Raw genomic sequence first — 56,582 nt, 5'->3', positions numbered from 1 at the left:
GTCCGCCAGGACCGGCACCTCGGCGCCGCCGGTCGCGAGCCCGGGCCCGCGGACGAGGACCACCCGGTCGCCGCGCGGCTCGATCCCGCGGGCGCGCAGCCACGTGCCCGCGGACGGGGACACGCTCAGCACGCGGTCCCGCAGGGCGGGCAGCAGCGCCCAGGGCACGCCGTGAAGCGGCCCGGGCGGCACGATGACGACCGGGCCCTCCCCCAGATGCCGTACGGCGGGGCCGAGCAGGATCTCCTGGAGCCGCAGCCCGGCCTCCTTCAGCGGCGCGATCCGGCCGGCCCGCCCGTAGGCGACCCTGCGCAGGGCCGCGCGCACGTGCTCGGCCTCGGCCTCCGCGTCGGCGACCCCGCCCGCCCGGAACCCGCGGATCCTGCCGTGCCCGCAGAGCAGGACGTGCAGCCTCCCGTCGAGCGCGACGATCTCGACGAGCCGTTGCTCGCCGAGTTCGCCGAGCAGCGCCCGGACGTCCATCCGGTGGTCGGGAGCGGTTCCCTCGCTCCGCATCCGGAGGCTGCGCGCGCGGATGTCCCGCTCCAGGCGCTCCTGCTCCCTGCGCAACCACGGCACGGGCCTGCCGTCCGACCTGGCGGCCTCCACCCGGCTGGAGATCTCGCGGAAGGCGGTCAGGTCTCGCTGCAGTTCTGGGTCGTCCGGCGGGCGGGCGGGCGGGACGGCGAGCGCGGCGGCGCGCCTGCGCTCGCTCCAGACGAGAAGCCGCCGCGGGTCGTCCGCGGTCGCCCGTTGCGCGAGTGTGGACAGCTCGGCTCCGCGCGCGGTGACGCGGGCCCGCAGCTCCGGCGCTCCGAGCGTCATGCGGTGCTCGTCGAGCAGTTCGAGCCCTCGTCTGCAGGCGTCGAGCAGCCCTCTGCTCCGACCGGGCGCGGCGGCCAGCAGCGCCTGGGCGACCCAGCCGTCCACCCGCGCGAACGCCGGTCCCCGCCACCTCCCCTTCGCGGCGACGGCGAGGTGCCTGGCCGCGTCGGCCCCGCGGCCGAGGGCGGTGGCGGTACGGCCGGCGAGGAGGAACCCTTGTACGGCCTCCGGCGAACCGAGCGCGGTGAGCCGCTCGGCGACCGAGGCCGCCTCCCGCAGGAGCGGCTCCGACGCCTGCCCGGCGGCGAGCCGGGCCTGGACGCGCACGAGCCGCGCGTGAACCTCCCACCATTCGCGCCGCTGCGCGGAGAACGAGCGCACCGCGGCGTCGGCCCTGACCGCGGCGGCCTCGGGATCGCCTGAGTCGTTCAGCGCCCGCGCGGCGACCAGCATGAGCTCGGCCCTCCGGGTGGTCTGACCGCCCAGCCGGTCGAGCAGTTCCGTCGCCGCGTCGGCCTCCTGGGCCGCCTCCCGCGCGAGCCCGGCCGCGAGCAGGGCGCCGCAGCGGGAGCCCGCCAGGACGAACGCGGGTGTCCCCAGTGCGGCGTAGCGCCGCGCCGCCTCGTCGAAGTGGCCGAGCGCGGCGGGCAGGTCGCCCGTGCGGAAGGCCGCGAGCCCGCGGTTCTCCACGGCGACGGCCTTGTCGTGTTCCTGGTCGGTGGCGTCCCACAGGCGCTCGGCGGCGGCGAAGTCGGCCTGGGCCCACTCGGCGGCGCCCACGGCCAGGTTGACGGTGGCGCGCAGGGTCAGCGCCCGGGCGCTCCAGATGACGTCGCCGGCCCGCCTCAGGATGGGGATGGCGCGCCGCAGGTCCTCCAGCGCCTCGCGGTGGCGGCCGAGCACCCATGACGCGTACGACCGGCGGAACAGCACGCGGGCGAGCGTGACCCCCGTCCCGCGCGCCACCCCCTCGTCCAGGGTGCTCAGTCCCCGTCTCGTACGGCCGGCGTGGACGTATGCGGCGCCGAGGGTGGCGAGCACGTCGGCCTCACGGTCGGCGGAACCGGACCTCGCCGCGAGATGCCGCGCGCGGCGCAGATGGCCGAGCCCGGCCGTGAGATCGCCGAAGTCGCGCTGCCATATGCCGATCACCTGGTGCGCGACGGAGGCCTCGTACGGCCCGGGGCCGGTCTCGAGCAGCGCACGGGCCCGTTCGAGCGCCTCCCCCGGTCGCGCGAACACCAGGGGCAGCAGGTCCAGCGGATCCGGTTCCGACGGTCGCCCCGATGATCTTCCTGCGACCACGGCTCGATGTTAGACATGGAGTGACCGGCACGTCCACCCTCCGTGCGCATCGCGGATGTATCAGACGGCCGGTCCGCGGCTCTCGTTCATGACGACCAGACATCAGGCTTCAGCGAGGAGCGGCCCCATGGCGGCGGACAGGTTCAAAGAGCAATTCGACCAGATCCAGGCCTCGATGCCCGAGGGCGTTCAGCTCGCCGTGGGCGACGGGGAGTCCATCTACGAGAAGGGACACGTGATCGCCCGGTCCTACGATCTGGACGAGGTCATTGGACGTCTGCGATCGGTGTCCCAGGGCCGCGAGGACCAGATCAGGCCGGCTGACGGAGACGTGCGCCGCAGGTCGGACGTCTACCGGATCCAGGTCGGGGACGACTCCATGGAGGACGTGAGTTCCGACTGGGGGGTCGCCCCGGCGCTCGAAGCGCTGGGGAGGGCGCGTAACCGCACCGGGCAGCCGCTGGCCACGCGCAACCACGTCGTCCACATCGCCAACGTCAACTGCTGTCCCAACGACGAGCCCGACCCGCAGGCCCTCCCCGTGGGAGTCACACCGCAGAACTTCGTCGCGCTGACGCTGCCGGAGAGGGTGGCGGACGCGGAGCGGGCCCTGAACCCGCCGCGGAACCCGATGGCTCCTCCTCCGGGCCAGGACGGACCGGTGCGTGTCCTGGTGGTCGACACCGGACTCGTGGACGGCTACGCGTCCTACCCCTGGCTGGCGGACGTCACCCACCCGGAGGGGCAGACCAACAGGCTCGAGGGCGACGACGGCGTCCTCGACCTGTACGCGGGCCACGGCACGTTCATCGCCAGCATCATCAAGGCGGTGGCTCCCCACGCCGCGGTGAGGGTCGACAACGGGCTGGTCGGCAAGGGCGCCCTGCTGGAACATCACCTCGGCGAACGGCTGCTGGAGGTGCTCGGAGACGACTGGCCCGACATCATCAGCCTCTCCGCCGGCACGCTGACCCCCTCCGACGACCCGACGGCGGCCGTCGACGAACTCAAGGGCCTCGAAGGGTTCATGGAGCAGCTCATGGCGCGGCGCACCCTGCTGGTGGCCGCCGCCGGGAACAACGGGAACGACAAGCCGTTCGTGCCCGCCGCGTACGCGGCGCTGCCCAAGTACGCGAACGCGGTCGTCTCCGTCGGGGCGCTGCGCTCCGACGGAACGGACGGCGCCTGTTTCACCAGCCACGGGCCGTGGGTCCGGGTCTACGCTCCGGGTGAGCGGCTCCTCCACGCCTTCACCGCGATCGACTCCACCCCTCCCGAGTACGTCTATCAGCATTCGACGTACGCGAACTGCCGGCACCTCGACCCGTACAGGCAGTACGAATGCACCTGCCGGTTCCCCCGCCACACGGGCCTGCTGAGCCTCGACCAGGGGCAGCCGTCGTCCGACGCCGACCACACCTCCTTCACCGGCCTGGCCAGGTGGAGCGGCACCTCCTTCTCCACTCCCATCGTGGTCGCGTCGATCGTCAACTACATGCAGGAGAACGGCCTGCGCGACCCCCGGGAGGCGGCCGACGCGCTCATCGCCCGGAACCAGGGCGCGGGGACGGTCTTCGACCAGAAGGTCGCCGTCATCCTGCCGCCCGGCTGGCAGGAGACGTCCACGTCCGCCTTCTCCCGCGCGACCTGATCGGCACGTCCGTCCACGAGCCTCTTCGCGGCGGCTCTCGCGCCGCAGACGAGCGAGGGATCCATGAACCCCGATGACGACCGACTCGCAGGCACCCTGTCGCGGGCCGTCGAGTTCATGGATTCCCTCCCCTCCTCTCTCATCCGTGCCGCGGCGGCCGCCCATGCGCTGCGCGCGATGGACGACGAGCTGGCCCGGCTGACCTACGACTCACTCGCCGGGCCGCTGCCCGTCCGGACGGGCAGCGGGACGCGCCTGCTCGCCTACGAATGGGGCGCGACGACCGTCGAGGTGGAGGTCGTGCACGGGGCCACCGGCTCCACGTTCGTCGGCCGTCTCGTCCCGTCGCGCCCCGCCGAGATCACGATCGAGACGCTCCCCGGGTCCGGCGGCGAGACCGGCGGAGGCGCGGGAACGGGAGCCGGGGATCGGGTCGCCGTCGGCGCCGACTCTCTCGGCCGCTTCATCTGCGGCGGCGTCGCCCGCGGTCCGTTCCGCCTCCGCTGCCGTCTCGACGGCGCCGAGGTCGTCACGGAGTGGACCGGCGACTGGTAGCCGCCGCCCCGCGGCGGCGAGGAACGGCACCGCGAGGACGAGCACGGCCGCCGACGCCGCGAGCGCGGCACCGATCGACACGCGTTGTGCGAGCACTCCGACGGGCGGACCTCCCATGAGCTCGCCCGCGGAATCCGCCTGCGCGACAAGCGAGTAGACCGTCGCGCGGCTCGTCGGCTCCGTCTGCCGGGCCAGCCATGCGGCGCGCGCCGGCTCGGCCGCCGACCGGGCCATGCCCGCCCCGGCCCACGCGAGGACGGCGACCCAGAACGCGCCGGTCAGCGCGAACGCGGCCGTCGCGACCGCGCCCGCCGTCTGCAGGACGGCGAGGGCGCGAACCGTACGTGCCGGGTCGGTCAGGTCGGTCAGCCTTCGGACCAGTTCGGTGAGCGCGGCCGCCCCCGCCATCGCCGCGACGGCCATGAGACCGAACCAGTACGCCGGAGTGCTCCAGGTCTGGACGAAGTGGACCTGCCCGAGCCGGTCGACGCCCTCGCTCGCGAAGGCCGTCAGCAACACCGCGGCCAGCATGAACCTCATCGGGCGGCTTCTGCGGGCCGTGGCGGCCGCGCGACCGGCCTGGTCCCGCATCGAGCGCAGCGATCCCTGCCACGCCTGCCGCGTGCGCGGCCGGAAGCCTCGCTCGGGCATCGCGGCGGCGAGGACGACGCCGAGGACCAGCCAGACGGCCGCGCCCACGACGAGCGGGACGTTCAGCCCGAATCCGGCCAGCCAGACCGAGGCCCCGATGCCGGCCACGGTCGCCGCCTGGCCGAGTTGCGCGCCGCGCACGAGAAGGCGGTTCAGGTGTGCCGGATCCACCTCGTCGACGACCCACGCGTCCAGGGCGCCGTCGACGAACGTCCAGCCGACGCCCAGTACGGCGTTGGCCGCGAGGATCGCACCGAACCGGGGAACCGTCCCCTCGATCAGCACGCCGGTCCCGAACAGCAGATACCCGGCGACGACCGACTGCCTGCGGCTGCGCAGATCGGCCAGCACCCCGGTCGGCACCTGCGCGACCAGGCAGACGACCTCCAGCGTCGTGCCGACGATGACGAGCTGGAGAGGGCCGAGACCGGCGACCTGCGCCTGGTACACCAGATTGAGGGTGAAAGCGCAGCCGGCGGCGAAGGCCGCCGAGCCGCGAATGATCAAATACGTGACGGAGGCACGCAAAACAGGCTCCAATGGGTGGGAAGGGTGATTACCTTCCGGCGCCCATTCGTTCAGACGACGCCGGAAACCGAATCGCCGTCGCGCACTGTCATCGGTAGGCTCCTCACCTCGCCCGTACGCGCACGATATCCGCGCGGCGCGGCCGGTGGCCAGGGTCCCGGAGGGTGGAGCAGATGCGCAGGGTCTCGGTGGTGGGCAACTCCGGGTCGGGCAAGACGACGTTCGCGCGTCTCCTGGCCGGCAGGCTCGGTGCGCCGCACGTCGAGCTGGACTCGTGGTACCACCAGCCGGGCTGGGAGCCGCTGCCCGACGACGAGTTCCGCCGCCGGGTGGCCGAGTTCGCCGCGCAGGACACGTGGGTCGTCGACGGCAACTACAGCGCCGTGCGCGATCTGCTGTGGGCCAGGGCCGACACGGTCGTCTGGCTCGATCCTCCGCGGGCCGTCGTCATGTGGCAGGTCGTCACCCGCACGCTGCGCAGGGCCGCCACCGGGGCCGAACTGTGGAACGGCAACAGGGAGCGCTGGCGCAACCTCACCACACTCGATCCGCATGAGAGCGTCGTGATGTGGGCGTGGACGAGACACCGCGTCTACCGGGACCGCTACGCACGGGCCGCTGCCTCCGGTGAGCACGCCCACCTGCGGTTCGTGCGCCTGCGATCGCGCCGCGACGCCCGGCGGCTCCTCGACGCTCAGCCGGCCTGCGCCGCCTGCAACCCCGAGTAGAGGCCGCCGTCGCGGAGCAGGTCGTCGTGCGAGCCGATCTCCGCGATCCGCCCGTCGGCCATCACTACGATCCGGTCCGCGCCGCGGATGGTGGACAGGCGGTGCGCGACCACGAAGACGGTACGGCCGGCCACGAGCCGGGCGAGCGCCTCCTGCACCAGCGCCTCGGAATGCGAGTCGAGCGCGGAGGTCGCCTCGTCGAGGATCAGCACCCGGGGGTCGCGGATCAGCGCGCGGGCGATGGCCAGTCGCTGCTTCTGGCCGCCCGACAGCCGGGCGCCCCTCTCGCCGACGACCGTGTCCAGCCCGTCCGGGAGCCGGTCGATGAACTCCAGGGCGTTGGCGTCGCGCAGCGCCACCCGTACGGTCTCCTCCGGAACGTCGCGCATGCCGTAGGTGACGTTCTCCCTGATGCTGCCTTCGAAGAGGATCGACTCCTGGGGCACCACCGACAGGAAGCGCCGGTAGGTCCGCAGGTCGAGGGTCTCCATGTCCCTGCCGTCCAGGAGGATCGCACCCGACGTGGGCCGCAGGAAGCCGATGACGAGGTTGAGCACGGTGGACTTGCCCGCGCCCGACGCGCCGACCAGCGCGACCGTCTCGCCCGGCGTCACGGTGAGGTCGAGATCCTCGATCGCCGGACGGCCCGGTTCGTAGGCGTAGGACACGTCGCGGAACTCGATCCTGCCCGTGACCTGGGCGACCTCGTCCTTGCCCGCGTTCTGCTCCAGGTCGGGCGCCTCGAGCACCTCTCCGATGGACCGGACCGCCTCGAGTCCCTTGCCGATCACGGGGGTGAGGCTCATCAGAGTGGTGACCGCCGTGGTGAGGGTGGCGAAGAAGGTGCTGAGCATGACCACGTCGCCCGGGGTGATCGGCAGCACGCCGTAGTAGGCGACCAGCGCCGACCCGGCGAGGAAGCCGACCCCCACCATGTTGAGGATGATCCAGGCGAGCGAGCCGAACCTGCCGTTGACCAGGTCGAGACGCAGGCCGGTGCGCAGGACCTTGCTCAGGGTGCGGTCGACCCGGCGCAGCGCGTCCTGCTCCAGCCCGTGCGCCCGGGTGATCGGGATGAGCGTGGTCATCTCACTCACTCGCGAGGAGAGCCGCTCGACCTCCTGGCGGAAGCTCTCGTTGTCGGACCTCATCCGGCCGCGCATGCGCATCACGAGGACCGAGGCTGCCGGGACGACGAGAAGGAAGACCGGCAGCGCGAGCGGCACCTTGAACGCGATCACCCCCAGGCCGCCGGCGAGCATGGCGAGCGCGGCCAGTCCACCGTCGCTCGCCTGCTGCGCCATCTGCTCGACGACCTCGACGTCGCGGATGACCTTGGTCTGCAGGACTCCGGCGCTGACCCTGGCGTGGTAGCCGATCGACAGGTCCTGCATGCGGCGGCACAGCGCCGACCGGACCCGGGTGCCCATCCGGCGGATGGCGCCGTGCATGGTGCGGACGTAGAGGACGTGCCCGGGATAGTTGAGGACGAGCAGGAACAGCAGCGCGCCCGTGTTGACCCACAACTCCGCGACCGGCCGGTGCGCCACCAGCACGTCGATCACGTTGGCGGTGATCAGTGGGAGCGTCCAGGTCGGGCTGTGCTTCACCATGAACGCGACGACGGCGACGGCGATGCCCCGGCGGTCCTCGCTGAACAGGTAGGCCAACGTCCGGACCGGATGTTCCCCACGGTAACGATGATCCAGAGCCGTCACTGCCCACCCCTCTGTCAGTCCCCGAAGATCCTGACATCATTGGGTTAACGGGATATTTCACGACATTGTGAGGATCACCTCACATCGGCTCCGGCACGGGAAACCGGGCGGGGTTGAACCCCCGGCGCCGCACGGGGACGATCACAGTTACGGATCACAGATTTCATATTCCTCTGGTAGGAATCAAGGGTTTGATGAGACACAACCGGCCACTGCTCGGAAGGTGACGTCATGACCGCACCCTCGCGATCCCCCGTATACGCGCCCCCGGTGGACATCGAGACCCACGGTCCTTACGGGCCGGGGCGGATCGACACCGCCTCGGGGTTCAACCGCCCGCGCTACCCCTTCCAGGGCCGGATCACCGCCGACGGGTCGAGCGGCTTTCCCGCCGAGCCCGGCCGGTACCACCTCTACGTCGGGTGGTTCTGCCCCTGGGCGCAGCGCACAGCGATCGTCCGCTCGCTCAAGGGCCTCGACGGGGCGGTCTCGCTCTCCTACGTCGACGACGAGCGGGACGCCCGCGGATGGGCGTTCCGTGAGCGCCGCGGGGCCGACCCGGTGAACGGGTTCCTGTTCCTCCAGCAGGCCTACGACGCGACCGAACCGGGTTATCCGGGCCACCTGTCGGTGCCGGTGCTCTGGGACCGGGCGACCGGAAAGATCGTCAGCAACAACTTCCCGGACATCACCATCGACCTCGGCACCCAGTTCGAGGAGTGGGGCGACCCGGCCGTCCGGCTCTACCCGGAAGACCTGCGGCCGCAGATCGACTCGCTGAACGACGAGATCTACCGCAAGGTCAACAACGGCACCTACCGGGTCGCCGGGGCGACCACCCAGGAGGACTACGACGAACTGCGCCACACGCTGATCGCGACCCTGGACGACCTCGACGCCCGGCTGGCGGACCGCCGGTTCCTGTTCGGGGACCACATCACGGAGTCCGACGTCCGGCTGTGGGTGACCCTCGCCCGGTTCGACCTCGGGTACAACCCGCTCGGCAAGATCAGCGAGCGTCCGCTGACGGGCTTCCCCCACCTGTGGGCCTACGCCCGTGACCTCTATCAGCACGACGCGTTCCGGACCACCACCGACTTCGGATCCTTCCGCTTCACCGGAGCCTCGTTCCTCAACGACGGCCCGGCCCGCATCGAGGTGGAACCGCGCGAAGCCGACTGGGAGGCTCCGCACGGTCGCGAGAACCTCGGCGGCTGACCGGCTCGGCCCGTCCCGTCCCGCACCCGGCGGAGCGGGCCAGACGGGGGGCCGGAGGGCGGATCGTCAGTGCTCGCTGTCCATCGTCTGGAGGACGGCGTCGGCGTACCGGTTGCCGGCCGCCGCGCCCAGGGGCACGGCGCTCTCGATACGGGCCAGCGCCTCCTGGTCGAGTGTCAGCGAAAGGGCGCCGAGCGACTCGCCGAGGCGGTCGCGACGGCGGGCGCCCACCAGCGGCACGATGTCCTCGCCGCGCGAGGCGACCCAGGCGATGGCGACCTGGGCGACCGTGACGCCCAGGTCGCCGGCCACCTCCCGCAGCGCCTCGATCAGCCTGAGGTTGGCCTCCAGGTTCTCACCCTGGAAGCGGGGGCTCGTCGCGCGGAAGTCGCCAGTGGTGAGCCGTCGATCGGGGGTCCAGTGCCCCGACAGCAGACCACGGGAGAGCACGCCGTACGCGGTGACGCCGATGCCCAGTTCCCTGGCCGTCGGCAGGATCTCGGCCTCGATTCCACGGGACACCAGCGAATACTCGATCTGCAGGTCGCTGATCGGGTGGACCGCCGCCGCGCGGCGGAGCGTCCGCGCGTTCACCTCCGACAGGCCGATGTTCCTGACCAGTCCCGCCTCCACCATCTCCTTGATCGCGCCGACGGTCTCCTCCACCGGGATCTGCGGGTTGATCCGCGTCGGGCGGTAGATGTCGACGTAGTCGGTGTTCAGCCGCCGGAGGGTGAAGGCCAGCCGGTCCTTGACCGCCGCGGCGCTCACGTCGGAGCCCACCTGGCCCCAGCCGCCGAACGGATCACGCCTCGAGCCGAACTTGACGCTGATCGTCACGTCCTCGCGCCGGTACGGCTTGAGCGCCCGGCCGATCAGCATCTCGTTGTGGCCCGAGCCGTAGAAGTCGGCCGTGTCGATCAGGGTGATCCCGGCGTCGACCGCGGCCTGGATCGTGGCGATGCTCTCCGCTTCGTCGGCCGGGCCGTACAGGTCGGACATGCCCATCGCGCCGAGTCCGATCGCGGAGACCACCGGGCCGGTCGCGCCGAGCTTGCGAGCCTCCATGGGGGAAACCTCATCCTTCGTCAGTCAACCGGGCGCCTGCGCCCGGGCCGTCCGCGGGGCACGGACGACATCCCGATGATGGGATCCCCCGCGCGAGTGCGGCAGGGCTCGTTTATCCAGGGAGAGTCTCTCCCCCGCTGCGGCGGCGAGGCAGGCGCCCGGGTGACGTCGGCACTGCCCGGGCCCGCTTACATTGGACGCGTGGACCGGCCGCAACTCGCGGATTTCCTCCGCCGCCGACGCGAATCCCTCCATCCCCGTGAGCTCGGCCTCGCCATGGGGACGCGTCGCCGTACCCCGGGGCTGCGCCGCGAGGAGGTCGCGATCCTGGTCGGCATGTCCGTCGACTCCTACAGCCGGCTGGAGCAGCAGCGCGGCTCCCAGCCTTCTGAGCAGATGGTCTCCGCCATCGCCAGGGCACTGCGCCTCGATCCGGACGAGCGCGACCATCTCTACCGCCTGGCCGGCTACAACGCGCCGTTCCGGCAGGTGTCCTCCGCGCCGGTGCGCGCCGCGACGCTGCGCCTGCTCGACCGGCTCCACGACACCCCCGCGCAGGTGGTGACCGACCTCGCGGAGATCCCCGCGCAGAACCGGATGGCGCGGGCCCTGCTGGGCGACCAGACGGACTTCACCGGCTTCGCCCGGAGCTTCCTGTGGCGCTGGTTCACCGACCCCACCGCCCGCCGGATCTACCCCGCCGAGGAGCACGACCACCACAGCCGCGTCCAGGTCGCCGAGTTCCGGGCCGGGCTGGCGCGCCGGGGAGCCGACCCGTACGCCGACGAACTCGTCGAGCGGCTCCGTCACGAGAGCAGCGAGTTCGCCGACCTGTGGGACCGGCACGAGGTCGCCGTGCGCAGGCTCGACAGCAAGCGGATCGTGCACCCCGAGCTTGGCCTCATCGAGCTCGAGTGCCAGACCTTCGCCAGCGAGAGCGAGGACCTGCGGCTGCTGGTGTTCACCGCCGTCGACGGCAGCCACGCGGCCGAGCAGTTGCGGGTGCTCGCCGAGCGCGTCGCCGAGCAACCCGCGTGAACGGGTCCTAGGTCGCCGCCGCCGCGACCGCCTCTTCCTTCGGGCGCGGGCGGTAGGAGACCCACAACGCCCCGCCGTACATGGCGATGCCGAGCAGGACCATGAAGACGACCACCGGCCATCCCCACGGGTCGGGCACGTGGAGGGCGAGGAACCAGCTCTTCTCCGTCGTGCCGTTGGCCTTCTGGACGCCGGCGACGATGCCCTGCGGGAACAGCGGGATCGCGCCCAACGACCAGCCGACGGTCGCGATGATCTGGTCGCGCTTCGGCAGGTCGTCGAACTTCTTCCACCTCGCCGACGCGGACTGCGCACGTTTGCCCGTGCGCATCGTCTGCAGCAGCTCGGGGCCGTGGGATCCCAGCCTGCTCTCGGCCAGCGCGCCCAACCCCCACACGCACAGCGCCCCGGTCGCGATCCCCACCGCGACTCCCGGCCAGCCGTAGGAGGAGGCGACCAGTCCGGCGGGCACGCCGGTGAGCCCGCCCAGCCCGATCACGGCGTAGGCGAGGCCGGTCAGCGAGCCGTCGTCCTCGGAGGAGCGCAGCGGATTGCCGCCCCGCCGGTGCGGATCGATGCCGGGCACGAGCGCGTAGACCGAGATCAGCGGGACGATGCCCGCCGCGCCGCCGAGCAGGGCGGCTGTCAGGGCGAGCGGCAGCGGCCACGGGCCGCCTGTGATCGCGGCGCCGGCGACCGTCAGCGCCAGGCCCACCGGGCCGACGGTCAGCAGCCACGCCCACTGCCGGCCCCGGACCTCGGAGGCCCCCGGCGTCATCAGGGTGAGCCACAGGACCGTGCCGTCCGTGCCGTACAGGTTGGCCGACATCGCGCCCGCCATGAGGATGAAGACCGCGCCCGTGTACGGCAGCAGGCCGTTCATGCCCATGAAGAGCATGCACGAGGTGAAGAAGACGGCATAGGCCAGGGCGAAGGTGAGCTGGTGGTTGCGCACCAGGTCGCGGGTCCAGGTGCGCAACTCCTTGGCCACGACTGCGCCCTGTGCGGACGCGGCCGTCATCGGCCGCCTGCCGCGGACGGACGGCCGGGCCGCGGAGGTGCGCCGGGTGAGCAGCGCCGCCCACGCGCCCAGCAGCAGCACGATCAGGAGGCACATCGCGGCGAGCGCGGCGGCCGCGCGCGGCAACGCCCCTTCGGCGGCCGCCTCGACGGCGATCAGGCCCCAGCCGGACGGGAGGTACCGCAGGATGGCCGACGCCGTGGGCGGAATCCCGCCCACCTGCTGGAAGGCGACGAAGAAGACCCACCCCTGACCGAGCGCGGCGAGAATCACGCCGTTGCTGAGCCCCGCTGCGATCGCGCCGACCCGCGACCGCAGCGCCAGCCCCATGACAGCGGTCGCGACGCGGGACAGCAGGACGAAGACCACCAGCGACAGCAGCACTGCCGGGAGCGCGATCAGCACCGGGACCGCCGAGCCGACGCGCACGCCGAAGACCACCAGTGCGGCCAGGGCCACCAGGCTGACCGCCGGGGCGACTCCGATGAAGGACGCGGTGAGCAGCCCGAAGGCGAGGCGCCGGGGCCGCAGCCCGACAAGGGTGAAGTATTCGGGGCGCAGGGTCTCGTCGCCGCCTCCGATGAAGACCGGCCCGAAGATCCAGCCGAGCATCCAGACCGCGTACGCGGCGGCCAGCAGGTCTCCGGTGTGCCACCCCGTGACCGAGCCCGCGTTCGGATCGCCGACGAACGCGACGGCGATGGTGCCACCGGCCAGGATGAGGCCGAGCACGGCTCCTGCGACGACGAGACCGGCCTTCTGGCTGTTCATCGAGTTGCGCAGGACGGCCACCTTCATGGCCGCCATGGTCAGCGCGACAGCCATGTCAGCTCCTTCGCCCCCGCGCCGGACGCGCCGACGAGCTCGACGAAGGCGTCCTCGAGCGAGCCGGAACCCCGGACCTCCTCCAGCGTGCCGGCGGCGGCGACCCGCCCCTCGTCGATGACCCCGACGTGGTCGCAGAGCTGTTCGACGAGCGCCATGACGTGGCTGGACAACACGACCGATCCCCCGCCGGCGACGAAACCGCGGAGGATCCCCTTGATCGTCGTCGCGGAGACGGGGTCGACGGCCTCGAAGGGCTCGTCCAGCACCAGCAGCCGCGGCGCGTGCAGCAGCGCGGTCGCCAGCCCGATCTTCTTGCGCATCCCGGTGGAGTATTCGATCACCAGGGTGTTCTCCGCCGAGTCGAGCTCGAGGACCTCCAGCAGCTCGCCCGCCCGCTCCGCCACCACATCCTTGGACAGGCCGCGCAGCAGGCCCAGATAGGTCAGGACCTCGCGTCCCGTCAGGCGCTCCGGCATGGCCAGACCGTCGGGGAGCACACCCACGAGCGCCTTGGCCGTGTCCGGATCGGACCACACGTCGGCCCCGAAGATCCGGGCCCCGCCGCTGTCGGGCCTGAGCAGTCCGACGGCCATGGCCAAAGTGGTGGTCTTGCCGGCTCCGTTCTGGCCGACCAGCCCGTAGAAGGAGCCCTGGGGGACGGTCAGGTCGACGTGATCGACCGCCACCTTCTCTCCGAAGGCCTTGAACAGGCCGGCTATCTCGAGCGCTGCGGTCATGACGATCTCCCGGTCGCGGGGGGGATGGGCCGTTTCGCGTGCGAGGGGTCCAGAAAGCGGACCGAGGAGATTCGATCATGAGAACCGTTGCCACGTCGAGGGAAAAGACCGAATCGTGGCCTCGGCTGTAGGGGCAGGCCCCGGCCGTCCGCTGCGGAACGGCCGGGGCCGGGGAGATCAGGCCGGATACACCTCGAACTCCGAGAACTGCGCCGCCGCCCACCCGGTGTTGCCGGTGACGTTCAGCCGGACGTACCGCGCGGAGGTCTGCGCGAAGGTGATCGTCACCGTGTTGCCCGTCGCGGGGTTGAACGTGTAGCCCGCGGACCCCGCGATCGTGGAGAACGACGAGCCGTTCGTGCTGCCCTGGACGGACAACGTCTGCGTCCGCGTCTGCCACGCCGACTGCGGCGGCAGCTTCAGCACGACCCGCCCGACCGACGCCGCCGCACCCAGGTCGACCTGCACCCACTGCGGGAACGCGTTGTTGGCGCTCTCCCAGTAACTGTTCGCGTCGCCGTCGACGACGTTGGCCGAGCCGTAGTTCTGCGTGTGGCTGCTCTCCGAGGTCGCCTTGCCGCGGGCCAGGTTGGTGTTCGCCTGCGCGTCCGTGGTCACGTTGACGGTGTTGGAGGCGGGCGAGGTGTTGCCCGCGGCGTCCTGCGCGGTCACGGTGAAGCTGTAGGCCGTGGCCGCCGTCAGTCCCGTGACGGTCGCGGAGGTGCCGGTCACCGCGGCCACGACCGCGCCGCCTCCACGCACCTGGTAGCCGGTCACGCCCTTGTCGTCCGACGAGGCCGACCACGACAGCGAGACGCTGGTGACCGTCTTGCCCGTCACCGTGAGGTTGCCGGGTGCGGTGGGCGCCTGCGTGTCGGTGTTCCCTCCGGCCGTGCCGTACACCTCGAGTTCGGACAGCTGCGCGGCCTGCCAGCCGGTGTTGGCGGTGATGTTGACGCGGACGTACCGCACAGAAGTCTGGGTGAACGTGATCGTCACGGCGTTGCCCGTCGCCGGGTTGAACGTGTACCCGGCCGGCCCGGCGATCGTGGAGAACGACGACCCGTTCGTGCCGCCCTGGACGGACAACGTCTGCGTCCGCGTCTGCCACGCCGACTGCGGCGGCAGCTTCAGCACCACCCGCCCGACCGACGCCGCCGCACCCAGGTCGACCTTCACCCACTGCGGGAACGCGTTGTTCGGGCCCTCCCAGTAACTGTTCGCGTCGCCGTCGACCACGTTCCCCGAGCCGAAGTTCTGGTTGTGGCCGCTCTCCGACGTCGCCCTGCCGCGGGCCAGGTTGGTGTCGCCGCCACCGCCTCCGACCACCGGGGGCGTGGGCCGGACGGGGGTGAGCGCGATCTGGCCCTTCAGCATGCGGCCGCCGTCGGCGGTGAGCCTCAGGTAGTAGTCCGACGAGCAGACCGTGCCGTCCTCGTCGAGGCCGAGGAAACCGGAGTCGACCGGGATCATCGACTGGTTCTCCGCCGTCTTGGCGATCTGGTTGCCCTCGTTGAACTCGTCGAACATCGAGATGTAGATGCCCTGGGCGCCCACCCTGACCATGTTGTAGAACTGGCGCCACATGAAGTCGCCGTGCGCGCGATGCCGCGCCGTCACCTCTCCCGGCATCACACAGGGCTGGTAGTCGATGCCGCGGGCGTTGCAGTACGCCTGGTCGGGCACGTTGAGGTCGTTGTAGAACCTGTCGGAGTCCGCCGCCGTGCTGATCCGTCCCACCATCCACGGAGAGAGCATGTTGTAGGCGTTGAACACCTCGATGAAACCGGGCCGGCAGTCGTTGATCCCGGCTCGCCAGTACGTCGGCACGCCGCCCATCACGTAGCAGCCCTGGCTCTTGAACCAGTTGACCACGTCGAGGCAGGCCGCCGCGTCCGACGGGTGCTTGGCCTCGTTGAACCCGAACCCCCAGATGCCGACGACGGGCTTGCCGTTCTGCCTGGCGTACGCGGAGGAGGCCGCCATGGCCGCCATCTTGTTCGTCCAGTCGGCCTTGATCTCGGGCTGGAAGTTCGTCCAGCCCGAGACGTCGTACATGATGTAGAACTTGCGGCCGTACGCCTCGGCCGCCGCGCGCACCTTGACGGCCATCGCGTCACGGGTCGCGCCCTCACCGCCGTTCGGGTTGAAACGCTGGAGTGCGGCCGTGTCGCAGTCGTTCTCCCGCATCCACCTGAAGTGCGTGTCGACGGTCTGCTGGTCGTACGACGAGAACAGCGCCGCGGGCCGGCCGTCGCCGAGGTTGCCGTAGGCGGTCGGGTAGGACCGCGTGAACTCCCGCATGTCGGGCCACGCGACGATGGTGGTGTTGTTGCGCGAGGGCGGCTGGGACCCGTTCTGGCTCCAGTGCCACCAGGTGTTGATGGGGGCGCCGTCACCCGGGCAGGCGAACCAGCCCTGGTAGCCGACGGTGATCTTCCCGACCACGTCACCGACGGGGCTCGCGGCGTTCGCCGCGCTGGTCATCGCGGAGATCAGTTCGGTGCCCGACACGGCGGCGATAGCGGATCCCGGCACCACCGAGGTGATGAACGTCCGGCGGGAGACTGCCACGTGCTTTCCTTTCGTCCAGAACGGCGGTCCATGCCTCACCTCCTCCGCAGGCCGCCCGGGGACGCTCCGGGGGCTCGGGTCGGCGGGTCGGCACGCGGCGGCGCTCGCCGTACCCCCGGAGCGAGAACAACCGCTTTGCGTGCATCTTGACAGGGGTCGATACCAGCTTGCAATACTCGGAAATATCCATGAAATATGGCGTCAGAAACGCGGCAATAACTTGCGCCGCTTGCGGAAAGCGGACCGTTCCAGCTGCGCGCCGCCCGGCGACGGCGGCGCCTATGGCAGCCGTGCGCCGGTCAGTTCCGTGCTCAGGTCCCACAGCCGGACGGCGGCCTCCGGGTCTGCGGCGTGCGGTGCGAGGCCGGCGGGCGGGGGGACCTCCGAGGAATGGTGCCTGAAGGGGTCCAGCGTTCCGGGATCCGGCTCCGCGACCGCGGCGATGTCGTTGTCCAGGCAGTAGACGCCGCCCATGCCGTCGAGTCGCGGGCTCACCGCGCACCACACACTCGTCGAGGCGCCCTGCCGTACGTTCTTCTTTCCTGCGAACGGGTCGATGACGGGGTTGCCCTCCTCGTCGACGAGCCCCATCGAGCGCAGGGTCTCCGGCGTGGCGTAGCGGCTGAGGTTGGTCCCGATGATGGCGCCCGGGTGGACGGAGAAGGCGCGCACTCCGTGGTCGGCGCCGCGCCGGTCGAGCTCGCGGGCGAACAGGATGTTGGCGGTCTTCGACTGGCCGTAGCCGAGCATCGGGTGGTACTCCCGGCGCTCGAACGCGGGGTCGTCGAAGACGACAGGGGACAGCCGGTGCGCGGCGGCCGAGACCGACACCACCCGCGCTCCTGTGGCCCTGAGGAGGGCGGGCCACAGCCGCACCGCGAGCTGGTGGTGGCCCAGGTGGTTGGTGGCGAACTGCGACTCCTGACCGCGCGCGTCACGGGCGAGCGGAACCGCCATGATCCCCGCGCTGCCGACGAGGATGTGCAGCGGACGGCCGGAGGCGAGGAATCCCCCGGCGAAGGCGTCGACCGAGGCGGGATCGATCAGATCCAGCTTCGCGATCTCGACGCCGTCGATTCCCGCCAGCGCGCGTGCGGCCTTCTCGGGGTGGCGCACCGGGACGACGACCTGCGCTCCGGCCTGCCGCAGCACCCGTGTGGTCTCCAGGCCGATGCCGGAGTGACCGCCGGTGACGATCGCGACCTTGCCGGTCAGGTCGACGCCCTCGATGACGTCCTCCGCGGTGGAGGACGCGTCGAACGGGGTGTCGGTGATAGGTGCCTGAAGGGTGCTCATGGTCTCTCCATAGTTTGTGCGCGGCCGGCGACGGCCGCGTGGGTCCGCCTTTGGGCGAGAGGTGGAACGGGAGGAAACCCCGTCACACCACCTGCAGGGCCGCCAGACTCCTCGCGCAGTCGACGACGGTCTCGGCGGCGGGCCGCGCCCGCCAGCCCAGCACGCGCTCGGCCTTGCGCGCGGTGTGGAGGTGCCTGCGGCCGAGATACGGCGTGAGCGCGCGGACACCGGGGTCGAAACGCGCCATCAGTCGGACGGCGACATCGGGCAACGCCCTCCTGGGCACCTTGCCGGCGGCCTCTCCCAGCCGCGCACGCAGTTCTTGGGCGATCTGGGACGCCCAGAGGAACTCGCCGGCCGCGATGAACCGCTGGCCCGCGGGTCCCTGGTCGCGACCCCTCCCAGTGGCGACGCGACGTGCAGGACGTATTCGCAGCCCGCGACCGCCTCCGCCCAGCCGGTGTCCGACGTCAGGTCCGCGACGGCGAAGCTCAGGCGCCCCTCGGGGTCCGCCGCCGTGGAGAGGGCGTCGCGCACCTCGTCCTCGCGGGCCCTGGTGCGCAGCGTGGTGCGCACCGCATAGCCCCGTCGCAGGAGCTCGACGATGCACCGGCCCGCGACGAATCCCGTGCCTCCGGTCACCAGAACGGTCTCCGCCATGGTCTCGTCTCCTCTCGATCGCCCCGCCGCCGCCGCGATGTGCTGTACTTGACCGGAGAGGTCTCCGGAACACTTGCGAACGTACCGGAGAGCTCTCCGGTACGCAAGCGGAGACGACTGGCGAGAGGGCGGACGGACAACATGGCCGAGGCGCGGAACGAGCCCGTGCGGGCGGATGCGCGGCAGAACCGCGCCCGCATCATCGAGGTCGCGCAGAAGGCGTTCACGGCCTCGGGCGACGTTTCGCTGAACTCGATCGCCAAGATGGCCGGTGTCGGCCCGGGAACCCTCTACCGGCACTTCCCCACGCGCGAGGCCCTGATCCTCGCCGTCTACCGCCATGAGGTGGAGCGGCTCGCCGCGTACGCGCCGGAGCTGCTGGAGGACCATCCTCCGCTGGAGGCGCTGCGGCTGTGGTGCGACCGGCTCGCCTACTACGGGCGGATCAAGCACGGGCTGGCGGACGTGCTGCACGCCCTCACCGACGACGGCCTGGCGGGCGAGACCTACGGCCCGATCATCGGCGCGGTCACGCTCCTGCTGCGCGCCTGCGAGGACGCCGGCGACATCCGGCCGGGCGTCGACCCGGACGACGTGCTGCTGATGCTGGGTTTCCTGTGGCGGATCAGCCCCGGCGAGGAGGGCGAGGCGCGGGCCGCACGGCTGCTCGATCTGGTCGTCGACGGCCTGCGCGCCGGTGCGCCGAACCTCTAGAGCGACGTCAGCAACGCGCGGAAGTCGTCCTTCGCCGAACCTCCGTCGAGGAACCGCACCGCGAGCCCGGTCACGTCGACGACCTCCCCGGTCGGCGCACGCAGCTCACGCTGCCGCAGCGGGTGGCCGTAGTCGTGGCCTGAGGCACGCAACGCGCAGTGGATCAACGGGAAGAGCACGCACACCTCCCGACCCGGATGAGCACAGAACGAAAACGCGTGGTTCCACTCGAGCTCGGGCGCCCGTCCCGCGACCACGATCTCCACAGCGTCGAGCGGATCCGCGACGTCCTTCCCGAGGAGTGCCGCGGCGGCCGCCAGAACCTCGTCGCGCTCACGTTCGTGATGCCGGTCCCAGGCGCCGTCCGGGACGTCGCCGTATCGCGTCTTCCTGGACAGCACATATCTTTTAGGGAGATACCGGGACAGGGCCTGACGTGTGAAACGTTCCTCCACTTCGCCGGGGAGTGCCGTGAAAAGCACCCGCTCGGGGGGCCGGGGAATCGTCAGAACTCCACCGAGTGCGGCGACGCGTCGGCTCATCGACGCCCCGGGACGTTCATCACCCGCGTCCGCCCGGACCAGCCCCGGCCACATCCGCTCGGCGAGGTCGTCGTGCTGGAGCTTCCATCGCCAGCCCGCATAGAGGTCGGACGGGAAGAAGCGCTCGGTCACCAGGTCACGGGCATACCGCAGCATGAACCAGGTGAACCCGTTCGCAACCAGCAACCCCTTGGACAGGGCCGATGTCGTGGCCTCCGAGCCGGCCACACGCACGCCTGCCTGATCGGCCTGAAGCATGAGGGAGTCGACGAGAGGGCCGAGCTCCCCCAACGGCTCGGCTCCGGCCTCCGCGCGTGACACCTCTGTCCAGTACAGGGTCAACAGGCCGCCGGTCGGCCAGGGACGGCTCAGCCTCTCCAGCACGAGCTCGTGGGCGACGACGGCTCGCAGTTCCTCCTCGTCGAGTACCGCCAGCAGCGGCAGGCCGAGCCACAGTTCGGTCCGCAGGAAGCCGCGGGTGGCCCTGGCATCCGGGGACGCCCAGGCCATCACCCGGCGGGGAGGCTGAAGCCGCAGTTCACGGGCGACGTCGGCGACCAGTGCGTACAGGTCGGCATGAGTGTCACGGCGGAGAAGATGCACATCGGATTCCCCCTGCCGGGCACCCGCACCACCGATCACACTGGCTCCCGCCGCGATCAGGGCGACCGCGCCGAGGACGAACACGTTCAGGGGGATGTCCACGAGCACGAACACGGCGAGGACGACGGCCACCGCGGCGGCGGCCACCGCCAGAGGAGTCAGGAGCGGCCGGGCGCGTCGGGGCACGATCAGCCGGGGACGACGCGACAGCAGCAGCCACACCGCACGCCTCCGGGTCATGCCACCTGGCAGCGCCGCCATGTCGTCCTCCGAGGCATATGCGGGAAAAGTACGAGAGCGATGGTGATCGTACGGAGCCGCATCACAGGTCTCAACACCGGTGCGAGGGCGCTAAATATGTTGCCCGGCGATCACCGGATTCGGCACCGTTGCCGTCATGAACGTCCCCTACCGGCAGATTCGCGCCGCGTACACCGAGGAGTCGATCACCGTTTACCAGGCCTACGACCCGGCCGTCGCGGAACCCGCCGTCGCCGCCGGGCGGTTCGTCCCGCCGTTCAAACGAGAGCGGATGACCTGGATCAAGCCGTCCTTTCTCTGGATGATGTACCGCTGCGGCTGGGCCACCAAGGCCGGGCAGACACGCGTCCTGGCGATCGACATCACCCGTGAGGGGTTCGAGTGGGCGCTCACCCGTTCGTGCCCGAGCCATCCGGGTCACGGCGCCGACCGGGAGGAGTGGGCCGCACGGCTGCGGCGGTCTCCGGTCCGGATCCAGTGGGATCCCGAACGCGACCCGCACCACAACGCGCTGCCGTACCGGTCCGTCCAGATCGGCCTGTCCGGCGAGGCCGTCGACCGTTACCTGGACAAGTGGACCCTGGCGATCACCGACGTCACCGGCCTGGTCCGAGCCGCACACGCCGTGGTGAGGGACGGCGGCGACCCGGCCGGCCTGCTTCCCGTCGAGCGGCCGTACCCGATCGGCGCGAACCTCACCTCGGTCATCGAGGCGACGCCCGGCTCGGCGGGCGCGGAGAACGCTGAATAGTCTGGCCCGATGGCGACAGTTCATGTGCTGACCGAGGGATACGTCGGTGACCGGGTGGCCGGAACGGTCACCCTGATCAGAGACGGGTCGGCGATCGTCGTCGTGGACCCGGGAATGGTGGCGAACCGGCGGCTGATCCTCGATCCGATCGAGAGGCTCGGCCTCACGCCCGCGGACGTGACCGACGTGGTGTTCTCGCACCACCATCCCGACCACACGCTCAACGCGGCGCTGTTCCCCGAGGCCCGCTTCCACGACCACTGGGCGATCTACCAGGACGACCGCTGGGACGACCGCGACGCCGACGGTTTCGCCCTGTCCGAGTCCGTACGGCTGATGCGCACGCCGGGCCACACGCTGGAGGACGTCACCACACTGGTGGAGACCGGCGACGGCCTGGTCGCGCTCACCCACCTGTGGTGGCACGCCGACGGCCCGGACGAGGATCCCCTCGCCGTGGACGGGGCCCTGCTCCGCACGTCCCGCGAACGCGTGCTCGGCTTGTCCCCCATCTTGATCATCCCTGGTCACGGAGCCCCGTTCTCAGCGAGCTGACCACGAGGTGCGACCGGGTTCGTGTTCGGTGTCCGGGCATGGCATCGTAGGTCCTCATTTGCGGCAGATGAGGAGTTTTGCGTGACGCCAGCATCGGAGGGCACGGGGGACCGCCGCCTGGAGGCCGAGGGCGAGCTGAGCATGGCCCGTCTGGCCCTCGACGACGGTGAACGGCAGCACGCGGCCGACCACATCGCCAACGCCCTCGTCTGCGACCCCACCTTCCCTGACGCCCACGAGCTGCTGACGGTGCTCACCGGGCGCGCGGACGACCGCCTCGACCTGTTCCCCGTCGAGCAGCCCGCCTTCCTCGGCGCGGTCGTCGCCCGAGCCCACGTTCTCGCGGCGGACGGCGAGCACTCCGAGGCACTCGAACTGCTGGTGTCGGCCCAGTGCCATCAGCCCGCGGGCCGCTGGGCCGACATCCCGTGGGTGCTCGACACCGCGCTCGCGACCCGCGTGCCGCCGGACGAGCTGTGCGCCCTGGCCGCGCGGCTGCTGCGGGTGCTTCCCGACCCGATCCCCTCCGACATGCGATCCGGCGTCCAGCCCTACCTCTCGCTGGTCCGCAACTCGGCCGGGCTGTGGCCGCAACACGCCGGGATCCTGTGGGTCGCGTCCGTCCTGTCCCGCCGCATGGAGTCGTGGGACGAGGCGCTCGACATGGCCCTGCGCTCGGAGAAGGCGGCTCCGTCGCTGCAGGCCTCGGTGGCCGTGGCCTACGCCTACCGGAGCATGGAGCGCTGGGCCGACTCCGAGCGGGCCTTCCTGCGCGCCCTGGAACACGACCCGGGCAACGCGGCGGTGGAGACCGACATCGCGGAGCTTCTGGCGATGAGCGGACGCGCCGAGGACGGGCTCACCTGGGTGGAGCGGGTGCTCAAGCGAGAGCCGTACCAGGAGAACGCCTTCCCCACGGCGTGCGGCATGCGCTTCGCGCGCGACGGCGACGTGCGCCATCTCGTCGAACTCGCCGACCACCTGCGCGAGCATCCCGGCAACTCCCACGCCGAGGGCGTGCTGACCTCCTGGTCGCAGCGCCGCTTCTGGCTCGGCCCCGTGCCCGCGCCCTCGGAGTCGGTGGTCAACGTGCTGTCCCAGGTGCTGGAGGCGGAGGACAAGCCGACCGGGGGGACGCTGACGGTCTCGGCGCCGGAGCCGCCGAGCGCCCTGCTGGCCTTCGACCGGTCCCTCCCCGACTTCACGCTGACGATCGGCGGCGTGCCCGACCCCGATCCCCGGTCCACGGTTCCCGAGGTGTTCTCCTCGGGCCCGGTCCGCTCGGTCGGCACAAGGGTGTGGGACTACGACGGGACCGAGGCCCGGCCGTCGGCCGCCCCGCCGTCCCCCGACGCCGCCCGCGCCCTGCAGGACATCGCGCAGCAGGGCTGGCCGCACCTGCCCGCCGCCTACGATCAGGCGGTTCGCCTGTCGGGACTGACCCTCGACGACCTCCTGGGCGTTCTCGTTCACCCGCCGGCGCCCCCCGAGGAGGACGCGGCCACCTGGCCCGAGTGGATCCGCTCGGTCCAGGCATGGGCCTGCCTCGGCATCGCGCATCACAGGGCAGACCAGCCGTGGGCCGGATCCGACCGGCGCGGGGTCCTCGTCGACCTCGCGTACGGCCCCGAGGACTGGGTGACGGAGGCGGCCCTCCTGGGACTCGTCACCACCGCGTGGGTGGTGCCGGACACGCGCGCGGACGTCGCCGAGGTGGTCGGGTGGCGTTTCATCGCGGCGATGGAGGCGAGCCGCACCCGCCCCGTCACCATCCTGGAGTCCCTGGCCTTGCTGACACTGGCGACCCCGGACATGAACTCCGACGTCAGGGCATTGGCCGAACGCGTCCTCGCCCCCGGCGACGGCACAGAGGACGAGCCGCCGCGCTCGGCCGGGGAGATCAAGCCTCGCTGGTGGCGGCGCGTCGTGCCGCGGCGGCGGCGCGGAGGCGCCTGACCGGCCGCCTCCCCGGCTCTGCACCGCGTCACGGAGCCTACGAGGGGCGCTGGGGGATCAAAGCATTGATCGTCACCGCCCCCGAGCCGCTGCGTGACCAGTTGCGCGGTCTGACCGTCCGGCATCTGATCGCCACCTGCGCCGCCTGGCGTCCCGATCGCGGCGCGCACAAGCTGGCTGCTTGACATCCATAGGAGCATCGGGATGGGCGGGCAAGGTGCGGCTTGCGTCGAATCCTGCTGATCGCTTTGATGCCAGCTGATGCTATTTGCTGGGTGAGGGGAGACCCGCGATGGGCGCAGACCCACCAGAGGCGCTGGCCGAGGCCTGGGCAGCGTTCGATGGCTCGCTCAGGTCAGGGGTCGGGTTCGACATAAGTGCGTATGAGGCTACGAAAGCTTCGCTTACAGCTTGTGCTGCCGCCTGGCGTGAACTCGACTGTATCCCTCGCTTGGGGGTGAATATCGTCGTCGATGTATTCCCCGCGACCGAGGCAAACGCGGCGATGTATGACGGGGAGGTGGCGGACCGGATTATGGCCGCTGCGTATGAGCTACATGATCTGGTTGGAGAAGCTGTGGGGTTGTAGAGGTTACTCGCCGCCTGGCGCCTATCGGGACCAGTGAGCCGCGTAGCCGTGCCCGTCGCGCGCCCGTCAGTGCGGTGACTCACGGCAAGCCGCGGAAAGCCATGAGGCAGACGATTAGGCGCGTGACCTGCGTCTCAGCAGGCTAGACGATCGCGTACCGAAGCCTTCCAAACTGGGGCTGCGCCGCGCCCGCCGGTGGGTCGGAGGTGAGGCGCCAGCAGGTGGTCCCCTCGCCTACATCTCGCCTTCGCTGTTCTCGATCAATCCAGCGCGACAGCGTTCGACCTCCTCGGAGACCTTCTCCATGTACCAACGCAGCACCTCGTAAGGGATAGCGCGCTCCTTCCCGTCACCATGAACGTGGATCGTCGGTTCCCGGGTTGGATCCTCGTCAGGCACCACCGCCGTGACGAAGGCGGGCCCAGGCAGGTGGGTCTTGGCATTTGGGATGTCAGCCCAGGCCGCTGGTGCAGGCACCGCCTCGCTCAGCTCCACATACCAAGCGTCGTCAGGCAAGGCATACGTAAACTGCACCGCGTATCGAGCGCCGGCGCGTTCGAACTCCTCAAATGGCATGCTTCCAGGCTGTCACGATGGATCAGCGCACTCATCCGGATATTCCGCCTATCGCGCCGGCCCCCCGAGTCGACGCCACGCTCGTGGTCGTACCCGTACGGTCGGCAACCCGCGGCGAATCACGGGGACTCACGGTCACTCGACGTGCATATGCCCAGGTCAGCGTTTTCGCAGCTCAGACTGCATGCTGTTGAAAGACTTCCCAAGCTGACAGCGGTGAAGTCTTCTGCGGGTGTTCAGAACTTCATTAGCTGATGTCCAAGCCGTTCGAGAAGACCCGGCAGGGGCACGTGTGCGGGTCGGACGCTGTAGCCAGGGAATCCACCCCAGGCGAGAGACAGACGTAAATATTCGACGAGCGAAATAGACTCCGCCACCGCTACGTACTCAAGCTGGGGGTCGGGGTTCGCGTTCGGGAGATGGATGGTGTGATCTCCCCCGCTGAAGTTCTCCTTGGCCGCCTCGTCAGGTGCGATGCTGAAAAAGAAGCCGCTCGCATGGAACCGGCACGGTTCATCCTCTTCCGGATCCGTGCAGGCACACCCGAGACTGAGGTCTCCCACGACGGAACTGATCTGGTTCCCAAGCACCTGGCCTGAGTGGAGGACTAGAGGGTCCGGCGCAAAATCCCAGGACTCACGTTCAGGCCCGTGGTAGCCGACGTGAGGCAGCAGTGAGCCTCCGTCCCCACACAGATCGACAGGACCCACGATCTCCAGGCATGCGCGGAGCGCCACAGGTAGAGGACCGATAAGGGTTTCGGCCATCGCGACAGCTTGCAAGTCCTCTGCCGTAGGGGTTCGTCGGACTGCGTCAGGGAAAGCGAACGCGTACTTTGCAGATGAAAGCTGGTCCACCAGCATGTCGACGTTGGCCGCGACCCGACGCATGGTCTCTCGTGCGACCTCTTCGGCATCCTCCTGGCGGCTCTCAGGCACGCCAGCCGATCCGTAGGCACGCAGTTCGTTCCACACTGCGATGTGTTCGCCTAACCGGTATCGGCTGACCCAAGATGCCACGGTCGATGATGCTAGATCACGTGCCAGATGCGTGCCAGGCGTCGGGCTGAGCTGGAACAGCCGCCAGGCGCTGGCCGCACATGGTGATGCCTCCGGCGGGGGCTCTCCGACTCCGGGATGGCGTTCGAACACACGTACGGGTGGTGGGGTGGCTGGGGTGGGTGGCCATCCCACCGGCCATCGACCCAGGCGAGTCCATCAGTCCGTCTCCTCCGCGGTGGGGTCGATGGCAAACGGGATGGGGGCAAGGTGTGGCGTGTACGCCTACGAGTCGGCGGCGGCCGACGTCATGCGCCAGGTGAACTCACCACCGGATTCAGCCGCCACTGGGGCGGCCTTTTCTACGAAATCCCGCACTTCAAGTGGAGGTTCGCTTTGGCAGAAGAGCACAATGCGCCATGGAAGTTCGGCGTGTGCGGGGGCTTGTTCGGCGAGCTGGCCAGACAACAAGAAGTTGAGGTAGGCGTTCAGCTTGTCTTGGATCAGAAGGACTTGATCACCCTTTCCGCCCCATTCGACCGTCTGAACCATATGGATCTCGATCACATCTGAGTCGGGGGTGAGGGAGATGATATCGATCACCTCAGGGTTCTCGATGCCGTGCTTCTTCCGCTTCCAGAGTCTCACTAGACGATCTTTCCATTGCTGGGAGCACGATAGCCACCGGGGGCGCAGGAAGTGTCACTGCAGCTTCCACAGGTGCCGCCAGCGCACCTCGTCATAGGTCCCAAGGAGAACCGTATCGATCAGCAACTCCAGCGTTAGGCGATCCGGAACCTCGTACTTGCGCTTGTACCAACGTCTGCGTGACTCAACCGCCGCCTTGACGATCTGCCATCCTCGGTCACACGGTTGGAAGTCCGCTTGGAATACCTGGTCGCCGGTCCAACTCCGGTGCAGGCATAAGCGATCATGCTCGACGAAAGCGAACCACTTGTCGTCCATATCTGCCGGAACGTGGCCGCACCGGATAATCTCCCATTCCCGCTCAGCCCACACTCGATCCGGTGGCGGCAGAGCGCGGGGTTTGCGTAGCGGCTGCAACTTCCCCCAGGAGGTCCTGGTCGCCATACCCTCTTCCGGGGCTGGACCAGGCGAGCCGACCATTACATGGCGCCAAATGGCGAACCGCTCATCGAGGGATGGCTTGTTCACGCCCCAAGGATTACACAATCCGAATTTGCTGCCGAATTGAGCCCGTAGGTATCAAAGACGGCGCTCCGCGCCGCCTCGCGGCCCCACGCCCGCTCGCCGGCCGGGCATGCGGCATGGGGGCCGGTCCCGGCCGACGGCAGCTCCGGCCGCGCCCAAGCAGAGAACCAACTAATCCTTAAGCACCCGCCACTCATCCGCCCACCAGCCCTCACCGCTGGTGTCCTGCACAGCGGACACGATGACGTCATCGACGATCTCGATGACGACCAGGTCCCATGGCTCCTCGAAACCGTGAGCATGGCAATGCGGGCAACCCTCTAGAACTCCCTGGGCCACCACGCGGTGATGGCCGCGTTCGCCCTCCACATCCCACGCGTAATCCCAATCCAACCTCTGCCCGACCCGGTACTCCACGAGGTCGAGAGCACCGAACTTGAACTGCGCTTTCCATGTGCCCGACTCCCCGCACTTCGGACAAGCAAGAGGTTCGGGCATCCTCACAACGCTGAACATCCCCATAAGCACCGATACTCCACACCAGAGCGCTGGCCAGCCAATTGTTTTCGCCTGCGGCGGGGACGCTCCTGGCACCGGGGTAACCGCCAAAGGCCAGCTCATCGTCGACGGCCGTCGAGGATTGAGGTAGGACGCCTGATCGCCCCACCCGCCAACGACCCGGGATAAGCCGAGCAGACCAGGGGCAGCGTGTCCATGTCGTTATCCAGTGGTGCACTCCACCTTGACCCCCTGGCCCTGGCCCGCTTCCCCCTGCGGGCAAGTCGACGGCGTACGAGCAGATCAGGCGGGCGGAGCATGCGCTCCGCGCAATTCGAAGGTGAAGCGCTCGCTCCAGTTCCGATCCGCATCCAGCGCTTGGACGCGCGTGAGAATCGTACGGATCTTGCCGAAGATCTCGGTTCCCAGGTTCGCTCTGCTCTCCTCCCAATGGGTCCACACCAGCTCCACCGGCCGTTTCACGTCGGTACTCAACCTGTCCCAAAGCGCGTCGAGGTTGTGCCCGTAGTAGGGACCGAGGTCCAGCAGCCCTGCCAGCAGGGCGTGGAAATCAGCTTCCGACCTGACCTGCCGCCCATCCACGACCACGCGCATTCTGCCGTCTTTCACCTGTGGGGTTCTGCTGGAGGAAACTCAGGGCAGGGGTTCTGCATGGTGCCGCCGTGACGGCGGGCGATGTGGGCTTCAAGCAACCGGACAGCCAGCCCGTGACGGTAGTGGAAAGCGTAGAGGCGCGGGATTGTTCCGTCGGGACTCGGGCGTTCGGGATCGGCCCCATAGGCCAGAAGCACAGCGGTGCATGAGGCGTCGAGTGGCTTTCCAGTTTGCGTTGCTCCGTCCGCCTCCATGTCAATCGCATGTACGAGCAGGGTCATGTTGGACCACACCTCGTTTGGGTCGGCACCAGCGTCGAGCAACCGGGTCAGTTCCCTCAGGTCGCCGTGCTCCACCGCGAGATGTGCCGGAGTCATCGGCTCGTAAGCTGCCGCTTCGTGTTCCATGACCGTGATCAGCTACTCGGATCTCGTAGCGGGGCGCCCGTCCCGCCCGCTCGGATCCATGCTCAAGAGACTTTCGTGCAGCCCCTGGATCGTTCTCCCTGTCGGCTCGCCATCTTCGCCCCGAACTTCAATCAATGCCCAGCTCGGTAGCTCATTCAGCAGATCTACGGGGATTGTGATGTCGTCCTCAGTAATGTCCGAGTCGTCGAGCTGGTAGAGCACACCGAATACAGTCTCATAAGCGATCATCCGTGCCAGGGCACCGATTTCTTCCTGGGTTGCGCCGAGTTCATCGACCAGGCGAAGCAATGCCTTGCCCCCGTCTGAGAAGGGTCCTGTCGGCCTGCGGTTCAGTTCTCGCCTGGTATTGGCGATCCAGGTATCTACCTTGTCGCGCCAGGAGTTGATTTCTGCTGACCAGAGTCCCCGAAGCAAGCGGTAGCGAGCTACTTGCGCTTGGTTCTCGCTGATCTCTGACCGAACCCATTCGTCAGGATGTTCCACACCCAGTTGCCGCAGCTGCTTTCGAAGCATGATCGCTTCGTCCTGGGTCCGCTCGTCGAGTGAGGAGATCCAACTGTCCCACCATGAACTCTTCGTCACAGCCCATGCTTGCACGCATAAGCCTCCGGCGGGGGCGCTCCGGCTCCGGGGTGATCGCTAGGCGTGTACTCGTCCCGCCGGCCCCAGAGGCTGAGGTAAGGACCTGATCACCCCGTCCGCCATCAACCCGGGGCAAGCCGAGCAGACCAGGGCCAGGGGGTCAGGCAGGGAAAGATGTGCGGGCTCGCAGCCATGTGGCATCCTCCCGACATGAAGGTCACCGCAGACGGCAGAACGCCTCTGCCAAGAAGCTTGATCGCCAACGAGGTCGCGACTGACGACGGTTACGCCTTCGAACTGGCATCGCCACTCTTGCTCCACGTCGGTGATCGGCTCAGCTTCGAGAATGGGCGTTTGGTTGTGGAGCGGGTGACGGGAGATCGACTATCCCCCGACGGGGCATGGTCCACGCGATGCCCTCGGCACGAGGGCTAGCAAGGTCCAAAACGCCTTGCCTGCTCGCTCATGCCCCTGCCACGATCTCCGCATGAAGGATGAGGTAGCCACCACGTTCGATGAACTCATCCTCCGCGGCCAAACGATCAGAGGCATCAAGCTCATCAAGGACACCTTCGGCTGCTCCCTTCAGGAAGCCCTCATCTTCTATCACGACCGGTACCGCCACCTCCGCGAGACGCGTCCCGAGGACTTCGCTCAGAGCCATGAGGAGTACTGGAAGGGCTTCTACTCGTGACTCCAGCCACAGGCAGCGGCTCTGTGATTTCGGGATGATTAACAGGGATGCCTTGAATGCCGAACTGGAGGCCGAAGGTCAGCACGTGCAGGGTTCGGCTTCCTTGCTTGATCCCGTCACGCGCTCAATCGGGTATCAGGCAAGCCAGGCCCTCTTCTGAGAGAGCGGCGATGGCCGCCTCCATGTGATCACGCGTTACCTTCTCGATCACGATGAGGTTGGGTTCCCGGAAGTACGAGCCGCCGGCGAGCTCATCGCTTATCTCCTGGCTGAGCCGTACCGGATCGTAAAACACCGGTTGGATACGTACCCCGTTCCACTCCACTGTGACGTCCCCGAACCAGCCCTTGACCTCAATCACCGATGCGTAGTCATCGAAGTAATCAGGCCACCGTACGGTTAACATGACAGAAGCGTACGCGCTGCACGATGGCATGATCACCGTGCAATTAGCGTGCAATTAACCAGGGTGACGAGGGGTCAACCACGGTCACTCACGACCGGCCCGACGCCCAGCTCAGCGTCCGTACGAGCCGTGATCCATACGCTTCCCAAGCTGACAACGCTACAACGATCCGTCATCTTGGCCTGCATCGAATGGCGAGCCGAAACGTGCCAGGCAGTGCCAGACCTTCTTGAGTGCCTGCGGGTCATAGCGGCCCGTACAGGCCGCATCTCCAATGATCCGCGGATCGAGGTGACCGTCCACCGCGATCTCGGTACCCAGGTCAACATATTCCTGCCCGCGGTAATCTGGGTAGCGTCGCAGTTGATCAATGGCGAGTCGGAATCCGGCATGCCATTCGATTGGGCATGGAAGCCGGTGGGCCGCAGCTTGCACGGCTGTTCCGCGATAACTCGGATCCAGGACCAGCGCCTCCACGTCACAGTCGAGCCTGACCGGTCCGTGTACCTGAGCCTCGATGTAGTCGTCTAGGGCGTCCGGGTTATCCGCTGTAGCTAACTCGATGAGTGCCATGCGGGAAGCGACACCGAAGGCCGACGGTTCAAAGAAGCTGTCGGGATAACAGAACGTGGCTCGTGAAAGGGCCTCTGCGGTCAGCCTGAAGTGGGCGGATCCGAATCGCGGTGCCGCACCGATGGGCTTGCGGCGGAAGTTCAGTGCGCCGTAGACGGGTCGATCGTGAGCGGGTGCGTGGTCGTATGCACTGCCGAAGATCCGACTCTCCCAGCGCCACCGGTCCCCGCCTGGATGAGCGGTGAGACCGCCATTGCTTGTGCCCGTGATGAACTGCGAGTGGTAAAGGCCGTCGTCGGCAAGCCTGAGCAAAATTAGCTGGTCGCCCACCAGGCGGTCCGGATGGAAGTTCAGCGTCACACGTAATTGGGGGTCGAGTGGCTCGCCTGACGATAGGGCCGCGACATGGCGGAGCGCTCGCTCTTGCGGCGCCCCGGACGTATCCGCGCTCATCCCTAGTGAACCTCCGGACGGTTTCTAGCATGTAGTCCCGCGCCGTGGGGTTCGTCCACGCCTGTGCCGTGATCATGCTGCTGGCCGTGGGGTTGTTCGTTGGACCAACCATCCTCGATCAAGCTGCTACGTCGCCTTGACTCTCTCGGTGTGCGATCGGGGAGTTACAGTTTGAGTTGCAGTTCAGGATGATCCAGGATCGTTCAGACCGGTCAACACCTGCCCAGTGACCTGCATTGAACCATCCGGAACAGATGGAAGTCGATCTTTTAATCCGCATGCTGCGCATTGTCATCAGGCGAAAGCACGCCACTTGCGCCTTCGATGTCTCCACTTCCGATCATGTCTCGAACAGCGTCGATCATCGAGCCGAAGCCGGGCTCACGAATGATGATCAGATCGGAGCACCAGAAGTATCGGCCGTTGAGACATTCACCCGTGTCTCGCCAGTGATCCATGACCCTGCTGATTACCCCGAGCGTCATAAAGGTGGCGTAGCGACGAGTGCCGTCAGCAAGCGTGATGGTTGCGTCCGCCTCGTCCGCGGTCACCGTGTCATGCTGCTCCCAGCGTGGGATCAGCATCTCGAAGTCAGGCTCGGTGACGCGGTAGAAAGGGCCGTCAATCTCGATCACGTAGCCCACTCTGCCCATGACCCTGGGGTGCTGCAACACGTAATGGTCCGCCGGACCAAGCGTTGGGCGTACAGCCACGACTACAGCCAAGAGGGTGAACAACCTCGAACTCTGGCGGGCATCCGCGAACTGCGCTCGCCCAGGTCAGGGGCGTCCACGTCGATCACGTCGTCTTCTTTTAATCCGTAGGTTCTTGGTTCGAGTCCCTGGCGCCCCACCCCTAATGACCTGGGCAGACTCCAAAACAATGATCGTTTGGAAGCCTGCCCAGTTGCATTTCTGGTTGCAATTGTTCAGTTGTCCCACAGTGCGCGGCCCATCCTCGCCACCGCGTCACCGGCCAGATTCTTCGTGACGCACCCCGCCCACCATCGACCCGGGACAAGCCGAGCGGGCCAAGGCCCGCTTCCCCTTCGGGCGGGTCGACGGCACACAGGGTGATCAGGCAGGCGGACTGTGCGCGCCGCGCAGGCCGGTACTCCCATCACTGCAGTGGCTGAGTTAAGGGCCTGATCATGAGCCGGGGCGGTCCTGGCTGCGCGATCGCGCGATGTAAGACGTCGGTCCTCTCCTTCGATCTTCACCGCCGCGTGGTGCAAGAACAAGACTGTTTCTGGCTGCTCAGACTTGTGAGACTGCCGGGCATGAGTTTCCTCGGCCAGCACGCGCCTGCTGATCTCGCTCGTCGACTCGCGCATGTCCGCTGGATTGCCGGCGGTACCGGCGCTGGCAAGAGCACCCTCACTCAGTCCTTGGCGGAACGGCACGACCTGCTCGTGTATGACGGCGACCGCGCCGAACAGGGCTACATCAACCGGTGCACCCCGCAGCAACAGCCCTACCTGTTCGCATTGCTGCGAACGCCCCTGGAGCAAAGATGGACGGGACGCACCGCGGATGAGATCTTCCAGGCCATGCCCAGCCTGTACGGCGAGACATTCGGATTCGTCATCGAAGACCTGCTTACCCTGCCCGCCGACCGTCCCGTACTCGTCGACGACTTCCGTACCCTGCCCCGAGACGTCGCGCCACTGCTGACGCGCCGTGAGCAAGCCGCCTTTCTGCTGCCAACACCCGAATTCCGCCGCAATGCATTGGGCACCCGATTCGCCGACCCAGCCAGAGCACGAGCCAACTGGGGAAGCAGTGACCATGCCGACGCGTTAGCCAAGCGACTGGCCCGCGACGAACTCTGGGATGAAGAAGTACGACACCAAGCCCTCGAACTCGACTTGCCGGTCCTGCAGGTCGACGGCTCTCGAAGCGTTGCCGAACTTGCCGACGAACTGGCCGCAATGTTTCACCTGCGGGATATGCGCGGGATGGCTCGTACCTAGATTCACGACCGAGAGCACAACGTTGCAGGTCAACGACTATGGCGGTAGGTAAAGATCTGCTCCACTTCTAATCCGACGGTCGGGGTGAATCCCTCGGGTGCGCTCCCCGGATCGACACAGATGCCCTTTGGGCTGGTCTTTTCGTTGTACGGCTGCACCCCACGCAGCCGTCGGCCACCACGTCGCTGGCCGCCCGGGCTAATCGCGCCGTTCCTGGCGGGGCCGCGCCGCCGGGGCGATCGCGGCCTGGTAGGCGCGGGCGATGCCGTCGGTGGCGGCCAGGAGCGGTTCGACCAGGCGCGGCAACTCCCGGACACGCCTCGACGAGACGACGATCCCGACCGCCGCCACCGGCACGCCGTCCGCGATGATCGGCGCGGCGGCGGAGCACGAGCCGAGCGTCATCTCCTCGTGCGTGAGGGCGTATCCGCGTGCCCGGATCTGGGTGAGCTCACGCGACAGCCGTCCCGGCTCGGTGACGGTGTGCGGGGTGAACCGTTCGAGCGGACGCGACAGGAACGACGTGACGAACCAGCCGGGTTCGAACGCGAGGAGGGCCTTCCCCACGCCGGTGCAGTGCATCGGCAACCGGCCCCCGGTGCGCGACACGATCGGCACCGCCCGCTTGCCGAACAACCGGTCCACGTAGAGGACCTCGACGCCGTCGCGGATGGCCAGATGGACGTTCTCCCCCGTGCTGCCGTACAGCTCCTGCAGCCAGGGATGCGCCACCGCCTGCAGGGAGTCGGGGGCGAGTTGCCCGAGCTCCCACAATCTGATCCCGATGTGGTAGCACCCGTCCGCGGTCCGGCGGAGCGCCTGCCACTCCTCGAGCTCGCCGACCAGCCGGTGGACGGTGGTCAGCGCCATGCCGCTGCGGGCCGCGATCTCGCTCAGCGTGAGCCTGGGGTGGCGGGCGTCGAAGGCGTCGAGGATCGCCAGGACCCGTGAGGTGACCGAACGTCCCCGATCACGTGCGCCTCCGGACATCCGCTCACCTCCGGAAATAGTCCCGCCGTTTCCACTCAGTAGAAGAGAAGACTACGCTCCACGGCCCGCGCTCCCGATGCTCATCTCATGCGAACCAAGGTCGGGATCATCGGAGCCGGGCCGGCGGGCCTGTTGCTCTCCCACCTGCTCCATTTGCGCGGCATCGACTCGGTGGTGCTGGAACGCCGGTCACGCGCGTACGTGGAGCAGCGGGTACGGGCAGGCGTGCTGGAACAGGGCACGGTGGACACCCTCGTCTCGTCCGGGGTGGGCGAGCGCCTGCTCAGGGAGGGGCTGCCCCACCAGGGCATCGAGTTGCGATACGGCGGCGCCGGCCACCGCATCGCGTTCGAGAAGCTGGTGCCGGGGCGGGCCATCACCGTGTACGGCCAGCAGGAGGTCGTCAAGGACCTCATCGCCGCCAGGCTCGCCGCGGGCGGCGACATCCGCTTCGAGGTCGACGACGTGGCCGTGCACGACCTCGGCACGGACCGGCCGTACGTGACCTTCGGAGACGAGCGCCTCGACTGCGACGTGATCGCTGGATGCGACGGCTTCCACGGGATCTGCCGCCCGTCGATCCCCGAGGGGACGCTGACCGAGTTCCGGCGCGACTACCCCTTCGCCTGGCTGGGCATCCTGGCCCGGGTCGCCCCCTCGGCAGACGAGCTCATCTACGCGCGCACCGACCGCGGCTTCGCCCTGCACAGCATGCGCTCCCCCGAGATCAGCAGGTTCTACCTGCAGGTGGCGGCCGACGACCACATCGACGCCTGGCCGGACGAACGGGTCTGGGCGGAGCTCAAGGCACGCCTGGAGACCGTCCCCGGATTCACCCTCGGCACCGGCGAGGTCATCGAGAAGGGGATCACGCCGATGCGCAGCTTCGTGGCCGAACCCATGCAGTACGGCAGGCTCTTCCTCGCGGGCGACGCCGCGCACATCGTGCCCCCCACCGGGGCCAAGGGGCTGAACCTCGCGGTGGCCGACGTGCGGGTGCTGACCGAGGCGCTGGCCGCCTTCTTCGCGGACGGCTCGACCACCCTGCTCGACGGCTACTCCCGCGCCTGCCTCACCCGGGTGTGGCGGGCCCAGCACTTCTCCTGGTGGATGACCACGCTGCTGCACACCTTCGACTCCGACGACGAGTACGGCCGGCGGCTGCAGACCTCCTACCTCGACTACGTCACCACCTCGGAGGCGGCGGCCACGACGCTCGCGGAGAACTACGTGGGCCTGCCGTACGGGGAGAAAGGAACGTCATGACCCACCCGCCGTATCTGAGCCCCGCCTACCGCAGCACGCTGCTGCGCGCCCCCTCACGGCCGCCGCTGCGCATGAAGGCCGATGCGGACGCGATCGAGCTGACCAGCCCGGTGTTCGGCCACCACGAGGTGGCGGACCACGAGGCCGACCTCACCGCGCAGCACTCCGGAGAGCCGCTGGGCGAGCGCATCGTCGTCTCCGGCCGCATCCTCGACGGCTCAGGACGCCCGGTCAGGAACACGCTGGTCGAGGTCTGGCAGGCCAACTCGGCCGGTCGTTACGCCCACGAACGCGACCAGCATCCGGCGCCGCTCGATCCCAACTTCACCGGCGCGGGCCGGTGCCTCACCGACGACGAAGGCCGCTACCGCTTCGTCACGGTCAAGCCGGGCGCCTACCCCTGGCGCAACCACCACAACGCCTGGCGTCCCGCGCACATCCACTTCTCCGTCTTCGGCACCGCATTCACCCAGCGCCTGGTCACCCAGATGTACTTCCCCGGCGACCCCCTGTTCCCGTTCGACCCGATCTTCCAGTCGATCCCGGACGCCGCCGCCCGCGAACGGCTGGTCGCCGCGTTCGACCTCGACGCGACCGAGCCGGAATGGGCGCTCGGCTACCGGTTCGACGTGACTCTGGGACGCACCCCCATGGAGGACTCATGACGACCCCGTCCCAGACGGTCGGCCCCTTCTTCGGCTACGCCCTGCCGTACGCGCAGGGTGGGGAGCTCGTGCCCGAGGACCACCCGGGGGCGATCACGGTGACCGGCCGGGTGCTCGACGGGGAGGGCGAGCCCGTCCCGGACGCGCTGCTGGAGTTGTGGCTCGGCGAGACCGGGACCCGCGGCGCGCTCGACCGCCGGGGCCCGGGCGTCTCGGGCTTCGGGCGCTGCCCCACCGCGCCGGACGGCTCCTACCGGTTCCGTACGGCCCGGCCCGCGACGCCGTACCTCGCCCTGCTCGTGTTCGCCCGGGGCCTGCTCAAGCCGGTGGCGACCCGGATCTACCTCGAAGACGCGCCGGACCCGTTGCTGGACTCCCTCGAGCCGGCCCTCCGGGCGACACTGATCGCCCGGGCCGAGACGGCGGACGCCTACGTCTTCGACGTCCGGCTGCAAGGCGAAGAGGAGACGGCCTTCCTTGAGTTCTGACCTTCGTCACATCGGCACGACGCACACCGGCGACAGCCGGCGAACGGGAACCCCATGACGCTGCACCACCGTTTCGACGGGCCGTCCGACGCCCCCGTCGTCGTCCTCGGGCCCTCGCTCGGGACCACCCTCGACCTGTGGGAGCCACAACTTCCCTCGCTCACCCGCCACTGGCGGGTTCTGCGCTACGACCTGCCGGGGCACGGCGGCTCCCCCACCGTCACCGGCCTCACCATGGAAGACCTCGCCGGGATGGTCCTGGCCCTCCTGGACCTGCATCGGCTGGACGTGGTGGGCTACGCGGGCGTCTCACTTGGCGGGGCCGTCGGCACCACGCTCGCCCTCACCGCGCCCGGCCACGTCGGCAGCCTCGTCCTGTGCTGCACCTCCGCACGCTTCGGCCCGCCGGAACCGTGGCACGAGCGGGCGGCCCTCGTGCGGCGTGAAGGGATGGAGCCCGTCGCCCGGGCGGCCGAGGCACGGTGGTTCACCCCCGGCTTCGCGGGAGCGGCGCCGTATCTCGCCATGCTGCGCGGCGCGGATCCGGAAGGCTACGCCGCCTGCTGCGAGGCGCTCGCGGGGTTCGACGCGCGGGACCGGCTCGGCCTGGTCGAGGCGCCCACGCTGGTCATCGCGGGCGCCGAGGATCTCGCGACCCCGCCCGACCACGGGCGTGCGCTCGCCGGCGGCATCCCCGGCGCCGAGCTTCTCGTCGTCTCCGAGGCCGCCCATCTCGCCAACGCCGAGCGGCCCGACGTCGTCACCGCCGCCGTCGCCGGCCACCTGGCATCCCCTTGGAAGACCCCCTGAGCCCGCACCTCACGTCCCCCTGGAGAACCCCCATGAGCTCGCAAGCCGAAGGCCCCACCGACGGCGGCGCCGTCCCCCGCTCCCCGCGTGAGCCGTACGAGGAAGGATTGAAGGTCCGGCGTGAGGTGCTGGGCGACGCGCACGTCGACCGGGCGCTGGCCGGCACGACCGGCTTCACCGCGGACTTCCAGGACCTCATCACCCGCTACGCGTGGGGCGAGATCTGGACCCGTCCCGGCCTCGACCGGCGCACCCGCAGCTGCATCACGCTGACCGCCCTGGTGGCGCGGGGCCATCTCGAGGAACTCGCCATGCACGTGCGTGCGGCCCGGCGCAACGGGCTGACCGCCGACGAGATCAAGGAGGTGCTCCTGCAGACCGCCGTCTACTGCGGCGTCCCCGCGGCGAACTCCGCCTTCGCCGTCGCCCAGCGGGTCCTCGCCGAAGATGGGGACATCTGAATCCGCCCGGATGAGTTGCGGAGACCGGTTCCGGCCGGCTCCGCACGTCACGGCGTCTCAGGTGTCTTCGTCCAGGAACTCGAAAGAGAGCTCGACATACCCTTTCGGCGCATCGGGCGGCTCGATGGGAGAGACGACCCATGCCAAGACGGTTCGACCACGGATCTGCTTCTTCACGACGGGGCTGTCGTCGAGGAAGCCGGCCTCTTGCTCCGCCGACAGGTCGCTCCAGCCCTGTCGTTTGAGTTCACTGATCACGTCCTTGTACGAACGCACGTGCCGGACCGTCACGTTCGCCCATACGCCCTGCCCGTCCTCATCGCATTCGGAGCCGTTCTGGATCGCACCGACCGACGCGGCTCCCAGGCTTTCCGGAACCGCCGCGGCGAGTTCTGAGTGCAGCCGGCGGATGTCCGCCACCGACCACGAGCACGTGGAACACGCCACCGGCAGAAGGCCGGTCGCCACCAGAAGCACGGCCTTCGCCGCTCCGAGGGCTCGGATCGGCATGCGGCCGGCCCGAACCGGGTTCGCCCGTACCGGGGACAGGGACCGCAACCGGGACAGGCGCACGTCGAACCCCACAAGATCGGCCGAAGAGACGGCCCGATCCTAGAGGATGCCGCCAATCAGTGGATCTTGGCTCGCCACGGCGGTGTGGCGGGCGAGGTCGGCGGTGGCGTCCAGATCCGCGGCCACCGCTTTGAGCTTCGCCCGGATGGCGGAGATCGCATCCTCACCCAGCGCCAGCCGTAGCGGAGGCTCTGGCAGGTCGAGCGTGTTCAACAGCGCTCGAGCGGCCTTGTCCGGATCGCCGGGCTCGTTGCCGTGAGAAGCCGCCAAGGAGGTCCGTATCGGGCCCACGGTGTCCTCGTAGCCGGGGATCGGCGTGCTCTGGCGGAGCGCCGATCCTGCGAACCCGGTCCGGAAGGCTCCTGGCTCGAGGATGACGACGTTGATCCCCAGCGGCCCGACCTCGGCCGCGAGCGCCTCGCTGGCCTGCTCCAACGCTCCCTTGGCCGCGCAGTAGGCGCCGGCACCGGCGAAGGACAGCAGCCCGCCCATGCTGCTGACCTGGATGATCGCCCCGCTCCTCCGCTCACGCATCTGCCGCAGCACCAGTCTGGTCAACCGCAGCGGTGCGTGGAACATCACCTCGAACGCGTCGCGGACCTCCTCCTCAGTGGTCTCCTCGATCGCGCCGACGATCCCGTAGCCGGCGTTGTTGACCAGCACGTCGATGCGGCCGGAGGTCTCGACCACGCGCCGGCAGGCCGCTGGGTCGCGCACATCCAACTCGACGACCGTCACCCGATCCGGGTGCTCGTCGGCCACCTCGGCCATGGCCCCGGGGCGGCGTACCGCGGCGACCACCACGTCACCGGCCGCGAGCGCGGCCCGGGTGAAGGCGGCTCCGAGGCCGCTGTTGGCACCGGTGATCAACCATCGGCGCGGGCTCGGGACGGTGTTCACTGTGGATCCCTTCTCGGCTCGCCTCCGGCCGTGTGCCCAAGGCGCTGCGATCACGATGCCCCGTCGCCTTTTGCCGCGGTATGGCCCAAAGGTGGAAGATTGACCTGTGGCAGACGCGCTCGCCGGACCCCTCCCCGTTCCCCGTCCGTTGCCGGCCGGTGAACCGATGGCGGTCGCCGACTACCGGCGTCTGGTCGGCGTGCTGGAGGCGGTCGACAGGGCCACAGATCTGAGTGCGTTCCAGGAACGGCTGGTGCGGGCTCTGCAGACCTGGTTCGGCTACGCCGGAGTCGCGGTGCTCCACGGCCGCACCCTGCAGGAGGCCGTCGGAAGCGGCTGCGGTGTCCAGGGCGGCTATTCTCCGCGGTTCCTGGCCGACTACGCCGCCCGCTGGATGGACGCCGACCCCTTCCGCACCGAGCGGGCGTGCCGGCTGCTGACGGCGGCCGGTGTCGTCACCTTGGACGAGGTGGCGCAGGACCGGGAGTACGCCGAGCGGTTTCTGCGGCCATATGGGATCACCGACAAGGCCGGCATGCTGATCGACGCCGGACCGGCCGGTGTCCTCTATGTCGGCATGGCGGTGCGTGACACGCCACAGGTGTCCGTCCGTGACCTGACGGTGCTGCGGACCCTGCGGCGCCATCTCACCCCGCTGGCCGCCGATCAGCTCGCTCGTCACCGCGAGCAGGCGACGGCCCGCGCCGAGTGGCGGTTGACGCCCCGGGAGTGGGAGGTCGCCCGGCTCGCCGCTCAGGGACTCACCAACCAGCGGATCGCCGACCGCCTGTTCATCGGGGTCGACACCGTCAAGAAGCACCTCGGCCGGGCCCTGGACGAGACCGGTTGTGCCAGCCGCGTCGAGCTCGCCGCCCTCTGGCGTCAGCCGTGATCCTTGGTCGGGTCGCACCACGCCAGTAGGCCCTCACCCACTTCAGGACACCGACGGTGAACGGCCGGATCGGGGCCGCCGGCACTTCGCCCGCAGCCTCGATCTCGAGCGGCTCAGACGGATCCGGTGAAGCTGCGTACGGCGAGGCCCAGGCCGAGCACGATGACCACGCAGGCCGTGGCGACCGGTGCCAGCGCCGTCCAGCGGGCCGCCAGGCCGCGGCTTCGCGAGGCGAAGCGGTCGAGCACGCCCGCCAGCCTGACCAGCAGCAGTCCGCTGACGGTGAGGGTGGCGGCCATCCCGAGCCCGTAGGCGAGCACGAGGGCGATCCCGAACCAGGTGCGGCCGAGCGCGATCGCACCGAGCAGGACGACGAGCGCCGACGGGCTGGGCACCAGGCCCCCTGCCACTCCCATGCCGACCAGCCCACGGCGCGAACGCTCCTCGGCGGGGGGACCGACGGGCTCGCGCTCGAGCACCGCCACCCGGGCGCCTTCCTGCTCCGCATGTTCGTGCCCGTGACCGTGCCCGTGACCATGACCGTGACCATGTCCGTGGCCGTGGCCGTGGCCGTGCGGGTCGCCACCGTGCCGGGTATTCCAGGCGGACCTCAGCAACCCCACGCCGACGACGACGATCAGCAGTCCGCTCGCCACGCCGAGCCAGCCGAGTACGGATTCCCCGGTGAGGGTGGAGAACACCGTCAGCAACAAACCGGCGACGAGCACGCCGAGGGTGTGGGTGACCGTCACGGTGGCGCCGATGACCAGCGCGTCGCGAGGACGCCCGGTCCGCCCGGCCAGATACGCGGCCATGATGGTCTTGCCGTGTCCCGGGGCGAGAGCGTGACCGGCGCCGAGCAGCGCGGCCAGGAGGACGGCGAGCAGACCCAGCGGCACGGTCAGGGAATCTGTGCCGACCAACCGGGTGAACGCGCCGTCCAGGGCCGCCAGCGCGTCCCCGACCGGCCCGCCGCCCACCAGCGGCGACGCGACCGCCACGGACCCCGACCCGGTGACGACGCTCAGCTCCGCGGTGCGCTGGTCGAGCGGACTGGCCAGCAGGTCGCCCGGATAGCCGCGCAGCTCGTCGCTGACGCTGGTCCCGGGGACCGACGATCGCGCCAGCCGCACCCCGTCGGCGGCCACCGCGGTGATCTCCCGCCAGCCCAGCCGGTCGGCGAGGAAGCCGTCGCTGAACGCGACCGCACCCCGGGTCTCAACGGACGCGGACAACCGGCACGTCAGCCGGCTGATCTGCAGGCCGCCCTGTCCCGGCTCGTAGACGAAGCCCGCCTCCCCGACCTGCCAGGCCGAGGCGGCCGCGTTCACCGTCAGGCTCTGCGCTGCGGCGAGCTCGCCGCAGCGGGCGGCGCCGTACGCCGTTCGCTCGGCGTCGGAGATCGATCCCGACCGGTCGGCGTCCACGGCGGAGCGGGCCTGGAGGGTGGGCAGCTCGGCGCTGTCCACGATCGCCAGGTTCTCCACCCGGTCCGGGGTGATCCGCAGGCCGTTGTAGTGGTTGACGGTGAAGTTGCCCAGGGGATGCATGGACGCGGCCTGGGCCGAGGAGGCGGCCACGGTGAGCGTCACGCACGCCGCCAGGCCGGCGAGGGCCACGGCGAGTGCCCTTCTGACGGTCCTTACGAGCATCATGAGAACCTCGCCAGCGCGGGGAGTTCGGGTGAGAAGGAGGGGTCGGCGTCGCGGACCCCGGCCGCGGATTCCCTGGCCTCGCGGTCCATGCCGAGCGAGCGCTCGATCTCCGCGCGGTGGTGGAGGAGCAGCGCGTTCCGCCAGCCGGTGGCCGTGGCCCGGCGGGAGTACGGCAACGCCTCCCGGTCGCGGCCGTCGCGGTGCAGCGCCCAGGCCAGGGCGTCGGCGGCCACCACGTTGGGGTTGCGGGCGTACTCGGCCCGGGCGTACTCCACCGCCCGCGCGGGAGAGCCGTGGTCGGCCTCGTACTCCGCCCAGGTCAGGTCGTCCTTGACCCCGGCGTCCTTCATGAGGTCCCGCTGCGCAAGCAGCAGCGCCCACTGGTCCACCGGGTCCCGGCCGGCCGCGGTCAGCACCTCGGCGTACTCGATGACGTACTGGGGCAGGGGCAACCGGGCGACCACCGTCCCGTAAAGGTCGGCCGCCTCCTCCAGCCGGCCGCTCAGCGCGGCGGCCCTGGCGGTTCCGGCGAGAGCGGGGGTGAAGTCGGGGGCGGCCTTCAGCGCCAGGCGGTACTGCTCGGTGGCGCGCTTCAGGTCACCGGAGTGAAGAGCGAGCTCGCCCAGATAGTGGCGGCAGTAGGCGACGTCCTCGGGCGAGAATGCGTCGTCGAGTGCGTGCTCGAGCATGCGGCGGGCCGCGGCGCGGTCACCGCGGAGTTCGGCGTCGTAGGACGCCCGCGCGAAGGACGCGACGCCGGGGTGCAGCGCCATCAGCCTGTCGACCGCCCGCGTGGCCTCTCCGTACCGGCCGAGCTGGGTGTAGGCGTCGGCGAGCACCGCCTGGGCGCCCTGGCCGTAGGGGTTGGCGGCCTCCGACAGGCGGGCCAGCCGTACGGCCTCGGCGAAGTCGTGGCGGCCGGCGGCGAGTGCGGCCTGGCCGGCCAGGGCGGCGAAGTCGCCGGGGCGCAGAGCGAGGGAACGGCCCAGCGCCTGCTCGGCCCGGGGATAGAAGGACGGGTCGGCGGTCAGGCGAGCCTGCTGGACGTAGGCCGCACCGAGCTGGGCCCAGGCGTCGTGGTCGCGCGGCAGCCGTTCGAGCCGGGTGGTGAGTGCCCGGATCGTGTCCTTGAGCGAGGCGGCGGAGACCGGGATCTCCTCGAGCGTGAGCCTGCCGGCGGCGGCCGGTGACGGCCGCTCGGCGGGGGTCTCGCCAGGGATGAGGGCGGCGCCCAGGGTCAGGACGGAGGCGAGGCCGAGCACGCCGGCGACGATCCGGACTTTCGCGGAGGTCTTCACGATGATCCCCTCAGGTCTGGGCGCGGGACCCGGGGAGGGCCGGGTCCCGCGCGCGTCAGATCAGCCGGCGTTGACGGACGTGTTGCCGGGCAGCGGGATGTACGGGAACTGCGTGGAGAACGGCCTGTCGTTCTGGTTCACCTTGTCGCCGGCCGCGAGGGCGCCGACGAGCTTGCCGGTCTGGGCGGCCCCGGCCATCGCCTGCAGGGCGATGTCGATCACGTCGTCTCCCAGGCGGCGGCCGTTCGGGAAGCCCTGCAGGTCACCGGCGAGGACGCCGAGCCGGTTCGGGCTCTTTGCGGGCGGGATGGACATGTTCAGCCGCAACATCTCCGAGGGACGCAGCTTGCCCGCGTCCTTGTTGAGGATCTGTGAGTTGAGGTCGGCCTTGATCGGGCCGTTGGCCTTGGCGATGCCGGTCAGGAAGATCTCGACCAGGTCGGTGCGCGGGGTCTTCGGCGCCTTGAGTCCGTAGATGGACTGGAGCAGCATCGGCACCTCGGGGTTGGTGACGCGCTTGACGACGGCCGGGACGTCGGCGTCCTTGCTGGGGGGCAGCGCGTTGAAGGCGTCCTTCAGCGCGGCCGGGACGACGACCTCGTTGACCAGCGGCTGGCCCAGCCGGGAGACCTGGACGTAGCCCTTCGGGCTCCACTTGTCCACGGTCGACCAGACGCCGATGACCGGGTTGCGGCCGGCGTTCCCGCGCAGCGCGACGTCCTTCTTGGGCACCTGCAGGGCGAGGCTGTGCACGTTGTATCCGTTGAAGGTGTCCTTGCCGACTTCGGACAGGTCGCCGCCGTACAGCAGGTCGAAGACCCGCAGGTCGGCGAAGAACGCCTCGTCGGCCTGCCCGGCGAACGCCTTGGTGCCACCCGGGACGTTCTTGATCGACTGGGCGCGCAGGATGGAGTACATCGGCATGGAGGCCGGGCCGGTGTTGCTCGGCGCCACGATGCCGTCGGACACCAGGGTCTTCGTCCCGCTGTGCGTGATCTTCTTGAGCGTGTAGCGCTGCTTGAACAGCAGGTTCTTGTCGGTCAGCGAGGTGACGGGGCCGTTGTTGTAGAGGAAGGTGGCCGTGCCGCGCTTGTCCTCGTTCCTGAAGACCCACTGGTAGGTGACGTCGGGCTTGGCGTCCCCGTTATTGTCGATCTTGATGTTGTACCGCGAGTTGGTGTCGAACTGGTAGAAGTTCGGCCCGCCGGTCGGCTCCTCGAACGGGATGAAGTTGGCCATCAAGGTGACCGTGTCGGGCCGGTCCGGGCTGACGAAGGCGTACACGTCGGTGTTGTCGTTCCGGGGGTCGCCCGCGATCATCGGCGCCTCGCGGTGCGAGGACGCCACGCCGGTCTCCGGTCGGAGAAGGGCGAGGGAGGACACGGCCAGCGCGCCCGCCAGGCCGACGGCGACGAGGATGCGCCGGTTGGTTCGGAGCTCCATGGTCTGCTGGATCCTTTCGGGTCCCGGCCACCTGAGTGGCCGATCGGGTGACTTTCGAAGGGAGGATCCGGCCGGAATCCTGACCCTCATTCGTCACCGCGCGCTCCCCGGATTGGCCGCATTTCTGGGTAAATCCGGACAGCGAAAGGCCCCCGGACTCGTGCAGGTCCGGGGGCCTCTCACAGCAGGGTCCCGGCATAGTGCTGGCGGCACATCCCGGTCGCCTCCCGCCAGCGCAACCGGGGCCATGGCCGCCCTGCGCAACCTGGCCATCGGCATCTTGAAAACGGCCGGGCACGCCAGCGTCGCCGCCGCCTGCAGGCACCACGCCCGGGACGCCACCCGGACCCTCGAAACCCTCGGACTGCGCCCAGCATGAGCAAAGCGGACACGACGCGGCTACGCCGAGGCCCTGGAGGTTGCTGTACTCCTCTGCCGTACCGTCACCGCCTGGCCCTCGCAGACGGTGAAGTTGCCGACGTGGCCTGCGCTCGCTCAGGTGACCCGCGCGGCCACCAGGGTCTCGAAGGTATAGGGCCGCAGGCCATCGGTACGGCCGGCGAAGTACCGCTGCTGGAGGTCTGCACGTGCGGGGTGGTCCACGACCTTTAGCCCGCACCGGCTGATCAGCCTCTCGATCTCGGATACCGGCCAGCCAGGCTGAAGAGGCTCGCCGGCAGAAGCCGCGATCGGCGTGTAGATACGGGCGAATTCCGTCCCCGCGTCGTCGAGCGCACAGTCCTCGGCCCGGTAGGAGAACACCACCTCAGACCCGGGAGCAGCCGCCGCGATCGTGCGCAACGTCGACTCGATCGCCTGTGCCGTCAGATAGGGGGCGACGCCCGTCCAGCAGAACATCGCCGGCTGCGCCCAGTCGAACCCAGCCGGGCCCAGAACATCCTGAACCGGTCCGGCCTCGAAATCAGCCGGCACGAATACCTGCGAGTCGCTGAGCGGCAGGCCGAGCTCCCTGACCCGCTCGAGCTTCCAGGCCTGGGAGGCAGGGTGATCAACCTCGAACACCGTCAGCGAGCCGAGCAGATCCGGCCGCCGCCACGCAAACGAGTCAAGCCCCGCGCCAAGAATCACGTACTGCGTGAAGGCACCAGCAGCCAGCCGGTCCTCGGCGTACCGGCTGCGGGTGCAGACAGCCGCACGGGACTCGCTGCGGACCGGGCCGGGGAACAGCGGATCGAACTGGTCTCGCAGCTGCTGCCATACCGGGCCGACAAGCACCAGGGCCAGCACATCGTCCAGTACCCACGGCGACGCCGTCTCCAGGCGAAACAATCCACGCGACACGGCCGCAAACATCGCCGTCCTGCTCGGCGCGCTTTCCATGCATTCCTCCTCGCCGGCCAGAACCCAGCATGCTGGCCACGCCCGGCCACTCCGCGCACTTCACAGGATGCGCCTGAAGCGCCCTGACGGCCATAGCCAGATCGCCTGGCAGCCAGGATCTGCTCGCCATCGGGATCCTCCAAAAGGGGTGCCACCGGAATACGGCAGAAACGGGCCGCGGGCTGAGTCTCAGGGGTTGAGGGCTCGGATAGCCGCTGGTCGTTCCGATGTGGGTGGCGCAGTCAGGATCGCCGCACGGGGGCGAACAGAGGACACCTGAGCCAGACGGGTGCTGCTCTGGTCGTCGCTCCTGTGGTCGCGGATCACTACGTAGCCTGGCCCGTCCGTTGCGGTGCAGTCCGGGCCGTGGGCGTCGATGCTGCCGAGGTCTGCGGGAAAGGCAGCGCTGGACGGGAGGTTGTGGCCGTCGATGGTGAAGGTGACGCGAGTCCCGCTTCCCGGCTGCGGATCGAACCCCTGCACAGTGTTGAGGGGACGAAGGCCGGCGAGTTCTTGGCTGAAGCCTCGGCCGTCGCTCCACATTTCGACGGTTGTCGTTAAGCAGAGCGTCGCGATCGCTGCCAGGAGCCACCACTCGGGGCCGAGCAGGGAGTCGAAGTAACCGAGGGGCGGGGAGTCCGACCAAGTGTGCTGCTGGTTAATCGTCACGTTGAAACACAAGTCGCCGAAGACGACGATCTCTGAGATGAGCGAGTGATCTTCTGCGACTCGCGTCGCCGGGTGCAGTGCGTGCCGAGCCGCAGCTGACAGCAACAAGGCTGGCAGCCTTGGGTCGTCCAGTCCTGCCCCGAAGTACATTCCCGGCTGCTTGAGGACGGCGGCGTCGAACTCGAGCACGGTGATACCGCCCATTCCGTAGTCGTGCAAGATCAGAAACCGCTGCTTCGTCGCGCCCTCACCGGTCACGAGCTCCATCTCCTTGAGAGTCGACAGCCGGGCCGAGCCCGGCTGGGAGGTTGTCGACGACGAGAGCCACTGCGGCGTCCGCCGTGTGGATGACCCCGATGACTTCGGGACTTCGAGGACGACGGACACAGAACCGGCCATCCCGCAGAGGTTCGATCGACGGCGCCTGGACCGACCACGGGTGGCTCGTGCAGCTGCTGAACAGCAGTCTGAAATGACTGGTGAAGGGATAGAGCTGCCGGAGTTTCGGCTCCGCTCGGGCAGCCTCAATCAACACCACGATGCCCGGGTAGGCATTGCCGGGGTGCAAGGCTTCGTGCCGCTCGTGATGCCAGCGCCAGACGAGCAGCAGCTGCTGCCAGCGCGCCTCCACGGTTTCCGCGGGGCCGAGCATGCGGGCAGCGGCGAGATCGGGAAGCTGTGGCCTCGGGGGAATGCCCGGTATCCGGTCGGAGGCGCCGGAGCTCATCGTCATCGTGTGTCGCCGGCTTTCAGCTGTGGATCGGGAAGGACGCCTGGAACGCCAGGCGTTCGTCGGCCCGGTCGCCGATACGGGACAGGACCCCGTCGAGCAACGCCAGGAGGTGCTGATCATCCTGGATCTTGCCGCGCGGCCCGTTTCTGCCGTATTCCGGTGGCACCTCCAAAACGGCCAGGCACGCCAGCATCACAGCCGCCTGCACGCCACCACGCCCGGGACGCCACCAGGACCCCCGAGACCCTCCGACTCGACCCAGCATGAATAAAACGAACATAACGCGACTATGCCGAGGCCTTGCCTCTCACAGGTCGCCCCACTCGCTCCCGATCAGCCGTTTCGTGGCCGGTCGGGAGCCGGTCGGTCTAGTCGGCCAGTTGGACGGTGGCGATCTCCCAGGCGCGCAGGGGCAGGCGGACGACGCCGGAGCCGGCCTCGATCTCATCGCCGCCGCGGCCGCGCAGATCGGCGTACCTGGCGCGGGTGAAGGCGCCCTCGACGACCGCCTCGGTGTCCGTGTCCGACATGGCCACGACCCGCAGCTCCTGCCAGTCGTCCCTGGCACGCAGCGAGGTCATGACCACGCCTTCGCCGGAGACCGCCAGCCCCGGGGCCGCCGGGGGCAGGTCGAACGAGGAAGGACCGGTGCCCGGCACCGCCAGCAGGTCGTGGCGGAACGTCTCCGCCGCGGGCGGCACGGCCGCCCAGGATCCGCCGTACGGCATGAGCGCCAGTTCGACCGAACGCGCCCCCCGCACCTGGGCGGCCGGGGTCGCGAGCTGCGGCCCGGCGGGCTCGGGCCGCAGGGCGTGGAGGTTGCGCGACAGGTAGCCGACCGAGCGCAGCAGCGTGAGCGCCAGCTCGGTCCCGTCGTCCACCAGCTCGTACTCGGTGACGTGCTCGAGCAGCGCCGCCACGCCTCCGGCCGCCACCCACGAGGAGGCGGGGAAGGTCGGCAACGGCTCCTCGCCGCACCCGCCCTCGGCGGTGAGGCCGCGGGTGACGACGGCGAACTGCCCCTCGGCGTGCGAGGCCGTCGCGGGCGCGGGCAGCGGCACGTGCAGCCGGACCCTGTGGTCGGAGCACCGGTTGTCGAACTCGACCCGCAGCCTGACGTACGGCTCGCCCGTCCGGAGCTCGACCCGGGTGCCGACGACGATCTCCTCGGTGGCCTCGGTCCTCGATGCCGCGGGAATCTCCTGAACGCCCGTGACGTCGTCGCCCGCGGCGGGCCACCGGTAGGTGCGCACCACGTCGAACGCGGCCACCAACGGTCCCGAGGCGGCGACGGACACCTGGACCGAGGTGGGCTCGAGGACGATCCGGTCGGCGGCCGGGGGCGCGTAGTTGTAGGTGTCTCCCACGTCTCCGCCGTCGACGATGCGGCCCGCGCCGGTGAGCGTGGTGCCGTCCGCGGACGTGAGCGTCAGGGTGCCGTCGTCCGCCACCTCGACACGGAGCAGCCCGTTGTCCAGGACCCGGTCGTCGGCGCGCACCTCGGCGAACGGGGCCGGCGCCCGGTGGGCGTCGCCGTTCGCCCGCGGCCGCACACTGGTGTGCCCCAGCGGCGGCGCCTCGACGAGGGCGGCCACGGTACGGCGGGGCTCGGCGACGATGCGCACTCTGGTGACCCCGTCGAGCGCGTCGCGCACCTCGGCCACGTCGAACGCCGCCGTGGACGTCTTCGCCACGGTGAAAGTGAGCGTGTCGCCTGCCACCGCCCAGCCGACGATGTGCTGACCGTACAGCTCGGTTCCGTGGACGAAGGTCAGCGCGGTGGCCGGGTCCATCTCGGCGTCGAGCAGCACCGTGGGCGCGTGTGCCAGCGTCTGGGCCGGGATCGGTACGCCGGTGGGACCGACCAGCGGGTCGAGCCCGGCCACGTCCATCAGCACGATTCCGCGCCGCCGGGCGGGCGTCGGGTTGACGACCAGCACGCCGTCCGCGGGCACCTCGGCGGCCAGCCCGGCGGTGACCATGTCGCGGACCGCCTGACCGAGGTGTTCGGCCTCGGCGATCCTGGCCGCCACCTGCTGTGCCGTGTCGTCGACGCCGCAGCCGGTCACCGAGTCGTGGCCGCTGGCGTCCACCAGCCGCCACCACGCCATGTCGAGGAAGCGGCCCGGCCAGCTGTCGCCCCACAGGGTGGCAAGCGGCTCGGCATAACGCTCCACCATCCGCTCGGCGCGGCCCATGGCCTGCTTGACGTGCGCGCGGACCGAGATGACGCCGGGCAGGATGTTGGCACGGGCGTGGGACCGCAGCTCGCCGTGCACCCGCGGCAGCCCGTCCACGTCGCCCGGATGGGCGCCGACGTAGCCGGACAACGTGTCCATGCGGGCGCCGATGCCCGCCACCATCTGCGGCAGCCCGCGCACCGGCGCGGAATGGTCGGCGCCGTACATCGCCAGCAACGCCCCGTCGGGGCCGTGCCATTCACGCATCCGCGCGGAGAAGTCGGCGGCCCGCTCGGCCAGGTGCGCGGGGTCCTCGAACAGGTGGGCGCCGTTGCCGTACCCCCCGAGGGGCAGGTACTGAGTCCGCAGCGCCGTGCCGTCGGGCGCGACCCAGGCGAACGCGTCGGTCACCACGGACGACGGCACGCCGCGGTAGACGCACGCGTGCAGCAGGCCCGCACGCTTGAGGATCTGCGGCATCTGCGCGGTGTGCCCGAACATGTCCGGCAGGTAGCCCACCGGCATGGACCCGCCGAGCTCGTCGGCCCGGCCCATGCCGAGTTCGAGGTTGCGGATGATGTTCTCACCCGAGCAGAGGAACTCGTCGAGCAGGATCTGCCACGGCCCCGCCGCGAGCCGTCCGGACTCGACCAGCGCGGCGATGCGGTCCCGGTTCTCCGGCCGCACCTCCAGGTAGTCGTCGACGCACGCGAGCTGCCCGTCGAGGGTGAAGCGGTAGCCGGGCTCGCGCTCCATCGTGTCGAGCACCTCGTCGAGCAGCGCCACCAGCCTCAGGCGGAAGCGCTGGAACGGCTCGTACCACTCGCGGTCCCAATGGGTGTGCGGGACGACGACGATCTCGGCGGTCATGCGGCCCCCCAGCCGATCCGCAGGTCGTGGCGCAGGTAGATGTCCGTGGCTCGCGCCAGGGCTCCTCGTGTCACCCGCATATGGCCATGACCTCGTTCTGATGCGTTTCCAACCGGTGCCGTCCCTCGCCTGCCGGGACGAGCACCCGCTCGCCGCGGATCACCTGACGGTCGCCGCCGGGACGGACCAGGATCAGCCCGTCGGCGTCGAGCGCGAGCAGTTCGTCGCCGAGCCTGACGAGCAGCGGCTCGCCGGGACCCGCCGAAATCGCGGTGCGGCCGGCGGCCAGCGCCTCGAAGATCGAGCCGGTGTCCTCGGCCAGCACCCAGGTGGTGGGCTGACCGGGCAGCCCGTCCTCGCCGACCTTGTGGAAGTCGCTGGCGCCGATCGCCACCAGGTCGGGGCGCCAGGCGTCGGCCCAGGCAAGGGGCGCGCCCCAGCGCCGGTCCCACCAGCCGGAATGCCACACCTCGGCGATGCGCGGCCGCTCGGTCACCGGCTGGAGCCAGGCGCAGTCGCCCCCGAGCGGGTGATTGATCGAGATGAGGCCGCCCTCGCGGGCCGCGTGCCGCATCCAGGAGTCGACCGGCTCCCGGAAGTCGACCCAGCCGACGGCGCCGAACACGTTGGCGTGGCCGCGGTCGGTGGTGACCTCCTGGCCGGGCAGCAGCGTGATGCCCCGGTCCTTGCCCACGCCGGCCAGATACGGGTGGTGGCTGGTCGTGTTGTGGTCGGTGACCGTGAGGAAGTCGAGCCCCCGGGAAGCGGCCAGCTCGGCCAGCTCGGGAATGGTCAGCGAGCCGTCGCTGTGCAGGGTGTGGGCGTGGAAGTCGCCGGCGAACCAGCGCAGGCCGTCCACGTCGGGGACGTCACGGCGCGGCGGACGCTCGCCGTGCGGCGGCTCCTCGGCGATCGGCTGCGCCGGAACGGTCGTCGCAGTGGTGATCTCCAGCGTGTAGTCGAGACCCTGCGGCGGCACCCGGTGCAGGCGCAACCACACGTGCCAGGTGCCGTCCTCCACCGAACCCGGCAGGTAGCCGGGCGTCGCCCACTCCTCGGTGATCGTGTACTCGTCGCGCGCCCCGCCGGACCAGCCGCGAAAGCCGTCCGGAGAGGCACACCCGAGGTCGAGCACGCCGAGCGACCGGTCGAAGCGCAGCCTGACGGTCACCGCCCGCGTCCCCGCGGGCACCTCGAACGGCACCTCCCGCAGGATCCGCTCCAGCCGGTCGTCCAGACTCCAGTGCCCGTTGATCACGGTCATGCCGACACCAGCTCGCCGTCACGGTAGATCAGGGCCCGGTCACGCCGGGGCAGCGCGTAACCCTCGTCGCCGAGCGCGGGCTCGTGGCCCTCGGGCACGACGGCCTGCACGGGCACCCCGTTGACGTCGAGAGTGACCAGGTAGGACGCCCCCAGGTTCTCCACGATCGACACCTTTCCGACCAGCGAGCCGTCGACGGGCTCGGCCGAGTAGCCGTTGTACTCGGGCCGCACGCCGTAAACGATCTTCTCGCCGTCGCGCAGCAGTCCCTCCGCCGACTGCGGCACCGCCAGCTTGCAGTCCGCGACCTCCACAGTGTCACCGCGGACGACCCCGTCGAGCAGGTTCATCGGAGTCGAGCCGATGAATCCCGCGACGAAGGTGTTCGCTGGACGCTGGAACACCTCGGCGGGGGTGCCGATCTGGCGGATGTGCCCGGACTCCATGACGGCCATCCGGTCGGCCATGGCCAGGGCCTCTGCCTGGTCGTGGGTGACGAAGACGGTGGTCACGCCGAGCTCGTGCTGGAGCTTCTTGAGGAACGTGCGCGCCTCGAGGCGCAGCCTGGCGTCCAGGTTGGACAGCGGCTCGTCGAACAGGAACGCCTGTGCCTGTGTCGCCATGACGCGGGCCAGCGCGACCCGCTGCTGCTGACCGCCGGACAGCTGGCCGGGACGCCGGTCCATGAGCTTGTCCAGGCCGAGCCTGGCGCCGACCTCGGCGGCCTTCTGCTCGCGGGTCGACCGGGCGACCTTCTTGATGCGCAGGGGATACGCGATGTTGTCCGTGACGTCCATGTGCGGGAAGAGCGCGTAGTCCTGGAAGACCATGGCGATGTCCCTGCCGCCCGGCTGGACGCCGGTCACGTCGCGGCCGCCGATGACGACGGCCCCTCCGGTGGCGGTCTCCAGCCCGGCGATCGTGCGCAGCAGCGTCGTCTTGCCGCATCCGGACGGACCGAGCAGGGCGAAGAACTCGCCGTCGGGGATGGTCAGGTCCAGCGAGTCGAGCGCCTTCACTCCCCCGGGATAGACCTTGGTCAGGCCCCGCAGTTCGATTGCGGACATCAGCGCTTGATCCCTCCGTGGAAGCGGAAGCCGTACTTCTTGCTTACGAACAGGTACATGAGCACCACAGGCACCGAGTAGAGCAGGCCGAACGTGGCCAGCAGCTGGAGGTTGGCCTGGCCGCCCTCGGTGTACAGCGTGTACATGATGACCGCGCCTGGCTGCTTCTCCACGTCGCTGAGCAGCAGATACGGCATCAGGAAGTTGCCCCACACGTTGGCCACGGCCCAGACGCCGATGGTGGCGAGCCCCGGCCGTACGAGTGGGACGACGACGTGGCGCACGATCTGCAGCGGCGTGGCGCCGAAGACGCGGGCCGACTCCTCGTAGGACTTCGGCGTCGAGTCCATGAAGTCCTTCATCATGAAGATGGCCGCCGGCAGCAGGCCTCCGGTCAGGATGAGGATGAGCCCGAGCTGCGAGTCGATCAGCTGGAGTTCGACCGCCAACTGGAACAGCGGCACCATGGCGGCCGTTCCGGTGATGATCGACGAGAGCAGCAGCAGCGTGTAGAGCAGCGCGTCCCGGCCCGGCAGGCGTACCCGGCTGAGCGCGTACGCGGCCAGGGTGGCGAACGCGACCACCAGCACGGCGGTGCCCGCGGCCAGCAGGACCGAGTTCCACAACGAGCCGAGGGCGTACGGGTTGTCGAACAGCGCCCGGAAGTTGTCGGCCGTGAAGTCGGGCATCCGCACCTGGTAGGTCGGGTCCGAGGTGAACGGCGCGGATGCCAGCCACAGCAGCGGAACGGCGAAGAACGCCAGCAGCACGGCGACCAGTACGTAGAAGCCGATGCGGTGCAGCACGAACCGTGTCATTTCTTACTCCGCAACAGCCGCAGGTAGAACACCGCCACGACCAGGTTGATCAGCAGGATGACGGTGGAGACGGCGGCGCCGTATCCGAGTTCGCCGCCTTGCAGCGCCACCTGGTAGACGTGCACGGACAACACCTCGGTCTTGCCGTCGGGTCCGCCGGCGGTCAGCAGGAACGGCGTGAAGTCGTTGAACGTCCACAGGCTGATCAGCAGCAGGTTGGTCAGCACGTGTCCCCTGATATGCGGGAACACCACGTCACGGAGCTGCTGCCAGCCGGAGGCCCCGGCCAGCCGGGCGCTCTCCAGGTGGGAGGGCGGCACGTTGCCGAGCGCCGCGCCGTACAACATCATCGAGAAGGCCGCACCGCGCCAGATGTTGAAGACGATGATCGACAGCATCGGGTGGTCGAGCAGCGGTGCGAAGTCCTGCGCGTGGAGCAGCGTGTTGAGGGTGCCGCCGTCACGGTCGAGCAGCGCCACCCACAGGAACGAGACGACGGCGCTGGGCAGGATCCACGCGAGGATGACCAGCCCCTCGACGATCCGCTTGATCGGGCCGGTGCGGTCGCGCATGATCCAGGCGATCAGGAAGCCGAGCACGACCTGCCCGATGACGGCCGAGCCGAGCACGAACTCGAACGTCAGCCAGGTCGAACTCCAGAACTCCGGGTCCGTCAGAGCCTTGACGAAGTTGTCGAACCCGACCGACTGGGGTGCGGCTGCGGCCGCGCCGGTGAGGCGGTAGTTCGACAGGCTCAGGTAGAGCACCCAGAGTGCGGGGAACACGAGGAAGAGCGAGATGAGCACCAGAGCCGGTGCGACGAACGCGCCCGCTCTCAGTCTGCCCAGGCCCGCCGCGTCCGCGTTGTAGCGGCGGGCCTTCGCGTCGTCGAGGACCTCAGGAGGCAACGTTGCCTGCGCCACCGACGATTCCTTCGAGCTTCGACTGATAGTCGGCGGCGGCCTGGTCGGGCGTCTTGCCGCTGACCACTTCGGCCGTGGCCTCCTGGAGCGCCACGGACACCTGCGTGTAGGCGGCGACCGGCGGGCGGAAGGCCGTGAGCGGCACCACCTTGTCGGAGATGTAGGTCAGCAGCGGCTCGCTGGAGAGGATCTCCTTGTTGACGTCGGAGCGCGGGGTGATGCGCACGTTGCCGTTCTTGGTCTCCTCCTTCAGCCCGTCGGGCGACAGCGTGAACGCCGCCAGCTCGAACGCCTCCTTCGGGTGGGCGCTGTTCGGGTTGACCGCGCGCAGCCCGCCGCCCGACATGCTGATGAAGTCCTGGCCGTTGATGCCCTTGCCGGGCTCCTCGGCGGGGATGAGCGCGTAGCCGACGCTCTGGTCCCGGTCGGCCATCTTGGCCACGCCGGTCTCGGGGTTGAGCACGCCGCGCCAGAGGTAGTCGCTCTCCAGCAGGATGCCGATCTCGTTGCCGGCGAACTGCTGGAAGGACTTGTCGCGGCCCTTGGCCTCCTGCTGGAGCTTGGGGTCGCCGAGGCCGCTGCCGCCGTAGATCTTCTGGTAGAAGCCGAGGGCGTCCTTCATCGCCTGGGAGGCGCCCGTCCACTTGCCGTCCTGCATCAACTGGCCGCCCGCGCCCGCGAGGAGCGGGAGCACGCCCTGCATGGTCGTGGCCTCGCCCATGGCGGTGCCCGCGTTGATCTGGATCGGCACCGGCACGCCGGCCGCCTTCAGCTTGTTGCCGGCGTCGAGGATCTCCTGCCAGCTCTTGGGCTGCCAGTCGGCCGGCAGTCCGGCCTTCTGGAAGAGCTTCTTGTTGAAGTAGAGCACGCGGCCGTCGGTGCCGACCGGCAGGGCGTACTTCTTGCCGTTGTACGTAGCCAGGCCCTGGACGGACTCCGGGATCTGCGCCCAGCCGTCCCAGTTGTCCGCGTCGGCGCCGACCACGTCGGACAGCGGCTTGAGGTAGCCGGCCTCGGCGAACTCGCCGGCCCAGATGCCGTCGAGGTCGAAGACGTCCGCGCCCTTACCGGACTTGAGGTCGAGGGAGAGTTTGGTCTTGTACTGCTCGTCGTCGACACCGCTCGGGACGAACTTGACCTTGACGTTCTTGCCCTTCGCCTTCTCGGCGGCCTCGAACTGCGGGATCACCCAGTTCGTCATGTAGTCCGCCCCGGCCGCGTTCTTGCCACCCGAGATGGAGTTCTGAGCGATCGTGAGCTCGATCGTGTCCCCGCTGCCGCCATCGGACGACTGGCCGCAACCCGCCAGCCCCAGTCCCGACGCGACGACGACCACCGCCGCGCCCATCAACCTATTCCGCAACTTCACGTAACGCCTCCGATACATCGGGTAACTAGGAGGAACACTTTGCCAATATGTCATGACATATTTATGACGTAAAGGCCTGTCATAATCGGTTGTGCGGCTGACACTCACACGTAACACAGACGAAACATTTCGCCATACGGGTGGTCAGACTGGTCAGGACGTTCTCATGTGCCCGAATACGACCGGCGGCCGCGCGAGGAGAAGCCGTCCGGGGGCCGACCGGAAGCGGGCGACGACCGCGACAACGCCGGAGAAACCGGGGAAACCGGGACACCGGCTCCTCCTCCACGCCGCGGCGCTCAAGGCGGCGCGGCGGAGGAAGCGGACCGCGCGGGCGGTCTGCTGCGACGCGGCGGCGCTGGACGGGTCGACATTGACACCTCAGGCACGGGGGTTTTCGGGCACGCCTTCCGGCAGGTATGGGGCAGGACGCAACGCTGCCGTTACACGCGTCGAGCGCCATGGCGGGTTAGCAAATCATGTTTCCTAATTGCCCGCAATACTTTTGTGAGGACAAAGGTAGTTCTGGTCACTCCGCCGCGAGCAACAGGGCCGACGGCCTCGGTG

General features: G+C 69.3%; 54 protein-coding genes (1 of these 54 running past the window's edge). 16 read left to right on the top strand and 38 right to left on the bottom strand.

Features of this window, described 5'->3' with window-relative positions; all coding sequences use genetic code 11:
- Positions 1-2,130: the 5' portion of a CHAT domain-containing protein gene (locus Pka01_RS17295; RefSeq protein WP_203883804.1), read on the bottom strand. 483 nt of this gene lie to the left of the window's left edge; 2,130 of the gene's 2,613 nt are visible here — the first part of the coding sequence; its start codon is at positions 2,128-2,130; its stop codon lies beyond the left edge, outside the window.
- 127 nt (positions 2,131-2,257) lie between these two features.
- Between Pka01_RS17295 and Pka01_RS17290 the strand changes: the two genes are divergently transcribed.
- Positions 2,258-3,781 (top strand): S8/S53 family peptidase, encoded by a 1,524-nt coding sequence (locus Pka01_RS17290; protein WP_203883803.1) that lies wholly within the window; start codon positions 2,258-2,260, stop codon positions 3,779-3,781.
- Positions 3,782-3,991: 210 nt separating this feature from the next.
- On the opposite strand, the gene Pka01_RS17285 is transcribed toward Pka01_RS17290, so the two are convergent.
- The gene (locus Pka01_RS17285) at positions 3,992-5,515 is read right to left on the bottom strand and encodes an MFS transporter (protein WP_203883802.1); all 1,524 of its coding nucleotides are present in this window, start codon (positions 5,513-5,515) and stop codon (positions 3,992-3,994) included.
- A gap of 173 nt (positions 5,516-5,688) precedes the next feature.
- Here Pka01_RS17285 and Pka01_RS17280 point away from each other — a divergent pair, with 173 nt between their 5' ends.
- Positions 5,689-6,243 carry a P-loop NTPase family protein gene (locus Pka01_RS17280; protein ID WP_203883801.1) on the top strand — a complete coding sequence of 185 codons (555 nt, stop codon included), beginning with the start codon at positions 5,689-5,691 and terminating at the stop codon, positions 6,241-6,243.
- Here Pka01_RS17280 and Pka01_RS17275 read toward each other — a convergent pair.
- Positions 6,210-7,961, bottom strand: a complete 1,752-nt coding sequence (locus Pka01_RS17275) for an ABC transporter ATP-binding protein (protein WP_239115072.1) — start codon at positions 7,959-7,961, stop codon at positions 6,210-6,212. The two genes, Pka01_RS17280 and Pka01_RS17275, sit on opposite strands and share 34 nt — an antisense overlap.
- A gap of 231 nt (positions 7,962-8,192) precedes the next feature.
- Between Pka01_RS17275 and Pka01_RS17270 the strand changes: the two genes are divergently transcribed.
- On the top strand, positions 8,193-9,179 hold the full coding sequence (locus tag Pka01_RS17270; protein ID WP_203883800.1) for a glutathione S-transferase C-terminal domain-containing protein: 987 nt from the start codon (positions 8,193-8,195) through the stop codon (positions 9,177-9,179).
- Positions 9,180-9,245: 66 nt separating this feature from the next.
- Here the strand turns inward: Pka01_RS17270 and Pka01_RS17265 are convergent, their stop codons facing one another.
- Positions 9,246-10,247, bottom strand: coding sequence for an aldo/keto reductase (locus tag Pka01_RS17265; RefSeq protein WP_203883799.1), 1,002 nt, complete (start codon positions 10,245-10,247; stop codon positions 9,246-9,248).
- 201 nt (positions 10,248-10,448) lie between these two features.
- Between Pka01_RS17265 and Pka01_RS17260 the strand changes: the two genes are divergently transcribed.
- Entirely contained in the window at positions 10,449-11,285 is an 837-nt protein-coding gene (locus Pka01_RS17260; protein ID WP_239115071.1) for a helix-turn-helix transcriptional regulator, read from the top strand.
- 7 nt (positions 11,286-11,292) lie between these two features.
- On the opposite strand, the gene Pka01_RS17255 is transcribed toward Pka01_RS17260, so the two are convergent.
- The 6 genes from Pka01_RS17255 to Pka01_RS17230 all read right to left on the bottom strand — a co-directional run bounded on the left by Pka01_RS17255 (position 11,293) and on the right by Pka01_RS17230 (position 18,401).
- Positions 11,293-13,131 (bottom strand): hypothetical protein, encoded by a 1,839-nt coding sequence (locus Pka01_RS17255; protein ID WP_203883798.1) that lies wholly within the window; start codon positions 13,129-13,131, stop codon positions 11,293-11,295.
- The gene (locus Pka01_RS17250; RefSeq protein ID WP_203883797.1) at positions 13,116-13,871 is read right to left on the bottom strand and encodes an ABC transporter ATP-binding protein; all 756 of its coding nucleotides are present in this window, start codon (positions 13,869-13,871) and stop codon (positions 13,116-13,118) included. The genes Pka01_RS17255 and Pka01_RS17250 overlap by 16 nt, the downstream gene beginning before the upstream one ends.
- A gap of 177 nt (positions 13,872-14,048) precedes the next feature.
- On the bottom strand, positions 14,049-16,445 hold the full coding sequence (locus Pka01_RS17245; protein WP_203883796.1) for a galactose-binding domain-containing protein: 2,397 nt from the start codon (positions 16,443-16,445) through the stop codon (positions 14,049-14,051).
- Positions 16,446-16,724: 279 nt separating this feature from the next.
- The gene (locus tag Pka01_RS17240; RefSeq protein ID WP_203883795.1) at positions 16,725-17,741 is read right to left on the bottom strand and encodes an SDR family NAD(P)-dependent oxidoreductase; all 1,017 of its coding nucleotides are present in this window, start codon (positions 17,739-17,741) and stop codon (positions 16,725-16,727) included.
- An 82-nt stretch (positions 17,742-17,823) separates the two neighbouring features.
- Positions 17,824-17,988, bottom strand: coding sequence for a hypothetical protein (locus Pka01_RS17235; protein WP_203883794.1), 165 nt, complete (start codon positions 17,986-17,988; stop codon positions 17,824-17,826).
- The gene (locus Pka01_RS17230) at positions 17,988-18,401 is read right to left on the bottom strand and encodes an NAD-dependent epimerase/dehydratase family protein (protein ID WP_203883793.1); all 414 of its coding nucleotides are present in this window, start codon (positions 18,399-18,401) and stop codon (positions 17,988-17,990) included. The genes Pka01_RS17235 and Pka01_RS17230 overlap by 1 nt, the downstream gene beginning before the upstream one ends.
- 141 nt (positions 18,402-18,542) lie before the next feature.
- On the opposite strand from Pka01_RS17230, the gene Pka01_RS17225 reads away from it, so the two are divergent.
- Positions 18,543-19,115 carry a TetR/AcrR family transcriptional regulator gene (locus tag Pka01_RS17225; RefSeq protein WP_203883792.1) on the top strand — a complete coding sequence of 191 codons (573 nt, stop codon included), beginning with the start codon at positions 18,543-18,545 and terminating at the stop codon, positions 19,113-19,115.
- On the opposite strand, the gene Pka01_RS17220 is transcribed toward Pka01_RS17225, so the two are convergent.
- Positions 19,112-20,500 (bottom strand): M48 family metallopeptidase, encoded by a 1,389-nt coding sequence (locus tag Pka01_RS17220; RefSeq protein WP_203883791.1) that lies wholly within the window; start codon positions 20,498-20,500, stop codon positions 19,112-19,114. The two genes, Pka01_RS17225 and Pka01_RS17220, sit on opposite strands and share 4 nt — an antisense overlap.
- A gap of 157 nt (positions 20,501-20,657) precedes the next feature.
- On the opposite strand from Pka01_RS17220, the gene Pka01_RS17215 reads away from it, so the two are divergent.
- The 3 genes from Pka01_RS17215 (at position 20,658) to Pka01_RS17205 (ending at position 23,783) form a co-directional block, all read left to right on the top strand.
- The gene (locus tag Pka01_RS17215) at positions 20,658-21,272 is read left to right on the top strand and encodes a DUF4291 domain-containing protein (protein ID WP_203883790.1); all 615 of its coding nucleotides are present in this window, start codon (positions 20,658-20,660) and stop codon (positions 21,270-21,272) included.
- A 9-nt stretch (positions 21,273-21,281) separates the two neighbouring features.
- The gene (locus Pka01_RS17210; RefSeq protein ID WP_203883789.1) at positions 21,282-21,827 is read left to right on the top strand and encodes an MBL fold metallo-hydrolase; all 546 of its coding nucleotides are present in this window, start codon (positions 21,282-21,284) and stop codon (positions 21,825-21,827) included.
- Positions 21,828-21,908: 81 nt separating this feature from the next.
- A complete protein-coding gene (locus Pka01_RS17205; protein WP_203883788.1) occupies positions 21,909-23,783 on the top strand; it encodes a tetratricopeptide repeat protein in 1,875 nt (624 codons plus the stop codon).
- A gap of 823 nt (positions 23,784-24,606) precedes the next feature.
- Here Pka01_RS17205 and Pka01_RS17200 read toward each other — a convergent pair.
- From Pka01_RS17200 to Pka01_RS17165, 8 genes are all read right to left on the bottom strand, one after another.
- Positions 24,607-24,948 (bottom strand): hypothetical protein, encoded by a 342-nt coding sequence (locus Pka01_RS17200; RefSeq protein WP_203883787.1) that lies wholly within the window; start codon positions 24,946-24,948, stop codon positions 24,607-24,609.
- Between the two features lie 236 nt (positions 24,949-25,184).
- Positions 25,185-25,886, bottom strand: coding sequence for a hypothetical protein (locus tag Pka01_RS17195; protein WP_203883786.1), 702 nt, complete (start codon positions 25,884-25,886; stop codon positions 25,185-25,187).
- A 345-nt stretch (positions 25,887-26,231) separates the two neighbouring features.
- Positions 26,232-26,594, bottom strand: coding sequence for a DUF6572 domain-containing protein (locus Pka01_RS17190; RefSeq protein ID WP_203883785.1), 363 nt, complete (start codon positions 26,592-26,594; stop codon positions 26,232-26,234).
- Between the two features lie 54 nt (positions 26,595-26,648).
- A complete protein-coding gene (locus Pka01_RS17185) occupies positions 26,649-26,912 on the bottom strand; it encodes a hypothetical protein (protein ID WP_203883784.1) in 264 nt (87 codons plus the stop codon).
- A gap of 378 nt (positions 26,913-27,290) precedes the next feature.
- Positions 27,291-27,641: a hypothetical protein gene (locus tag Pka01_RS17180; protein ID WP_203883783.1), complete on the bottom strand. Its 351-nt coding sequence runs from the start codon at positions 27,639-27,641 to the stop codon at positions 27,291-27,293.
- Positions 27,642-27,920: 279 nt separating this feature from the next.
- Positions 27,921-28,232 carry a barstar family protein gene (locus Pka01_RS17175; RefSeq protein ID WP_203883782.1) on the bottom strand — a complete coding sequence of 104 codons (312 nt, stop codon included), beginning with the start codon at positions 28,230-28,232 and terminating at the stop codon, positions 27,921-27,923.
- A gap of 11 nt (positions 28,233-28,243) precedes the next feature.
- A complete protein-coding gene (locus Pka01_RS17170; RefSeq protein ID WP_203883781.1) occupies positions 28,244-28,639 on the bottom strand; it encodes an ankyrin repeat domain-containing protein in 396 nt (131 codons plus the stop codon).
- Between the two features lie 12 nt (positions 28,640-28,651).
- A complete protein-coding gene (locus Pka01_RS17165; protein ID WP_203883780.1) occupies positions 28,652-29,242 on the bottom strand; it encodes a hypothetical protein in 591 nt (196 codons plus the stop codon).
- A 487-nt stretch (positions 29,243-29,729) separates the two neighbouring features.
- On the opposite strand from Pka01_RS17165, the gene Pka01_RS17160 reads away from it, so the two are divergent.
- Entirely contained in the window at positions 29,730-29,936 is a 207-nt protein-coding gene (locus Pka01_RS17160; RefSeq protein WP_203883779.1) for a hypothetical protein, read from the top strand.
- A gap of 124 nt (positions 29,937-30,060) precedes the next feature.
- On the opposite strand, the gene Pka01_RS17155 is transcribed toward Pka01_RS17160, so the two are convergent.
- The 3 genes from Pka01_RS17155 to Pka01_RS17145 all read right to left on the bottom strand — a co-directional run bounded on the left by Pka01_RS17155 (position 30,061) and on the right by Pka01_RS17145 (position 32,003).
- A complete protein-coding gene (locus tag Pka01_RS17155; protein ID WP_203883778.1) occupies positions 30,061-30,342 on the bottom strand; it encodes a hypothetical protein in 282 nt (93 codons plus the stop codon).
- 159 nt (positions 30,343-30,501) lie between these two features.
- Positions 30,502-31,275 carry a DUF3626 domain-containing protein gene (locus Pka01_RS17150; protein WP_239115070.1) on the bottom strand — a complete coding sequence of 258 codons (774 nt, stop codon included), beginning with the start codon at positions 31,273-31,275 and terminating at the stop codon, positions 30,502-30,504.
- A gap of 362 nt (positions 31,276-31,637) precedes the next feature.
- On the bottom strand, positions 31,638-32,003 hold the full coding sequence (locus tag Pka01_RS17145; protein ID WP_203883776.1) for a hypothetical protein: 366 nt from the start codon (positions 32,001-32,003) through the stop codon (positions 31,638-31,640).
- Between the two features lie 644 nt (positions 32,004-32,647).
- On the opposite strand from Pka01_RS17145, the gene Pka01_RS17140 reads away from it, so the two are divergent.
- Entirely contained in the window at positions 32,648-33,340 is a 693-nt protein-coding gene (locus Pka01_RS17140) for a hypothetical protein (RefSeq protein WP_203883775.1), read from the top strand.
- Positions 33,341-33,538: 198 nt separating this feature from the next.
- Here the strand turns inward: Pka01_RS17140 and Pka01_RS17135 are convergent, their stop codons facing one another.
- Positions 33,539-34,330, bottom strand: coding sequence for an IclR family transcriptional regulator (locus Pka01_RS17135; protein ID WP_203883774.1), 792 nt, complete (start codon positions 34,328-34,330; stop codon positions 33,539-33,541).
- An 87-nt stretch (positions 34,331-34,417) separates the two neighbouring features.
- On the opposite strand from Pka01_RS17135, the gene pobA reads away from it, so the two are divergent.
- Genes pobA through pcaC form a run of 5 tightly spaced genes read left to right on the top strand, consistent with a single transcriptional unit; the run spans position 34,418 to position 38,020 of the window.
- The gene (pobA, locus tag Pka01_RS17130; RefSeq protein WP_203883773.1) at positions 34,418-35,596 is read left to right on the top strand and encodes a 4-hydroxybenzoate 3-monooxygenase; all 1,179 of its coding nucleotides are present in this window, start codon (positions 34,418-34,420) and stop codon (positions 35,594-35,596) included.
- Positions 35,593-36,261 carry a protocatechuate 3,4-dioxygenase subunit beta gene (gene pcaH, locus Pka01_RS17125; protein WP_203883772.1) on the top strand — a complete coding sequence of 223 codons (669 nt, stop codon included), beginning with the start codon at positions 35,593-35,595 and terminating at the stop codon, positions 36,259-36,261. The genes pobA and pcaH overlap by 4 nt, the downstream gene beginning before the upstream one ends.
- Positions 36,258-36,749, top strand: coding sequence for a protocatechuate 3,4-dioxygenase subunit alpha (gene pcaG / locus Pka01_RS17120; RefSeq protein WP_203883771.1), 492 nt, complete (start codon positions 36,258-36,260; stop codon positions 36,747-36,749). The genes pcaH and pcaG overlap by 4 nt, the downstream gene beginning before the upstream one ends.
- Positions 36,750-36,803: 54 nt before the next feature.
- Positions 36,804-37,559: a 3-oxoadipate enol-lactonase gene (gene pcaD / locus Pka01_RS17115; protein ID WP_203883770.1), complete on the top strand. Its 756-nt coding sequence runs from the start codon at positions 36,804-36,806 to the stop codon at positions 37,557-37,559.
- Between the two features lie 32 nt (positions 37,560-37,591).
- On the top strand, positions 37,592-38,020 hold the full coding sequence (gene pcaC, locus Pka01_RS17110) for a 4-carboxymuconolactone decarboxylase (protein ID WP_203883769.1): 429 nt from the start codon (positions 37,592-37,594) through the stop codon (positions 38,018-38,020).
- A 57-nt stretch (positions 38,021-38,077) separates the two neighbouring features.
- Here the strand turns inward: pcaC and Pka01_RS17105 are convergent, their stop codons facing one another.
- Both Pka01_RS17105 and Pka01_RS17100 read right to left on the bottom strand, forming a co-directional pair.
- The gene (locus tag Pka01_RS17105) at positions 38,078-38,497 is read right to left on the bottom strand and encodes a hypothetical protein (protein WP_203883768.1); all 420 of its coding nucleotides are present in this window, start codon (positions 38,495-38,497) and stop codon (positions 38,078-38,080) included.
- Between the two features lie 135 nt (positions 38,498-38,632).
- On the bottom strand, positions 38,633-39,493 hold the full coding sequence (locus Pka01_RS17100) for an SDR family NAD(P)-dependent oxidoreductase (RefSeq protein WP_239115069.1): 861 nt from the start codon (positions 39,491-39,493) through the stop codon (positions 38,633-38,635).
- Between the two features lie 106 nt (positions 39,494-39,599).
- On the opposite strand from Pka01_RS17100, the gene Pka01_RS40800 reads away from it, so the two are divergent.
- A complete protein-coding gene (locus tag Pka01_RS40800; RefSeq protein WP_239115068.1) occupies positions 39,600-40,385 on the top strand; it encodes a helix-turn-helix transcriptional regulator in 786 nt (261 codons plus the stop codon).
- A gap of 113 nt (positions 40,386-40,498) precedes the next feature.
- On the opposite strand, the gene Pka01_RS17090 is transcribed toward Pka01_RS40800, so the two are convergent.
- From Pka01_RS17090 to Pka01_RS17030, 13 genes are all read right to left on the bottom strand, one after another.
- On the bottom strand, positions 40,499-42,040 hold the full coding sequence (locus Pka01_RS17090) for a nickel/cobalt transporter (protein WP_239115067.1): 1,542 nt from the start codon (positions 42,038-42,040) through the stop codon (positions 40,499-40,501).
- Positions 42,037-43,338, bottom strand: a complete 1,302-nt coding sequence (locus Pka01_RS17085) for a tetratricopeptide repeat protein (RefSeq protein WP_203883767.1) — start codon at positions 43,336-43,338, stop codon at positions 42,037-42,039. Before Pka01_RS17085 ends, Pka01_RS17090 begins: the two co-directional genes overlap by 4 nt.
- A 60-nt stretch (positions 43,339-43,398) precedes the next feature.
- Entirely contained in the window at positions 43,399-44,781 is a 1,383-nt protein-coding gene (locus tag Pka01_RS17080) for a DUF4331 domain-containing protein (protein ID WP_203883766.1), read from the bottom strand.
- Between the two features lie 495 nt (positions 44,782-45,276).
- Positions 45,277-46,122, bottom strand: a complete 846-nt coding sequence (locus Pka01_RS17075) for a class I SAM-dependent methyltransferase (RefSeq protein WP_203883765.1) — start codon at positions 46,120-46,122, stop codon at positions 45,277-45,279.
- A gap of 189 nt (positions 46,123-46,311) precedes the next feature.
- Positions 46,312-47,058, bottom strand: coding sequence for a hypothetical protein (locus Pka01_RS17070; protein WP_203883764.1), 747 nt, complete (start codon positions 47,056-47,058; stop codon positions 46,312-46,314).
- Complete coding sequence (locus Pka01_RS17065) at positions 47,039-47,518, bottom strand: DUF6193 family natural product biosynthesis protein (RefSeq protein WP_203883763.1); 480 nt, start codon at positions 47,516-47,518, stop codon at positions 47,039-47,041. Before Pka01_RS17065 ends, Pka01_RS17070 begins: the two co-directional genes overlap by 20 nt.
- Positions 47,519-47,540: 22 nt before the next feature.
- Positions 47,541-47,732: a hypothetical protein gene (locus Pka01_RS17060; RefSeq protein ID WP_203883762.1), complete on the bottom strand. Its 192-nt coding sequence runs from the start codon at positions 47,730-47,732 to the stop codon at positions 47,541-47,543.
- 160 nt (positions 47,733-47,892) lie between these two features.
- The gene (locus Pka01_RS17055) at positions 47,893-50,574 is read right to left on the bottom strand and encodes a glycoside hydrolase family 38 N-terminal domain-containing protein (protein WP_203883761.1); all 2,682 of its coding nucleotides are present in this window, start codon (positions 50,572-50,574) and stop codon (positions 47,893-47,895) included.
- A gap of 70 nt (positions 50,575-50,644) precedes the next feature.
- Positions 50,645-51,838: a CehA/McbA family metallohydrolase gene (locus Pka01_RS17050; RefSeq protein ID WP_239115066.1), complete on the bottom strand. Its 1,194-nt coding sequence runs from the start codon at positions 51,836-51,838 to the stop codon at positions 50,645-50,647.
- A complete protein-coding gene (locus Pka01_RS17045; protein WP_203883760.1) occupies positions 51,835-52,905 on the bottom strand; it encodes an ABC transporter ATP-binding protein in 1,071 nt (356 codons plus the stop codon). Before Pka01_RS17045 ends, Pka01_RS17050 begins: the two co-directional genes overlap by 4 nt.
- On the bottom strand, positions 52,905-53,723 hold the full coding sequence (locus Pka01_RS17040; RefSeq protein WP_203883759.1) for a carbohydrate ABC transporter permease: 819 nt from the start codon (positions 53,721-53,723) through the stop codon (positions 52,905-52,907). Before Pka01_RS17040 ends, Pka01_RS17045 begins: the two co-directional genes overlap by 1 nt.
- On the bottom strand, positions 53,720-54,646 hold the full coding sequence (locus Pka01_RS17035; RefSeq protein WP_203883758.1) for a carbohydrate ABC transporter permease: 927 nt from the start codon (positions 54,644-54,646) through the stop codon (positions 53,720-53,722). The genes Pka01_RS17040 and Pka01_RS17035 overlap by 4 nt, the downstream gene beginning before the upstream one ends.
- Entirely contained in the window at positions 54,621-56,015 is a 1,395-nt protein-coding gene (locus Pka01_RS17030; RefSeq protein WP_239115065.1) for an extracellular solute-binding protein, read from the bottom strand. Before Pka01_RS17030 ends, Pka01_RS17035 begins: the two co-directional genes overlap by 26 nt.
- Between the last annotated feature and the right edge of the window lie 567 nt (positions 56,016-56,582).

Origin of the sequence: Planotetraspora kaengkrachanensis (assembly GCF_016862895.1) — a bacterium.
In the GTDB taxonomy this organism is placed as follows: Bacteria; Actinomycetota; Actinomycetes; order Streptosporangiales; family Streptosporangiaceae; genus Planotetraspora; species Planotetraspora kaengkrachanensis.
Note: the sequence above shows the minus strand (reverse complement) of the source record. Positions and strands in the feature narration are given on the sequence as shown.

Excerpts from the sequence above, each read along its gene's own strand:
- pcaC (WP_203883769.1), top strand. The coding sequence starts at position 37,592 with ATGAGCTCGCAAGCCGAAGGCCCCACCGACGGCGGCGCCGTCCCCCGC.
- Pka01_RS17230 (WP_203883793.1), bottom strand. The coding sequence starts at position 18,401 with ATGGCGGAGACCGTTCTGGTGACCGGAGGCACGGGATTCGTCGCGGGC.
- Pka01_RS17235 (WP_203883794.1), bottom strand. The coding sequence starts at position 17,988 with ATGGCGCGTTTCGACCCCGGTGTCCGCGCGCTCACGCCGTATCTCGGC.
- Pka01_RS17050 (WP_239115066.1), bottom strand. The coding sequence starts at position 51,838 with ATGACCGTGATCAACGGGCACTGGAGTCTGGACGACCGGCTGGAGCGG.
- Pka01_RS17080 (WP_203883766.1), bottom strand. The coding sequence starts at position 44,781 with ATGGAGCTCCGAACCAACCGGCGCATCCTCGTCGCCGTCGGCCTGGCG.
- Pka01_RS17185 (WP_203883784.1), bottom strand. The coding sequence starts at position 26,912 with ATGGACGACAAGTGGTTCGCTTTCGTCGAGCATGATCGCTTATGCCTG.
- Pka01_RS17290 (WP_203883803.1), top strand. The coding sequence starts at position 2,258 with ATGGCGGCGGACAGGTTCAAAGAGCAATTCGACCAGATCCAGGCCTCG.
- Pka01_RS17255 (WP_203883798.1), bottom strand. The coding sequence starts at position 13,131 with ATGGCTGTCGCGCTGACCATGGCGGCCATGAAGGTGGCCGTCCTGCGC.
- Pka01_RS17200 (WP_203883787.1), bottom strand. The coding sequence starts at position 24,948 with ATGCCATTTGAGGAGTTCGAACGCGCCGGCGCTCGATACGCGGTGCAG.
- Pka01_RS17040 (WP_203883759.1), bottom strand. The coding sequence starts at position 53,723 with ATGACACGGTTCGTGCTGCACCGCATCGGCTTCTACGTACTGGTCGCC.
- Pka01_RS17135 (WP_203883774.1), bottom strand. The coding sequence starts at position 34,330 with ATGTCCGGAGGCGCACGTGATCGGGGACGTTCGGTCACCTCACGGGTC.
- Pka01_RS17265 (WP_203883799.1), bottom strand. The coding sequence starts at position 10,247 with ATGGAGGCTCGCAAGCTCGGCGCGACCGGCCCGGTGGTCTCCGCGATC.
- Pka01_RS17250 (WP_203883797.1), bottom strand. The coding sequence starts at position 13,871 with ATGACCGCAGCGCTCGAGATAGCCGGCCTGTTCAAGGCCTTCGGAGAG.
- Pka01_RS17175 (WP_203883782.1), bottom strand. The coding sequence starts at position 28,232 with ATGCGCGTGGTCGTGGATGGGCGGCAGGTCAGGTCGGAAGCTGATTTC.
- Pka01_RS17270 (WP_203883800.1), top strand. The coding sequence starts at position 8,193 with ATGACCGCACCCTCGCGATCCCCCGTATACGCGCCCCCGGTGGACATC.
- Pka01_RS17090 (WP_239115067.1), bottom strand. The coding sequence starts at position 42,040 with ATGATGCTCGTAAGGACCGTCAGAAGGGCACTCGCCGTGGCCCTCGCC.
- Pka01_RS17225 (WP_203883792.1), top strand. The coding sequence starts at position 18,543 with ATGGCCGAGGCGCGGAACGAGCCCGTGCGGGCGGATGCGCGGCAGAAC.
- Pka01_RS17140 (WP_203883775.1), top strand. The coding sequence starts at position 32,648 with ATGAGTTTCCTCGGCCAGCACGCGCCTGCTGATCTCGCTCGTCGACTC.
- Pka01_RS17155 (WP_203883778.1), bottom strand. The coding sequence starts at position 30,342 with ATGTTAACCGTACGGTGGCCTGATTACTTCGATGACTACGCATCGGTG.
- Pka01_RS17160 (WP_203883779.1), top strand. The coding sequence starts at position 29,730 with ATGAAGGATGAGGTAGCCACCACGTTCGATGAACTCATCCTCCGCGGC.
- Pka01_RS17070 (WP_203883764.1), bottom strand. The coding sequence starts at position 47,058 with ATGGAGCTCGTGACCGGTGAGGGCGCGACGAAGCAGCGGTTTCTGATC.
- pcaG (WP_203883771.1), top strand. The coding sequence starts at position 36,258 with ATGACGACCCCGTCCCAGACGGTCGGCCCCTTCTTCGGCTACGCCCTG.
- Pka01_RS17075 (WP_203883765.1), bottom strand. The coding sequence starts at position 46,122 with ATGGAAAGCGCGCCGAGCAGGACGGCGATGTTTGCGGCCGTGTCGCGT.
- Pka01_RS17065 (WP_203883763.1), bottom strand. The coding sequence starts at position 47,518 with ATGAGCTCCGGCGCCTCCGACCGGATACCGGGCATTCCCCCGAGGCCA.
- Pka01_RS17045 (WP_203883760.1), bottom strand. The coding sequence starts at position 52,905 with ATGTCCGCAATCGAACTGCGGGGCCTGACCAAGGTCTATCCCGGGGGA.
- Pka01_RS17220 (WP_203883791.1), bottom strand. The coding sequence starts at position 20,500 with ATGACCCGGAGGCGTGCGGTGTGGCTGCTGCTGTCGCGTCGTCCCCGG.
- Pka01_RS17280 (WP_203883801.1), top strand. The coding sequence starts at position 5,689 with ATGCGCAGGGTCTCGGTGGTGGGCAACTCCGGGTCGGGCAAGACGACG.
- Pka01_RS17170 (WP_203883781.1), bottom strand. The coding sequence starts at position 28,639 with ATGGAACACGAAGCGGCAGCTTACGAGCCGATGACTCCGGCACATCTC.
- pcaD (WP_203883770.1), top strand. The coding sequence starts at position 36,804 with ATGACGCTGCACCACCGTTTCGACGGGCCGTCCGACGCCCCCGTCGTC.
- pcaH (WP_203883772.1), top strand. The coding sequence starts at position 35,593 with ATGACCCACCCGCCGTATCTGAGCCCCGCCTACCGCAGCACGCTGCTG.
- Pka01_RS17210 (WP_203883789.1), top strand. The coding sequence starts at position 21,282 with ATGGCGACAGTTCATGTGCTGACCGAGGGATACGTCGGTGACCGGGTG.
- Pka01_RS17215 (WP_203883790.1), top strand. The coding sequence starts at position 20,658 with ATGAACGTCCCCTACCGGCAGATTCGCGCCGCGTACACCGAGGAGTCG.
- pobA (WP_203883773.1), top strand. The coding sequence starts at position 34,418 with ATGCGAACCAAGGTCGGGATCATCGGAGCCGGGCCGGCGGGCCTGTTG.
- Pka01_RS17055 (WP_203883761.1), bottom strand. The coding sequence starts at position 50,574 with ATGACCGCCGAGATCGTCGTCGTCCCGCACACCCATTGGGACCGCGAG.
- Pka01_RS17180 (WP_203883783.1), bottom strand. The coding sequence starts at position 27,641 with ATGGGGATGTTCAGCGTTGTGAGGATGCCCGAACCTCTTGCTTGTCCG.
- Pka01_RS17240 (WP_203883795.1), bottom strand. The coding sequence starts at position 17,741 with ATGAGCACCCTTCAGGCACCTATCACCGACACCCCGTTCGACGCGTCC.